Consider the following 56,516-nt stretch of genomic DNA (forward strand, 5'->3'; position numbering starts at 1 on the left):
CTGACGCCTGGGCCCTGAGCCGCCGCCAGCCCTGAAGACCCGGGATCCCCCTGCCGGTTCGATGTAAACGCGCCGGAGATCTCCGGCGCGTTTACATCGAACCGGGGTTGTGGGACTCGGTCTGGACCTCGTCGTCGGCGCCGTGGCCGGAGTTGGCGCCCTCGCTGGGCTCGCGCTCCTTGCGCCGCAACAGGAACGACGCCAGGGCCAGCAGGATGATCGTGCCGGACAGCAGCCCCATCAGCCGGAGGGTGTCGGCGAACTCGGGCTTGCCCAGCAGGTCGGGGGCCTTGACCGAGAGCACGACGATCTCCTTGATCGAGGCGATGATCCCCACGAGGAGGAACGGCTCGGCCACCAGCTCGCGCCGGTTCAGGGTGGTGCGCACGGCGAACAACAGCTCGACGACGATGAAGACGAGCAGGAGCAGGTCGAGGATGTCGGCCACGACCTCGACCACGGTGCCGCTGCCGAGGTCGCCGAAGGTCAGGGCCGTCTTGCCGATCACGACGGCCGCCACGGCGAACAGGATCACCGCCACCGCGAGGTAGACGACGTTCTCCACCCGCTCGATGGTCTCCTCGATCCAGTCCGTCATGGCCTCATCCTGCCGGGTTCGAGGTATTCGGCGGCCGGATTCCGGTAGCGGATTACCTCGAACCGGAAATCTCTACTCGTCCGTATCCCGGGACGGTCGGAAAGCAGCGAGTGGCCTGCCTCACACTTGTGAACGGAATCACACGCGCGCGCCAACGTCGCCGTTCGCGCGGTCCCCGTCCCGACCGCCGAATCCGAGGAGCCCCATGGCGCCCGCCGACCCCACCGCCGTTCCGCCGACCCCGCCGCCCCCTGCCCTCCACCCCGTCGTCGCCGACGTCACCGCCCGGGTGACCGACCGCAGCCAGGCCAGCCGCACGGCATACCTGCAGCGGATCTCACGCGCTGCCTCCGAGCTGAGCCTGCGCCCGGCGCGCACCGACCTCGGGTGCTCCAACCTCGCCCACGCGGTCGCCGCGTGCGGCGGCAGCGACCGCACCGTGATGGCCGCCGACACCGGCGTGAGCCTCGGCATCATCACGTCCTACAACGACATGCTCTCGGCGCACGCGCCGTTCGAGCACTACCCCGCAGCGATGAAGCAGACCGCCCGCGAGGTCGGTGCGGTCGCCCGCGTGGCCGGTGGTGTGCCCGCCATGTGCGACGGCATCACCCAGGGGCGGGCCGGCATGGAGCTCAGCCTGTTCAGCCGTGACGTCATCGCGATGTCGGCGGCGATCGCGCTCAGCCACGACGTGTTCGACGGCGTCCTCATGCTCGGCGTCTGCGACAAGATCGTGCCCGGGCTGGTGGCGGGGGCGCTGGCGTTCGGCCACCTGCCGACCGCCCTCGTGCCCGCCGGCCCGATGGCATCGGGTCGCTCGAACGCCGAGAAGGCCGAGACCCGCAAGGCCTTCGCGGCCGGTGAGGTCGGGCGCGACGAGCTGCTCGGGAGCGAGGTGGCGTCCTACCACTCGCCCGGCACCTGCACCTTCTACGGCACCGCCAACTCCAACCAGATGCTCATGGACGTGATGGGCCTGCACCTGCCCGGGGCGGCGTTCATCCACCCCGACGACCCGGTGCGCGACGCCCTGACGGCCGCGACCACCGAGCGGGTCGCCGAGATCGCGGCCTCCGACACGCCCTACGGCATCGGCCAGGTCGTCGACGAGAAGGCGATCGTCAACGGCGTCGTCGCGCTGCTCGCCACGGGTGGTTCGACCAACCACACGATGCACCTCATCTCGATGGCTGCCGCCGCGGGCATCGACCTGACGTGGGAGGACTTCGACGACCTGTCGACCGCCGTCCCCTCCGTCGCCCGGATCTACCCCAACGGCCCGGCCGACGTGAACCACTTCCACGCAGCCGGCGGCACGGCCTTCCTGGTGCGCACCCTCATCGACAACGGGCTCCTGCACGAGGACGTCCTGACCCTCGCCGGTCCGGGGCTGCGCCGCTACACCCAGCGGCCGGTGCTGGTCGACGGTCGGCTCGAGTTCGTCGATGCTGCAACGGAATCCGGTGATCCTGCCGTGCTGCGTGCGGCCGACGACCCGTTCAGCGTCGACGGGGGCCTGCGGGTCCTCGGCGGCACCCTGGGCCACGCGGTCATCAAGGTGTCCGCGGTGGCGCCCGAGCACCGCGTCGTCGAGGCGCCGGCCCGCGTGTTCACCGACCAGGTCGGCTTCCTCCAGGCATTCTCGCGGCGCGAGCTCGACCGCGACGTCGTCGTCGTCATCCGTGAGCAGGGCCCGTCGGCCAACGGCATGCCCGAGCTGCACGCCCTGACCCCTTCGCTCGGGGTGCTCCAAAAGCGCGGGTATGCCGTGGCGCTGGTCACCGACGGCCGCATGAGTGGGGCGTCGGGCGCCATCCCGGCCGCCATCCACGTGACGCCCGAGTCGGTGCATGCCGGGCCGATCGCCAAGATCCAGGACGGCGACGTGGTGCGGGTCGACTCGCTGACCGGTCGCCTCGACGTGCTGGTCGACGAGGACGAGTTCGCGGCCCGCGTACCGTCGCCCCGGGTGAGCGAGGAGGGCATCGGCACCGGCCGTGAGCTGTTCGCGGCCATGCGTGGCGCGGTCGGCCGGGCCGACGAAGGGGCCCACGTCTTCGGCAGCCTCGGGAGGCTGTGGGAGAAGGCCGACGCCGCACCGTTCCTGACCTCGGAGGAGACCCGATGACCACCAGCGCCACCACCACGAACGTCACCACCGGCGTGACCACCACCAGCGTGACCACCACCGATCCAGGAGCGGGCCGCACTGTCCTGCGCGACGGCGCCGACGTCCTGGCCCTGGCTCCGGTGATCCCGGTCGTCGTGGTCGACACCGTCGAGCAGGCGGTGCCGCTGGCTCGCGCACTGGTGCGCGGCGGCATACCGGTCATCGAGATCACGCTGCGCAGCGAGGCCGGGCTCGGCGCCATCGAGGCCGTGGCCGCGCAGGTGGAGGGCATGGTCGTCGGTGCGGGCACGGTGGTGACGCCCGCGCAGGTGCAGCAGGTCAAGGATGCCGGCGCGCAGTTCCTGGTCACGCCGGGCTCGCCGCCGCGGCTGCTCGAGGCGGCCCTGGCCAGCGGCCTCCCCCTGCTCGCGGGCGCGGGCACGCTGACCGAGATGCTGACCCTCGCCGAGGCGGGTCTCGAGGCGATGAAGTTCTTCCCGGCCGAGGCCAGCGGTGGGCGCCCCTACCTGTCGGCGGTCTCCGGGCCGTGTCCGCAGCTGCGCTTCTGCCCGACCGGCGGCATCACGCCCGAGACGGCCGCGGCCTGGCTCGCGCTGCCCAACGTCGGCTGCGTCGGCGGCTCCTGGCTGACACCGAAAGACGCTGTGGCGCAAGAGGACTGGGCCCGGATCGAGGCCCTCGCAGCGGAGGCTGCCGCGCTGCGCCTCGCCTGAAGCACGGGTGGCAACGCGTCGCGTGAGGGGCGACGTGTTGCCACCCGGTGGTCACCAGAAGGCCGGAGACGGCATCGGTGCCAATGGGCAGGCAACAGGTCGCCGGACATGGAACAGCCCGTGGGCCTCGCCTCGCCGCGATCGAGCGGCTCGGCGTGCGCAGGGGACGACCTGCGCGGCCCACGGGCTGCGGTGAACTGCTTGGGATTGCGCCGGATGGCGGACCTCGAGCAGTCGAGGTGCGCTAGCGCGCAGTCACCTCACGCGTCCAAATTGAAATCACTTCTTGGACCACCTCCCTTCCGTGTAGCTCGACGCTAAGTCGGGAAGGTCGCCCTGTGCAACAGCTTTCTTGAAGTCGTCGGCTTCGCGAGACGGCCAGGGTCAGACGGAGGTGACGACCTCGTCGTAGTCGAGGCGGGGCAGGCGGTCCATCCAGGCGCCCTCGGCGGGGCGGCCGATGTTGACCACGGCGATGGTGCGGTGGGCGCCGTCCGGGAAGAACTCGCGGTCCACGCCCGCAGCGTCGAACCCGGTCATCGGGCCGGCCGCGAGGCCCGCCGCGCGGACCCCGAGGATGAAGTAGGCGACCTGGAGGGTGCCGTTGAGCAGGGCCGAGCCCTCGCGCATCTCGTCGTTGCCGGCGAAGATGTCGCGGGCGCCCTCGAAGTGCGGGAACACCTTGCCGAGCTCGTCGTGGAAGTCGGTGTCGGCCGCGAGGATCGCGACCAGGGGAGCGGTCGAGGTCTTCGCCTTGTTGTTGCCGCCCATCAGCTCGACGAGCCGACCGCGAGCCTCGGGGGTGCGCACGAGGACGATCCGCAGTGGCTGGTTGTTCATCGACGTCGGGGCCCACTTGACCAGGTCGTAGATGGCGCGCACCTGCTCCTCGGACACCGGCTCGTCGGTGAAGGCGTTGGCGGTGCGGGCGTCCCGGAACAGCAGGTCCTGGGCCTCGGGGGAGAGCTCGAGGTGGTCAGCGGCGAACTGGGCCTCGAGGTCGGTCAGGGAGTCGTGGGTCTGGGTCATGAGTGGTTGAACAGTCAACTTCATGGTTGCATTCCCCAACCACGAACCCACAGGTCAGAGGCCTGCGAGCACGCTATGGGGAGATTGGGCCGGGCTGGGGGAATTGCTCCGTTTGTCGCCCGGCGCATCGTCGCTGCTATACACGAGGGGTGCCTTCCAGGACGAACGCGATGACGCGTGGCCACCACCGGCTCTCCAGTGCCTCCGGGCTGCGGGCGGTGTTCACCGACGATGCCTGTCTGGCCCGCCTCGACGCAGCCGCGACGTCCCTGGTGATGTACCCAGCCAGTGCCCACGAAGCAGGCCCGGCCAACCTCTACCTGCGCCGGCTCGACGGTGCCGCGGCCGCTTGGGTGCCCCTGCTCGGACCGTCCAGCCGCAGCGTCGTGACGTGGTCGGAGCGCGGTCCCGTCGCGACCGGCGAGTGGGAGGGCCTGCGGTATGCCGCGTGCTACCGGCTCGCGGAGGGCGCGCCGGCGTGGTTCTGGCAGGTCAGCGTCGAGAACACCCGCGACACCGAGGTCGTCGCGGACGTGGTCCTCACCCACGACCCGGGCCTCGCGCCCTACGACGCGATCCGCACCAACGAGTTCTACGTCAGCCAGTACCTCGACCTGACGCCCGTCACCACGGCCCACGGGACGGCCCTTGCCGTGCGGCAGAACATGCCCGGCCAGGCGGTGCCCTGGCTGCTGCTGGGGTCGCTGGCGCAGGGGCACGGGTGGGCGACCGACACCCTCCAGCTGGTCCGCGGGGCCGCCCGGCCGGGGGTGCCCGAGGCGCTGTCCGTCGCCGAGCTCCCCTCGCACCGGCTCCAGCACGAGCACGCCCTGGTGGTGCTCCAGGACGCCCCCGTGCAGCTCGCCGCCGGCGGGCGCCACGACACCGGCTTCTACGGGATCTTCAGCCCCGACCACCCCGACGCCACGTCGGGTGCGGACGCCGCGTGGGCGACGCAGGCCCTCGCCCAGCCCGAAGCCGAGACCAGCGATCTCCTGTCGCGGAGACCTGCCGACGGTGGCAAGCGCGCCGGAGCCTCGCGCTCGTTGTTCAGCGCGTCGCCCGCCTTCGCGGCCGACGACCTCGACGCCGACACCCTCGCCGAGCTGACCGGACACTCCGACCCGCGCCACGTCGAGACCGACCCCGACGGCGCGCTGCTCTCGTGGTTCGGCGGCGACGGCTCGCACGTCGTCACCGCAGCCAAGGAGCGCGACGTCCTGCGCCCGCACGGACACGTGCTGCGCACCGGCGACGCCCTCGTCCCCGACACCGGCACGCTCACCTCCACGCTCTGGATGACCGGGGCGTTCCACTCCCAGCTGACCCGTGGGCACGTCGGCCGCGACCGGTTGCTGTCGACCCGCCGCGGCTACCTCGGGGTGCAGCGCGCACACGGCCTGCGGGTGTTCGTCGAGGACCCGACGGCGCCCGGTGGCTGGGCGCTCCTCGAGCTGCCCAGCGCCTGGGCGCTGCGCACCGACGGCGCCACCTGGTGGTACGCCCGCGACGACCTGGCCCTCGAGGTCGGCTCCACCGCGACCCCGGGCGCCCACGAGCTCGGGCTGTCGGTGCGCTGGCTGTCCGGCGCACCTCGTCGGCTGCTCGTGGCCCTCAACGTCGCCCTGTCCGGCGACGACGGCCTCGACCCCGCGGCATACGACGTCGTCACGCACGACGGGGGCGTCGAGGTCGGCGACGGCTCGACGACCCTGCACCTCGGGTGGTCGGCCGGGGCCGTGTCGGTCGCGGGCGACGGCCCGCTCTTCGCCGACGGCGCGGACCGCGGCACGCCCTGGGTGACGCTCGACATCGAGCCGCGGGGACGCTTCTCACTGACCCTCGCGGTCACGTCCGACGCCGCCGACCTCGAGGTGCGCCCCACCTCCGACCAGCACCTCGGTGAGCAGTGGCCGGCGACCGTCGCCGGGGCGCTGCGGCTGACGCCGGGCGCGACCGACGCGGGTCTGGCTGCCGAGGTGGCGCGGATCGACACCGCCCTGCCCTGGTTCACCCAGAACGCCCTGGTCCACTACCTCTCGCCCCGCGGGCTGGAGCAGTACTCCGGCGGCGCCTGGGGCACCCGTGACGTCTGCCAGGGGCCGGTCGGGCTCCTCACGGCGCTCGGGCGCGACGCCGAGCAGCGCGACGTCCTGCTGCGGATCTTCCGGGCCCAGAACGCCCGGGGCGACTGGCCGCAGGCGTTCGACTTCCTCCCGCCCCTCCCGGAGGCCGGCCAGCACGACGCCCACGGTGACGTCCTCTACTGGCCCGTGCTCGCGGTGGGCGACTACCTGCAGGCGACGCGGGACACCTCCCTGCTGAGCGAAGGCCTTCCCTTCGTGGGCGACGACGGGCTGACCGCTCCCGTGTCCGTCGAGGACCACCTGCGCCGCGCCCTCGACCGGGTCGCGGAGGTGCGGGTGCCCGGGTCGGCCCTGCCGGCCTACGGCCACGGCGACTGGAACGACTCGCTCCAGCCGGCCGACCCGCATCTGGCCGCCCGCCTCGTCTCCACCTGGACCACGGTGCTGCTCGTGACCGCGCTGCGTTCGCTGGCCGCCGGCCTGGAGTCGTGCGAGGTCGCGCCCGACGTCGTCGCCCGCGCCCGTGCGGCGGCCGACGCTGCCCACACGGCGATCACCGACGACCTCGTCGTCGACGGCGTGCTGCCCGGCTACGTGCTGCTCAACGACGACGGGTCGTCCGAGCCGCTGGTGCACCCGCGGGACACCCGCACCGGACTCACCTACGGCGTGCTGCCCTGGATCCACGCGATCTCGGCCGACCTGCTCAGCCCCGAGCAGGCGCGACACCACCTCGACCTCATCGACGAGCACCTGCTCGGGCCTGACGGTGCGCGGTTGTTCGACCGCCCCGTCACCTACCGCGGTGGGCCGATGAGCGTCTTCCAGCGCGCCGAGGCGAGCACCTTCTGGGGCCGCGAGATCGGGCTCATGTACATGCACGCGCACCTGCGCTACGCCGAGGCCCTCGCGCGGGTCGGCGACGCCGACCGGCTCTTCGCCGCGCTGTGCCAGGCCAACCCGATCGGCGTCACCGAGCGCGTGCCGCGCGCCCGGCCGCGCCAGAGCACGACCTACTACTCCTCGTCCGACGGCGTCTTCGACGACCGGCTTGACGCCAGCAAGCGGTATGCCGCGCTGATGGCCGGCGACGTCGACCTCGAGGGCGGGTGGCGGGTCTACTCCTCCGGGCCCGGTCTCTACCTGCGACTGCTCGCGGAGACGCTGCTCGGCGTCCGGTCGCGGGGTGACCGGGTAGAGCTCGACCCCGTGCTGGCGCCCGGCCTCGACGGCCTGACCGCCCGGATCCCGTTGGGAGACAAGCGTCTCCAGGTCACATACCGGGTGGGCTCGGCGGGCTCCGGCGTGGTGCGGGTGACCTCGGGTGGTCGCGAGCTCACGACCACGGCCCTGGCCAACCCCTACCGTGCGGCCGGCGTCAGCGTGGCCCGGGCCGACCTGCTCGCCGGGGCGTCGGGCGACGACATCGAGCTCACGGTGCAGCTCGCCTGACTCGGCAGAGCGGGCCCTTGAAGTCGGCCAATTGCCCGACTCTCAGGGCTCTCGGGCGCGGATTGCGCGGAAAACCGGCCAATTGGCCAGGTTTCTCAGGACTCGCGGTGCACCTTGTGGGGAGCGGCCTGGACGCGCGGCTTGATGACGAGCAGGTCGATGTTGACGTGGGCCGGCCGCGAGACCATCCACCCGATCGCGTCGGCGATGTCCTGCGCCACCAACGGCTCGGACACCCCGGCGTAGACCTTGTCGGCCCGCTCCTGGTCGCCCCCGAACCGGGTCAGCGCGAACTCCTCGGTGCGCACCATGCCGGGCGCGATCTCCTCGACCCGCACCGGTTGGTCGACCAGCTCGAGCCGCAGCGTCTCGGTCAGCGCCGCCACGGCGTGCTTCGCGGCGACGTAGCCCGACCCGCCCTCGTAGGCGACCCGTCCGGCGATCGACCCGACGTTGAGGATGGTGCCCGCACCCGAGGCGACCAGGGCGGGCAGCAGCGCCTGGGTGACCTGGAGGGTGCCGATGACGTTGGACTCGAACATCCCGCGCCAGTCCGCCACGTCGGTGTCCGCCGCCGGCGCCAGGCCGAGCGCACCGCCGGCGTTGTTGACGAGCACGTCGAGGCGCTCGCCCACCTCGGCCGCGAGCCGCGCCACGTCGTCGGCCGAGGTCACGTCGCACACGACGGCCCGGCCACCGATCTCGGCTGCCACCGCCTCGATCCGGTCGGCCCGCCTCGCGGCGCAGACCACCTCGAAGCCGTCCGCGGCGAGGCGTCGGGCGGTGGCCTCCCCGATGCCGCTGCTGGCCCCGGTCACCACGGCGAGCTTGCTCATGCGCTACCTCCTGCGGGTCGAACTGCACTGGGGTTGATGGCGATCCACGTCGCCTCGGCCTGCCCGAGCAGGCGGCCGTCGGCGGCATACAGGGCGGTGCCGCTCTGGTACTTGCGGCCCTCGCCGCCGCGCGGCCACGCCATCACGACGTGTTCCTCGCCGACCGCGGGGAGGCTCGCGACCTGAGCGGTCATGGTGCCGAGCACCATCGGTCGTCCGGCGATGCCGGAGGCCCAGCCACCGGGGCAGTCCAGCGCCGCCCACACCGTCTCGAGGGTGACGTCCGCAGCCGGGACCCACGCCGCGGCATACGCACCGTCGCCCTCGGCGACCCGACCGGGCTGGAGCCGGAGCCCGTCGCCGCGCTCGCGACCCGTGCCGCACGAGAAGCAGGTGGGGAAGGGGTGGGCGGCCAGGCCCTCGTACCCCTCGCCCGCCGTCGTGGCAGCGGCGAACGACACAGGCGCGGGTATGCCGGTCGGCGCCAGGGCGGCGCCGACCGTCGCCTGCGCGACCGGGTGCTCGCCGTCGGCGACCTCGAGGGACCGCCGTCCGTCGGTCTCGCCGTGGACGACCTGCAGGTCACGGTCGAGCGGGGGAGGGGTGCGCAGCCGCACGGTGACCGACTCGTCCGGCCCCGGCTCGAGGAGCGCGGCGGCATGGCCGCTGACCCAACCCCCGTTGCCCGACTCGGGCGGACCACAGAACCGGGACGGCACGACGAAACCCATGTCCCTGAACCTACTGGGCCACCGTTCTGCGCCGCGGGCGGCTGCGGGGGGCTGCTGGCTGCCGGCTGCGGTCCGGTCCGTTCGGGCGCTGGACCCGTGGGGCGGCTGTCCGCGGGACGGTCCAGAATGGCCGGTGATGTCACGACCCGCTCCCGACGCCACGAGCTCCGACACGGACGGTGCCGACTTCAGCCTGCGCAGCATCGCGGTCCCGGCCTACGGGCCGACCATCATCGCGGCCATCGGCAGCGGCGCGATCGTGCCGATCGTGGCCCTCAGCGCGCTCGACCTCGGGGCGTCGCCCTCGGTCGCCGCGCTCACCGTCGGGCTGGGGCTGATCGCCGAGCTGTTCTTCGCGGTGCCGGCCGGGGCCCTGGTCCACCGGGTGGGGGAGCGTCGCGCGCTGCTGTGGGCGAGCGCCGTCGACGCGGTGGGAGCGTTCGTGGCGCTCACTGCACCCTCGCTCACCGTCCTCATGGCGACGGTGTTCGCGATGGGGTTCACCTCTTCCGTCTTCTCTGTGGCGCGGCAGGCCTACCTCATCGACGCCGTGCCGACCACGATGCGAGCGCGGGCGCTGTCCACGCTCGGCGGCGTGAACCGGATCGGCATGTTCATCGGGCCGTTCATCGGAGCGCCGATCATCCACTTCTGGGGTCCGCGCGCCGGTTTCGCGGTCGCGGTCGCGGCGGGTCTGGGCGCCGCTGCGCTGGTGCAGTTCGGGCCAGACCTGACCGCCGCACACGAGGCGCAGGCCAAGGCCGACCCAGGCGACCGCGTCCAGGTCAGCACCGCCCGAGTGCTCTGGGACCACCGCAGCACCTACCTCACCCTCGGGCTGGGCATCATGGTCATCGGTGCGGCCAGGTCCGCGCGCCTCGTGCTGCTGCCGCTGTGGGCCGAGCACGTCGGGCTCTCTGCCAGCACCACGGCGATCATCTTCGGCATCGTCGGCGGGGTGGAGATGCTGCTGTTCTACCCGGCCGGCTCGGTGATGGACCGGTTCGGCCGGATCTGGGTCGCGGTCCCCTGCGTCGTCCTGCTCGGCGTCGGGATGCTCTCGCTGCCCCTCACGCACAGCGCACTCGCCGTGACGCTCGTCGCCCTCGTCGCCGCGGTGGGCAACGGCATGGGGTCGGGCATCGTCATGACGCTCGGCGCCGACAGCGCGCCGGAGTGGGGGCGGTCGCAGTTCCTCGGCGGGTGGCGGTTCGTCTCCGTCGTCGGCGGTAGCGGCTCCCCTGCCCTGATCAGCCTCATCACCGCGCAGGCCGGGCTGGCCGCCGCCTGCGTCTCCCTGGGCGGCCTCGCGCTGGCGGGGACGGGCTGGCTGGCCTACTGGGTGCCCCGCTTCGACCCGGTGCGGCGAGCCGCTCGGGAAGGATCAGTGACGCGCTGACGGCCGCAGGTGAGAGGCTTGGGCCTGTGACCGACCTGATCGACACCACCGAGATGTACCTCAAGACGATCTTCGAGCTCGAGGAAGAGGGCATCACCCCCCTGCGCGCCCGCATCGCCGAGCGGCTGGGCCACTCCGGCCCGACCGTCTCGCAGACGGTGGCCCGCATGGAGCGCGACGGCCTGCTGAGCCTCGCCGGCGACCGCCACCTCGAGCTGTCCGACCACGGCCGCCTGCTGGCCACGCGGGTGATGCGCAAGCACCGCCTGGCCGAGCGGCTGCTCGTCGACGTGATCGGGCTCGAGTGGGAGTACGTCCACGACGAAGCCTGCCGCTGGGAGCACGTCATGTCCGAGCGGGTCGAGCGCAAGATCCTCGCCATGCTCAAGGACCACCACGACTCGCCCTACGGCAACCCCATCCCCGGGCTCGACGAGCTGGGCGACGAGGAGCCGACCGAGGGCTTCCGCACCGGCCTGAAGACCCTCACCGAGCTGGCCGGGGAGTTCCCCGAGACGGTCCTGGTCCGCCGGATCGGCGAGCCGGTCCAGGTCGACCACGAGGCGCTCAGCCTGCTCACCGTCGCCCGCCTACTGCCCGGCGAGCGGGTGCGGGTCCACCGCGCCGACGGCCGGGTCGTGGCCGTGCGCGAGGGCGCACCCGAGTCGACCGGCGTGTCCCTGCCCGACTAGGTCGCCCAGCACGTGTTCGGCGCGCTGGTCTGAGGCCTGGCCTGAGGGCCAGCTGGCGCGCCATTCGGCGGGCCGCTCAGATGAGCGCCCGGGTGCCAGGCCGCGGGCCTCTGACCTGCGGTTTTGAGCACGGCGACTGAACTGTGGGAGACGTCACCTTGGGGTTTCTTGGGCGCTCCGTGACCTCAACGTGACTTTCCGCGGGGCCTTGTGTACGGTGGCTGCGATTCCCTCACCCCCTAGGGGGAATCGGCTCGATGTGGAAACGCCTAGTCCTGTCACCACGCCCGAGTCCTTCAGTACAAACCGCTTGGCAGGAGCGGGGGACCCAACTTTGGGCCTTCTCTTCACGAAAAGGTCCTTGGGGTTAAGTCTCCACGCACGCGCCCGCAAGGTCGGGTGACAACCGTGGAGGCCGGGTGATCTACCTCCACCCGAACCCGACAGCTCACCTCGTAGGCGCTGGAGGTTCATCCATCGTGGCTTCACACAGTTCTGGCCGCCACCGCGCGCCGGGCCGTTTCAACCCCGTCTCCGAGTTGTCCGACATCGTGGCCAGCGCCGCGCAGCCGGCCGTCAAGACCTCAGCGGTCATCGCCGCTTCCGGTGGTCTTGTCGCCTCGTTCGCTCTTCCCGCCTCGGCCGCCAGTGCCGCTCCGGCCCCGCGGGCCAAGGGCGCCACCACCGCCGCGCCGGTCGCCGTCCAGGCCCCCGAGACCGCGGCTCCCGCGGCCTCCAGCGCCTTCGGCGTCATCGGCTTCAAGGCGACCGCCAAGCCGAAGCCCAAGCCGGTCGTGCGCGTCGTCCCCGAGCGCACCGTCCAGGCCGCCAGCCGGTCCACGGCTCGCAAGGACTACACCAGCCTCAAGCCCGCTGCCGGCGGGGTGCTGGCCATCGCGGCCCAGTACGAAGGCCTGATGTACTCCTACGGCGGCACCAGCCCGTCGACCGGCTTCGACTGCTCCGGCTTCACGCAGTACGTCTTCGGCCGGGTCGGCATCAGCCTCCCGCGCACCGCCGAGGAGCAGAAGCAGGCCACCACCCGCGTCTCGAACCCGCAGCCGGGAGACCTCGTCTTCTTCGGCAGCCCCGCCTACCACGTGGGCATCTACGCCGGGAACGGCATGATGTGGGACTCCCCGCGCAGCGGCAAGGCCGTCGCCCTCCGCTCGATCTGGTCCTCGAACGTCACCTACGGTCGTCCCTGACCCACGAGTTCGTCGAACAACGCGTCGAGCCACGCACCGCAGGCCCCCTCCGCTCCGGCGGCCGGGGGCCTGCGGCGTTACCCGTGGCGTTGGGCGGCGTCGGGCGAGGGGTTGGGCGCCTCGTGGGTATGCCGCGTGCTCACCCGGGTGCCCGTGCCCCATTTGCGCCGTCGTGTGAGGATGGAGCGATGAACGTGGGTGGACGGACGAACCTGGACGTAGCGATGAACCAAGCAACGAGCAACGCAGCAACGAGCAACGCAGTGGAGATCGATGTCTGGGCCGACGTGGTCTGCCCATGGTGCTACCTCGGCAAGCGGCGGCTCGAGCTCGCCATCGCCGAGAGCGCGCACCCGGCCGAGGTGACCGTGACCTACCACGCCTACGAGCTGGACCCGAAGGCCGCGCACAGCACCGGGGAGACGGTCCTGGCCTGGCTGGCCCAGCGCTACCGCACCGACCTCGACGGCGCCCGTGAGATCGCCGAGCGCCCGGCCGTGATGGGTCGCCCCGACGGCGTGCACATCGACGTCGACAAGCAGCTCCGCGCCAACTCCTTCGACGCCCACCGGCTGGTCGCCCTCGGTCTCGCCCAGGGTGGTCCGGCGCTCCAGGCGGCCGTCCTCGAGCGGTTCTACAGCGCGCACTTCTCCGAGGGCAAGGCCATCGACGACATCGAGACCCTGCAACGGCTCGGCGCGGAGGCAGGCCTCGACGGCCGCCGCGTCTCCGCGGTGCTGGCCGGCGACGAGTTCGCTGACCACGTGCGCGCCGACGAGGCCGCAGCAACCGACATCGGCATCACCGGGGTGCCCTTCTTCATCGCCAACCGCCGCGTGGCGCTCTCCGGGGCGCACACCCCCGAGGTGATCGGCCAGCTCATCGAGTCGGCCCTCAACGGCGACCACGAGTCGATGAGCGCCGGCGCCTGACCACCGCTAGGAAGTCGCGGCGAGGGCGGTCTCGAAGTTGCTCAGGGTCAGCCGGCTGAAGAGCACGAACCGCACCAGCTCGATCCCACCTGCGCTGGCTGCGTCCGCGTCAATACCCTCCGCGTCAACACCCTCCGCGGCGCCCAGCTCAGCCCGCACGGCGTCGACGGCGATCTGCGCCACGTCCGCCGAGTCCCAGCCGTAGACCCCCGCGCTCACCGCCGGGAACGCCACGCTCCGCGCCCCCACGTCGCGCGCGACCTGCAGGCTGCGCGTGAAGCACGACGCCAGCAGGGCGGGGTCGGTCTGGCCGCGGTGCCTGTTCGGCCCGACGGTGTGGATCACCCACTGCGCCGGCAGGTCGCCCGCCGACGTCGCCACGGCGTCGCCGACGTCGAGCCCGTCGCGGTGGGTGGTGTTCCGGACCCGCCGGCACGCCTCCAGCAACCGCGGCCCCGCGGCAGCGTGGATGGCGCCGTCGACCCCTCCTCCGCCGAGCAGTGAGGAGTTCGCGGCGTTGACGATGGCGTCGACGCCTTGGGTGGTGATGTCCCCCAGGACGGCTTCGATGGTGGCCATCCACCCACGGTATGCCGCGTGCGGCCCCGGACGCAGCGGCATACAGCGTGGGTCAAACCACAGCGCCAGGGGTTGACGGCGCGCCAAGGGTTGAGGCGAGCTAGGGGTTCACGGCAAGGAAGACGAACGCAGCGAGGAGCACGAGGTGCACGCCGCCCTGCAGCCGCGTCGCCCGCCCGGGCACCACGGTCAGCACGCTGACCACGACGGTGAGCGCGAGCAGCACCATCTGCACCGGTCCCAGCCCGAGCAGCAGCGGGCCGTCGAGCCAGATCGAGGCGATCGCGATCGCCGGGATGGTCAGGCCGATGCTGGCCATCGCCGACCCGAGCGCGAGGTTGAGGCTGGTCTGGATCCGGTTGCCGCGGGCCGCACGCGCGGCGGCGAGCGTCTCCGGCAGCAGCACGAGGAGCGCGATCACCACACCCACGAACGACTGCGGGAACCCAGCCGCCGCGACCCCTGACTCGATGGCCGGCGACTCGACCTTCGCCAGCCCCACGACGGCGACCAGCGAGACCAGCAGGAGGCCGAGGCTGGTCCAGGTCTCGCGGTTCGTGGGCGGCTCGGCGTGCTCGTCGTCGAGTGGTTCGCCGTCGTGGGCCACCGGCAGGAAGAAGTCGCGGTGCCGCCGGGTCTGGGTCGACACGAACATGCCGTAGAGCGCCAGCGAGATGACCGCCGCGAACACCAGCTGCGAGCTGGTGAACTCCGGACCCGGCGCGCTGGTCGTGAAGGTCGGCACCACCATCGTCATCACGGCCAGCGTGGTGACCGTGGCGAGCGCGGCACCGGTGCCCTCTGCGTTGAACGAGATCAGGCGGTACTTCACCGCCCCCACGAACAACGACAGCCCGACGATCCCGTTGCAGGTGATCATCACCGCCGCGAACACGGTGTCCCGGGCCAGCGACGCGGTGTCCTTGCCGCCGCTGATCATCAGCGTGACGATCAGCGCCACCTCGATGATCGTCACCGCGACGGCCAGCACCAGCGAGCCGAACGGTTCCCCGACCCGGTGCGCGACGACCTCCGCGTGGTGCACCGCAGCCAGCACGGCAGCAGCCAGCGCGGCCGCCACGATGATCACCGGAAGGGTGCCGAGGTGCCGCCCCCAGGTCAGCACGAGCGCGACGATGGCTATCAGTGGCGCGAGGGTGGTCCAGGCCAGAAGAGTCTTCGTGGTGCTGTCGCTGCTCAGATCTGTGCTCTTCGATTCGGTCCTGGTCGTTTTCGCGGCCATGCCCCATTCTCGCAGGTGCGCAGCGTCGTCCCCCAATCGTGCACTCGCCCCATCGCTACTACGGTCGGCGCATGACCTTCTCCATCGTCGGCCAGGTCGGTGACGCCTTCGGTGTCGCCGTCGCGAGCAAGTTCCCGTTCGTGGGGGCGGTCGTGCCCGAGGTGCGGCTGGGGGTCGGGGCCGTCGCGACCCAGGCCATGGCGCGGGTCGCCTACCGCTCGACCGCCCTCGACGCCCTCGCGGGTGGAGCCGCCGCTGAGCGGGCGGTGACCGCCTGCACCACGCCCGACCCCGACCGGGCGCACCGGCAGCTGGGTGTCGTCGGAGTCGACTCGCAGGCGACGTACACCGGCGAGTCCTGCCTGGACTGGGCCGGCGGCGTGTGCGGCCGCGACGCCACCGGCGGCTACGCCATCCAGGGCAACATCCTCACCGGGCCCGACGTGGTCTCCGAGATGGAGGCCGCGTGGCTGGCCTCCGCGGGCCAGTCCCTCACCGACCGCCTCATCGCGGCCCTGCTCGCCGGCGACGCAGCCGGCGGCGACTCGCGGGGCCGCCAAGGCGCTGCCCTGTATGCCGTGCAGCCAGGCGCCGGGTACGACCACTGCGGGGTGCTCGCCGACCTCCGCGTCGACGACCACGCGGACGCGCCCCAGGAGCTCGCCCGCCTGCTGCGGATGAACGACCTGACCTTCGGTGGCCCCGAGGACGTCAGCCCGCTCGAGGGCGAGCTCGCCGACGAGGTGGCCGTGCGGCTCTCGTCGCTGGGTTACTCCGGCGAGACGTCAAGCGCCTTGACGTCGTGGGCCAGCGAGGCGAACTACGAGATGCGGATGACCCCCGACGGCATCGATGCCAAGGTCCTGCAAGCCCTCCGCGACGCCACCCCGGACGCCTGACGGAGAAGAGAACTCAGTCGCTGGTCGGGTCAGCGGTTGGTTCTGGTGTGGCCGTCGGTTCGGGTTTGGCGGTCGGGTCCGGGTTGACGGTCGGCTCTGGATGTCCAGTCGGTCCTGGTTGGGCCGCAGGGTCAGCGCTCCGCTGCCGACGACGCTCCCGCTCGCGCTCGATCTGCTCGGCCTCCAGCCGCTCCCGCTCGAGCCGCTGCCGCTTCGCCTCCTGCGTCTGCGCCTCGGCCCGCTCGCGCACCTTCCGCAGGAACTCCGCGTCGTCGTCCGGGTTCGTCGGCACGAACCGCCCCGGCCGCTCGTACTCCGGGTACGCCGAACCGGTGTTCCCCTTGTACGGCAGGCCCCGCTGCGGCGTCTGCGGTCGCCCGGCGACCAGCCACGCCACGGCCCCCACGATCGAGGTGATGAGCACGACGAAGATCCAGGTCACCTTGGGCAGGTTCCTGATCCGCGACTCATCGGTCATGATCACGTCGAAGAGGCAGTAGATCCACAACGCCGTGCCCAGGATCCCCAACCCCAGTTCTGCTCTGATCACGCCGCGATATTGGCACAGTCGCGAGCGCCGAGACGGCAAATCGGGGGATTTGCGCCCGTCCCCGACCAGCGACGTGGCAGTCAGCGCTGCAGGCCAGCTCTCAGCTCAGCGCTTGAGGATGCGGGCTTCCCAGGGGCGGAGGGTGGCGGTCGGCGCGGTGGGTTCACCGAGGTTGCCGAGCAGGAGGGTGGCCGACTCCCAGCCGTCGAGATCGAGCGTGCCCTCCAGGCCGGGGCCAGCGAGGTCGAGGTCCCCGCTCGAGAAGTTGGCGAGCACCAGCAGGTCGACGCCCTCGTGCGACCGCGTGAACGCGTACAGCGTCTCGTGGTCGGGCGCCAGCAGGTGGAAGTCGCCGTGCGCGATCGCCGGCTCGGTGTGGCGCAGCTCGATCACCCGGCGGTAGTGGTGGAACACCGAGTCGTCGTCGGCCACCGCGGCCGCCGCGTTGATCTCCTGGTAGTTGGGATTCGTCCGGGACCAGGGCGTCCCGGTCGTGAATCCCGCATGCGCGCTGTCGTCCCACTGCATGGGCGAGCGGGCGTTGTCGCGGCTGCCCAGCCTCAGGTTCGCCAGGATGCTCTCGACGTCGCCGCCCGCGCCCGACGCGAGCCGGTAGTAGTTGACCGACTCGATGTCGAGGAAGTCGTCGGCGGAAGCGAAGGGCACGTTCGTCATCCCGAGCTCCTCGCCCTGGTAGACGTAGGGCGTGCCTCGGTGCAGGTGCAGGACCGTGCCGAGCAGCTTCGCCGAGGCGACCCGGTGCTCAGGCGCGTCGGACCCGAACCGCGACACCGCACGCGGCTGGTCGTGGTTGTTCCAGTAGAGCGAGTTCCAGCCGACCTCGGCGAGCGCGTCCTGCCACCGGCCGAGTGACGCCTTGAGGTCGCGCAGGTCGACCCGGCTCCGGTCCCACTTGTGCGCACCGATGTCGAGCCCCACGTGCTCGAACTGGAACACCATGTCGACCTCGCGCCGCTCCGGGTCGGTGTAGAGGATCGCGTCCTCGACGGTGACGCCCGGCATCTCGCCGACGGTCAGCAGCTTCTCGGCGCGCCCCTCGAAGACCGCCGCGTGCATCTCCTGGAGGAACTCGTGGATGCGCGGCCCGTTCAGGAAGTGCGGCGTGCCGTCCCCGAGCTGCGGCGTGGCGGCCAGCGGCTTTCCGTCGGGCAGCGACGTCACCTTGGAGATCATGTTGATGACGTCCATCCGGAACCCGTCGATCCCGCGGTCCAGCCACCACCGCATCATCGCGTAGACGGCCTCGCGCACCTCCGGGTTCTCCCAGTTGAGGTCGGGCTGCTTCCGGCTGAACAGGTGCAGGTAGTACTCGCCGGTCGCCTCGTCGAGCTCCCAGGCAGGCCCGCTGAAGAACGACTCCCAGTTGGTCGGCTCGGCACCCTCCTCGCCGGCGGTGTGGCCGTCGCGGGCGGTCCGCCACCAGTACCAGTCGCGCTTCGGGTTGTCCTTGCTCGACCGCGACTCCACGAACCACGGGTGCTCGTCGGAGGTGTGGTTGACCACGAGGTCCATGACGATGCGTATGCCGCGGGCGTGGGCCTGCGCGACCAGCTCGTCGACGTCGGCAAGGGTGCCGAAGGTCGGGTCGATGTCCTGGTAGTCGGCGATGTCGTAGCCGTTGTCGTCCTGCGGACTGGTGTAGATCGGCGACAGCCAGACCACATCGACCCCGAGCTGCTGGAGGTAGTCGAGCCGGCTGATGATGCCGGGCACGTCACCGATGCCGTCACCGTCGGAGTCCTGGAAGCTGCGCGGGTAGATCTGGTAGACGACAGCTTCGCGGAACCACTGGTCATCGGTCATGGGCGGAAGCCTTCCGTGCAGTGGTGTCGGCGGCAAGCGGATCTCGCGTGAGGGCAGGCTCCGGCTATGTCCGCCGGTGGATGGTGACTCGTTTGCGGCCGCCGGGGTCTCGGGTGATCTGGTGGTGGAAACCGGGGTGGTGCATCCGGCGGTGGTGGAACCCGCAGAGCGGGACCGCGTTGTCGAGGTCGGTCGCACCGCCGGTGGCCCAGGGGTCGTGGTGGTGGTGTTCGGTCCAGGCGTAGGGGCGGTCGCAGTCGTCGGCGGCGCAGGAGTCGTAGGTCATCGACAGGGCGNCCGCCGGTGGCCCAGGGGTCGTGGTGGTGGTGTTCGGTCCAGGCGTAGGGGCGGTCGCAGTCGTCGGCGGCGCAGGAGTCGTAGGTCATCGACAGGGCGACCCGTTGGGCTTCGGTGAAGAAGCGTTGGGTGCGGCCGAGGTCGAGCAGCTGGGACTGGCCGTCGAGGACGGCCGGCAGCAGGCCGGCCCCGCAGGCCAGNCCGTTGGGCTTCGGTGAAGAAGCGTTGGGTGCGGCCGAGGTCGAGCAGCTGGGACTGGCCGTCGAGGACGGCCGGCAGCAGGCCGGCCCCGCAGGCCAGTCGGCGCGCTTCGGAGGTGGAGAGGTCGTGGCCGGTGTCGAGGTGGGCCGCGCCGAGCGAGGCCTTGAGCTGGTCGTGGTCGAGCGTGACCAGGACGGTGGCGTTGACCTTGCCGGAGAGGTGGTCGGTGGGCAGGTGCTCGAGGAGCTCGACGAAGGCCCGCCCGTACTTCTGGGACCAGTCGAGGTCCTCGGCGCGGAACGCGTCCCAGGTCGCCTCGGCGACCTGGCCGGCGGTCAACGCGGAGCCGTGCGACGCCGCTCGCGCCTTGGCGTCCCGGGCCGCCTGCTGGGCGAACCGGCGCGGCGACGCCATCTGCTGCACGACCTTCTTGAGGATGGTGGCGGCGAGGGTGGGCACGGTGAAATGTCCGGCGGTGGTGCCGTCGTGGTTGTCGTGCAGGGTCAGCCTGGTCGCGGCGAGGGCGTGCTCCTCCTCGCCGCGCAGCACCGCGTCCTCGTGGGCGTCGACCTCGGCCCGGGACCGCTGCGCCGCCTCCAGGGCTCGTCGGCTCCTCCTCGCCGCGCAGCACCGCGTCCTCGTGGGCGTCGACCTCGGCCCGGGACCGCTGCGCCGCCTCCAGGGCTCGTCGGGCCTTGCGCCGCAACGCCGCCGGGTCGACCCGCTTGGCCACCGCCACGAGCGACTCCTCGATCGCAGCTCGTTCGACTTCGGCCAGTCCAGCAGGCAGCTGCTGGGTGGCGGTCGCGATCACCCTGGCGTGCTCGGTGGTCACCTCGCCCTCGCCCAACGCCGCCTTGGTGGCCGTCAGCCCGTCGTCGAGGGCGGTCGCCAGCGAGACCTCCCGTGCGGCGGACGCGCCATCCCGTCGGGACCGGGCGGCCAGCCACGCCGCGGTGCCGGTCATCCCGGCGTCGGCGGCGACGGGTGACTTGTCGACCGTGGCGACGAGCGAGAGCTCCATCGCCTCCAGCCGGGTCCTGGCCCGCTGGACATCGCCGAGGAGGCGCGACGCGGCATACCCATCGAGGTCGTCAACGGGAGCACAGCGGTCGAGCACGGTGTGCACCTGACGCACCGCATCGGCGGCCGCCAGGGGCGGCGCCGGGTTGATGGGTGCGATGGCCATGCCTCATCATATTCGAACATACGTTCGAACGTCAACCCATGAAGGTGGTCATTTCTGCGCACTCGTTGACCCACACCCTCGCATGGCGGACGATCAACCCAACGGATGAGGGGGAGTCAAGCGCACCCGCGACGAGCGACGGGCCGACGAGTACGGCGACATGAGGCCCGGCTCGTTCAAGGTCACGCCGGGCATCGGTGGCGACGTCGACGGTGGCACCGGCGCGGTCTGAGCCTCGAGGGCGGCTCAGCGCCCAGGCCTGGGGATGCCGCGTGGTCAGGATGAGGAGGGTGCGGCCGCCTCGATGAGGCGGGTGAGGCCGTCGCGCATGGCTTCGAGCTCGGAGAGCTCCATGCCGAGGCGGTCGATGATCGCGGGCGGGATGCGTTCGGCACGCTTGCGCGCCGCGGCTCCCTTGCGCGTCAGGGAGACGGCCAGGGCGCGGTCGTCGAGCGGGTCGCGTCCACGGGTGACCATGCCGCTTGCTTCCAGCCGCTTGAGCAGCGGCGAGAGGGTGGCCGGCTCCAGGCTGAGTCGGGTAGCCAGCTCGCTGACCCGCAAGGGTGAGTCCTCCCAGAGGGCGAGCATGACGAGGTACTGCGGATGGGTCAGCCCCATCGGCTCGAGCAGCGGCCGGTAGAGCGCGATCACGTTGCGCGACGCGACCGCCAGGGCGAAGCAGACCTGGCGGTCGAGCTGGAGGAGGTCGGTCCCGTCAGCGGGCGACGGGCGGCGAGCACTCTTCGTCGATGCAGTCACGATTTCGAGTCTAGCCCGACCGGGGCTATCGTTAGTGCAGCGATAGTTAGCCCACTAAGTAATACGGACGCAGACCAAGGGAGAGCAGATGAGCAAGGCTGATCGCGAAGGACTGTCGTGGGGATACCGACTCGGCTACCGGGTCAAGTGGATCGGTATGCACCTGTACGGCCCCGCGCAGCTCGGTGACGCCGAGGACCCGCACCGCCGGCTCGAGCGGCAGCGCGCAGCCAGGGTCGCAGCGGCCAGGCTGGCCCGCGAGACGGGTCAGTAGCAGCCGTTGACCGTGGCGGCGAGCATGTCGATGTTCTGTCGCATGACCGTCGTCGAGGTCGGGTTGCCGTTGATGATGAACGCGAACGCCTTGATGCGCCCGTCCTTGCCGATCGTCCAGCCGGCCAGCGCCACCGCGTCCCTCAGCGTGCCGGTCTTCGCGTAGACCTTGCCGGCGGCGCACTTCGACGTGCTCGCGGTGAACCGGTCGTAGGACGCCCTCAGCGTGCCGGTCATGCCGGCCTGCGGCAGCCCCGGGCTGGACCGCAGGATCCGGAACGGCACCCGGTTGGCCGGCTCGAACGTGTTCTTGACCATCTTCGCGAGCTGGATGCTGGTCAGTCGGTCGCTGCGCGACAACCCCGACCCGTCGTAGATCGCCGTCGCGGCAAGGCCTTCGTAGGTCAGGCCCTTCTTGGCGGCGGAGCTGGCAGCTGACCACGTCTTGCCGGCGCCGGAACGCACGCCGACGAGCCGGTGCAACGCCTCGGCGTGCTCGTTGTCCGACTCCATCATCATCCGCGTGACGATCTGGTCGACCGTCTGCCCCGCGGAGGTCGCGAGGACCGGGTTGGCGGTCGACGCGGTGCCACGAGTGACGCTGGCGACGGTGATCCCGTAGGTCTTGAGCTTCGCCGCGAAGATCTTGGCCGCGTCGATGGTGGTGTCACTGACCTGGCGCTGGTCGACGACGAGCGCGCGCAGCCACGTGGTCTCGTCGGGGATGTAGGTCGAGGGCCAGCCCGTCGCGAGGCTCGGCGCGGCGAAGAGGGTGTCATCGGCATACAGGCGCACGCGCAGCTGGCCGTTGGCCTTCATGGCGTACGCGGTCTGCTTGGCCAGCGACACCAGCTGCGTCGACGAGAGCGCGGGGTCGCCGGAGCCGATCAGGACCACCTGGTCGGCCTGGGTGCCGCGACGGACGGTGGTGGTGAAGCGGTAGGTGGGGCCGAAGCGGCGCAGCGCGTTCGTGGCCGCGACGAACTTGATCGTCGACGCCGGCTTGAGCGCGGTGTTGCCGTTCTTGCTCCACAGCAGCTTGCCGGTGCGCGCGTCCATGACCGCGCCGCTGAACTGCGTCCCGAACCGCGCCGTGGTCGCCCGGGCGGTCAGCTTGCTGACGATGCGGGCGTCGGCAGCGGACGGCTCGTATGCCGTGACGAGCGTCGGTGCGCTTACAGCGGCCGCCGTGGTGGTGACCGTCGTGGTGGTGGCCGTGGCGGCGGGGGAGGCCGTGGCGGTCGGCGCGACCAGCGCGGTGGCGGCCAGGGCTGCGACGACGGCGGAGGAGGTCAGGAGGGAACGCGCGCGTGTGGTCATGCCGAGTCCTTGGGGGTGTGCCGCGGCTGGGGAGGCTGAGGCGGGTGTGGCGTCGGGGGTGTGGCGAAGGTACCCCCACCCCCGTGGTCGTGGGGGCTTTCGACCGATTTTCACAGCGTTTCTGGCCGTTCACCCGAGGTTGGCTTGCGAGGCTCCGGCGCGGCTGGCTCAGACGTCGACGAAGAGCTGGATCGTGGTCGTGGCGCCGACCTCGAGCCCCTCGGCTCGTCGCACCGCGGCCTTGAGCGGCACGATGTAGCGACCGTCCTTGGGCCACAACGACGTCGTCCAGTCGGTGCCGCCGATGCTGACGCGCACCGGGATCATCCCCCAGCCGTAGCTGACCAGCCCGGCCGTCGCGTCGAGCGCGTCGCAGAGCTCCTCGGGCACGGTGACGAAGTGGAACGGTGACGGACCCTTCCAGTGCCAGATCTCTCCGGTGAACTCCAGCTCCATGACGTAGCTCAGTAGTGGGCCAGGGCCAGCTCGAGCAGCGCTGACTCGACCTCGTGGTCGAGCTCGAGCCCGCGGAGCCGGGCGGCTGCGTCCGTCGGCCCGTCAGCTTCCTTGACGAGGTCGAAGGCGGTGCGCTTGAGGTTGTGGTCCATCCGCGCCCGGTCGAGGACTTGCCGCAGCTGCTCGACGGTCCGGCTCCAGTCGAACGGCTCGACCTCGCCCAGCGTGACGGTGACGCCCGCAGTGGTGTCTACGGCGCCCAGGCTGTACCGCGTGCCGACACTGGTCGACTCGGCATCGACGCTCGTGTCGCCTTGTGTCGCAACGGCGTTGGCACCGAGCAGCACCACGGACCAGTCGCGCGAAGCGGGCAGCACGTCCGTGTCCCCGGTGGCGGGCGCCACCGTGAGCGTCCCACTGGTGTCGTCCCAGGTGATCGTCGTGACGGCGGTGCGGGCGTCGGCGCTGCCGTCGTCCTCCACGAGCTCGAAACGACCATCCGCTCCGGGTGCGACCACCAGCTCGAGCCGATCGGGGAGCTCGGTGCCGACGTTCTGGTCCTCGCCACCGGCCAGGGGGAGGATGCCGCCGGCCCGGAGCAGGACCGGCAGCGTCTCCATCGGGCGGTGCAGCCGGAGCTGGCGCCCGCCGCGGTAGCGCGTGCCGGTGAAGAGGTCGGTCCAGTCGCCCTCGGGCAGCCAGGCCTGCACGCTGCCGAGTCCCAGGGTGCGCTGCTGCGGGGTGGTGATAGGGGCGACGACGAGCTCGGTCCCGAACCGGAACTGCGTCGGCACGTCGTACGACTCGTCGGCGCCGGGGTCGCCCCAGTACATCGGCTCCACCAGCGGTGCCGCGTCGCGTGCCGCCCGGGCGTTCATGGTGTGCAGGTAGGGGATCAGCCGGTGGCGCAGTCGCAGGAAGGTGTCGATGGTGGCGCGCGGCTCGGCCGGGAAGTTCCACGGCTCCTTGCGGATGAAGGGATGCAGCGACGAGTGCAGTCGCATGATCGGCGAGAAGACGCCGAGCTGCACCCAGCGCACGGTGAGGTCGTCGTCGCGGCTGCCGTACCAGTGGCCGCCGATGTCGTGGCTCCACCAGCCGTAGCCGATGTTCGAGGCGCTCGCGGTGAAGTAAGGCTGGAAGTCGAGGGAGTCCCAGGTGATGTGGGTGTCGCCGGAGAAGCCGACGGGGTAGCGGTGGCTGCCCGGACCGGCATACCGGGAGAAGGTCAGCGGCAGCTGGCCGCGGCGCGCGGAGTCGTTGAAGTGCTCGATGTTCAACAGCCACAACGGATCCACACCGGGCGTGCGGCTGAACGAGCCCTGCTGCCAGTCCAGCCACCAGAAGTCGACGCCCTCGTCCTCGAGCGGGTGGTGGAGCCGGGTGAAGTACGACTCCATGAAGCGGGCGTCGGTGGGGTCGAACGGGATCGCTCGCTCGGTGGCCGGGTCGACACCCATGTCCTCGGCGACCTGCGGGTAGGCGTCCTCGAACGCGCGGACGCCGTCGGCCGGGTGCACGTTGAGCGTCACGGCGAGGCCGCGACGGTGCAGTTCGGCGAGGAAGGCGGGCGGGTCCGGGAAGAGGTCCTTGTTCCACGAGTAGCCAGTCCATCCCTTGCCGAACCGCGGCTCGATGTCGACCCAGTGCCAGTCCATGTCGATCACCGCGACCGACAGCGGCACCTGCTCCTTCTCGAACGCGTCCATCACCTCGAGGTACTCCGCCGCGGAGTAGGGGTGGTAGCGGCTCCACCAGTTGCCCAGCGCCCACCGGGGGAGCATCGGCACATCGCCCGACACCGCGTAGAGGTCGGCGACGGCGGCGCGGTAGTCGTGGCCACGCGCGAAGACGTAGAGGTCGGTGGCGCCTTGCTTCCGAGGTGCGGCTGCGCCGTCCTCGATGAGGAACGACTCGGAGTCGTCGATGACCGCGATCCCGTTGCGCGACACCACTCCCGGGCCAAGCGGCACCGCCCCGTCGATGTCGTCGAGCGTGCGCGCCGTGCCGCCGAGCCCGTCGGCCGGCTCGCCGAACCGCCACTGCACGGTGTGCTCATCTGGCGTCGCCGCGATGCCAGTGACCACGAGCCCACTGGCGCTGAAGGGCAAGCCGTCATAGGCCAGGTGGAGGAAGTCGGTCGTGAGCTCGACCCGCGCGCCGTCCCGGTGCACCTCGACGTCGGGGGTGGGCAGCGCGCGGTTGACCGCGAACGTGCTGGCGCGGTCCTCGAAAGTGCCCTCGTCAGACCACTCGAGGCGCACCAGGCCGGGGGTGAGGACGGTGATCCGCCAGTGCTCGCCTTGCACGACCGAGTCGGGGTTCGCGACCGGGTTGCCGGGGACCGTGAGTCGTGAGGCCACGGGAGCCGTCCTTCGCCATCGAGGGTGGGGTAGCGTGCGCGTCTCACGCTATCGACGCCGCCACCACCCGCAACAGGCGTGTCCCGTTCACCCTCTGGGCGGTCCCTCACGTTCCAGCAGCTGGTCCTCGACGACTGTGTCGGAACCAGTGAGGACATAACTGCCGATAGCTGCCTCGAAAGCGTACGTCTCTACCGTCACGGTGATCGTCGCCGGCCCGCTGTTGAAGGCGATCAGCTGCGAACGTGGCAGCCCCGCGCCTCGGGTGCCGGGGGAGGTCGTGAGGGGCTCGCCGGTGCAGTCAGGGCCGCCTTGGAATGTCGTGCCCTGCACGTGCTTCTGGCGGACGCCCAACGTGACCGTGACCACTTCACCGGGGTCGCACACGTACGTGACAGGGACCGACGCGGCATATCCGTTGGTGGTTGCTTGTCCCACATCCACGATCGCAACCGCGGCGGATGCAGGTAACGCAACCCAGACACTGAGAGCGACCCCTACGAGAGTGCTCAAGAGTCCGCGTGCCGTCGCTCTCATGACGGCCTCCTCCCCATGACAGGGCATTCGTGCGACTCCCCACAAGCCGCAGGACGGTGGGTTGCCCGAAACGGTAGAGCAGCCACCCAAGGATCACTTCGTCCTTCGGGACTACGTCTGGTGATGGTTTCTTGACTGCGGTCAAGCCTGCTTGACTCCGGGCGAGTGAGTGCTTGGAGGTTGATGATGCGACGAATCATCGCTGTCGTGGTTGCGTGCGTGCTCCTGACGTTGGGTCTACCGGTAGCCGCGCAAGCTGCTGGCGGTGGCGCGACAGTCACAGGCGGCGCGATCCAGTTCCGCCTCGACACGTGCTACGAGCAGGAGGGGTGGGCGACCATCTGCCAGCAAGTGCATCTCGTGGGCAACTTTCGGGCGCTGCCGAGCGGCTCGTTCCTGATCACGCAGGCGGTCACCAACACGATCACGATCAAGGACGTGGTGGCCCCCGGTTTGCAGGAGAGCACCACTACGGAGCAGTACGTCACCCAGCAATTCGCCAGCGTCGACTCCGCGGGTCGCTCCTTCGAGACCCACAGGACCACACTGAGCGACGGGCACTCGACGTGCACGACGACGTACACAGTCAACGTCGTGGGCGACACGGTAGTCGTCGCCGCCGACCCGCAAACCCGCTGCCACAGCTGAAGGAGCAGGCGCTCGGGCGGGCTTGAGTCGTCCTGTGGGCCACGGCCGTAGACCCCGTGACGACCCACTCTGGCCCCGCGGCTGGTGACGTGCATGGAGAGAGGGAGGACAGTCAGGGGTAACCCGTTGCAGGAGGCGGATACCCAAAGGAGATGTCATGCCGTCGTTTCCGAGAGTGATCCGTCGGGTCTTGCCGCAGCCCTGGAGCAGATCCCTGCTCGTCGCACTGATCCTGTGGCTTGTGGCGCTGGTCGCCACGCAGATGCCGTTGTTCCTCAATGCTCCGGAGCCGTCCGCGTCTGACTACGACCTGGTCGCCCAGCTCGCGGCCGCCATGGTGGTTGCCACCGTCGTGTTGGGGTTCGCCATTGGCTGGACGAGACGTGCGGCGAGCATCGTGCGGTGCGCGCTCTACGGCGCGTTCGTGCTGACAGTCACCCAGTTCGTGCTCACCCACTGGGTGCCCGAGGGCGGCGACCCCATCTTCCCCATGCCCGTCAACTTCGTCATCGCCCTGGTGTTCAGGGGGATCCAGCTCGGCTTACTGCTCCTCCTTGGCTCCCTCGCCGCTGCCGGCGCTCGCCGCTTGCTGCCGACGCGCGCGGCGCACCCCGTGTCGTAGGCGGCACCGCTCTCGCGCATGGACAGAGCAGAGCCCGTAGCGAGAGCGGCCACGAGGAGAGAGTCGGCGCCCCAGTTCGAACGTCGGCGCTGTGGCGCTTCGCGTCAGTCCGACTGCGCTCGTGGGCTGCCGAGATCCGCGACGTGGGCGGCGAGGTCGCCGGCCACGCGCTCTGGGCTCTCCCAGTAGAAGGCGTGTCCCGCCCCGGGGTAGACCAGGAGTCGTGAGTTGGGGATTGCGGCCGTCATTGACTCCTGGTCGCTCCGGGGAAGGATTGCGTCCTGGTCCCCCCAGACGACCAGCGTCGGAGCGTTGATGTGGTGAAGCTCCCGGAAGGAGTTGTCCTCCAGGAGTCCCTTGAAGGTCGCTGTCCACACCCGCGCCGGGGGTTTGAGGTTCTCCTGAACGATGGTCTCGAAGAACGGGGCCGGGACCGGTTGGGCAAGGCAGCTCTGCGCGAAATCGCGGACGAGCTGGGGATCGATGGGATCTGTCAGCGTGGCCAGTGTCGAGTGCCACAGCTCGAGAAGATCCGGCTTGCCCTGCAGGGTTGCTGGGGAGCCCAACAGCACCAGCCCCAGCGTTCGCTCAGGGTGGTCAATCGCCAGTCTGCGGCCGATGAAACCCCCGCTGGAGCCGCCCGCGAAGACCGCTGCCTCGACGGCAACGGCATCTAGGAACGCGAGCATGTCCGCCGCGAAATCCGCAGGCCGATAGCCGGTTGCTGGGCGGGTCGCGTCGCCGTGGCCCCGCTGCGTTGGCACGAAGGCGTGGATGGAGTCGGGCAGATGGGCCAGGACGCGTTCGAAGCTGTGCCACGAGTCTGCGATCGCGTGCAGGAACAGCATGGGCACGCCCGCCGGATCCCCCTGTTCCGCATACGGAAGCGTCACCCCGGTGGGGAGCCGAACAGACTTGAGGACGGGTGCCATGGCGACCACCTCGGGATTTCTTGCGCCGCGCAACGAGCCGCAGGACGGTGGACTGGTAGCAACGTTAGAGCCGCCATGCGAGCTATGGCACGAGGTGTCCTTCGCAGGAGCCGTCCTTGCCGCTGGCTGAGGCGGTGTCCTCGCTGTTGGTGCCATCCGGGCACGTCGTGTTGGACCAGGTGACGTCCTTCAGGATCGCGTCCTTCATCACGGCGCCCTTCAGGTTGGCGCCTGTCAGGTTCGTCCCCGTGAGGTCGGCGCCCGCCAGCGACACCCCCGTCAGGTCGGCGCCCGACAGGTCCGCGTTGCGCAGGGTGGCGGGAGACTTCTCAGGAGGGTTGGCAGCCCAGGCAAAAACGCTGATGCCGGCCGCGGCCAGGAGCATCGCCAGCGCCAGGGCAGGCTTCATCCGGGCGAACGCGACGCGAGCCCGCGTGTACGTCGCCAGTGCGACCATGTTGTTGATGGCCTCCAGGGCGGCCTGACGATCGGGCCTGCGTTTCTCCTCGCTCTTCTTCCAGTGTTTGAGGAGCTCCTTGGGAGAGTCCTGTCCAGCAAGGTGCTCCGAGTTTCGGGCGAACCAGTCGGGGACCGGATGGCGGTATCGCTTCCACCACCCCCTGACGCCCTCGTCCGCCACGGCCCCGGAACGGACCCATTCCGCGGACAGCTCGCTGATCGTGTACCGCCGCGGAGCGAGCACGTCGAGCACCCGCCAGATCGCCCAGATGACGCCGACCAGACCCAGGGCGAGTCCGACCAGTGCGGCGGTGAACCTCGGCCCCAGCGGCAGGCTGCCGAGGCTGGACAGCTGGCTCCCCGCGACCAGGACGGCGCCGATTGCTCCCAGCGCCGCGATGAGCCACTTGGACGAGCTCGAGAGGAGCGCGTTTGCCTGTTCGAGCACCCGAGAGCGCTCATCTGACGCCTCAGTCGGCACCGGTAACCCCCTCAGTGCTCGAGCTAGTTCGACCGAGCAACCTCGGGCGGTGGATCGGGTATGGGCCGTGGCTTCGGGTTGAGCGGCCTTGGCGTAGGCCGGATTGGCTTCTCATCAGTCAATGACAAAGCGAGGATGTCCATCAGCTTTCCTCCACTCCTTCGGCCTGCTCGCCGTCAGGGTGTTCAGCCCCTTCGGCCGCCTCGTCAGAGTCCGCTCCGGACTCTTCAAAGTGATTCGGGGTTGGCCGGATCGGGGGAAAGTCGCGGTCACCGTCGCGAGTCTCTTTGCCCATCAGATCCACCCTCGGCCTGCAGACAACAACATTCAGTAGAACGCTCGCAGTTGCACAACGACTCATGCAAATGGACGAACCTTCGAGGTTCACTGCGCCACACAATGGCTCGTAGGTGGACGGCGGTTCCCGCGTCGACCGGTGGGTGATGAGGGCGTTCACAAGCCCACAGCTGAGTCTGCCTTGCTCCGCGGCCCTCACGAGCGAATCGAAGTTCAGCAGCACGGCTCGAAGGAGTCACGATGACGAACGACGTTTCCGGGCTGGCAGGCCATGCCGACTTGAAGGACGTCCCTCGCGAGGAGGTCCGGTTCGGCGTGGTGCTGAACGGTGGGGTCAGCCTCGCGGTGTGGATGGGCGGCACGGTCACCGAGCTGGACCGGCTCGCCAAGGCCGATCCTGACAAGCCGGACAGTCCCTATGCCCTGATGCTGCGACTGGCTGGCTGCGTCGCCCGGGTCGACGTCATCGCCGGCACGTCGGCTGGCGGAATCAACGGCGCTGCGCTCGCCTTGGCGCAGGTGAACCAGGCCGCCCGGATCGCGACGCTGCGCGACCTGTGGATCGAGCAGGGCCAGCTGGAGACGTTGCTCCGGACGCCGTTCGTGGGCTCTCCGTCCTCGCTGATGCGAGGCGACGAGTACTTCCTGCCCGAGCTGAGCAAGGCCCTCGGTGCCCTTGCCTGGCCACTCAAGACGACGACAGCGGCGCAGGCGCCGATCGACCTGACGATGGCCACCACCGTGCTCCAGGGCAACCAGCTGGTCACCACCGACGCCCTCGGCCAGCCGTTGCCGCAGGCCCTGCACGCGGGTCGGCTGCGTTGGAGCCGATGGCCCTCCCCGGAGCGTGATCCGGGCACCGACAAGCCGCTGCCCGACCCGTTCTCCCCGGACCGGATCCGCGCGACCGCGGCGGAGCTCGCGCTGGCGGCCCGCGCCTCCGCCAGCTTCCCGGTGGCCTTCGAGCCGACCTTCGTGCCGGTGGGCGAGGGTCGAAAGCCCGCCCAGAAGGGCCAGCCGGCGACCCGGGTCTCAGCGCGCTCAGCCGACGACCAGAAGGTGCGTCCCGACCTGGAGTCGGTCGTCGCGTCGTGGGGGGAGGTCCGGCACAGCCGCGACCGGTCCCGGTTCGCCGTCGACGGCGGCCTCCTGGCCAACACCCCGACGCACTACGCGCTGAGGGCGATCCAGGCGATGCCCGCCGATCGTCCGGTCCGGCGGGTCATGCTGCTGGTCTACCCCCACGCGCCGATGCCGGGGGAGGACCCGGCTGACGCCCTCGATGCGCCGCCAACCCTTCGCGAGACGCTGACCGGGGTGCTGTCGTCCCTGTCCGCGCAGGGGGGCCGGACGTTCGTCGAGGAGATCGAGCAGCACAACCGCGCCGCTGCCGGGCGACGAGGCACCCGCACCGACATCCTGCTCACCATCGCGGAGGCGCAGAGCGGCACCGGTCGCCAAGGCGACGCGGCAGCCGAAGGCGCAGACGCGGCATACCAAGGAGCGCATGAGGCGACGAAAGGTGGTGCGGCGCAAGCGAACCCGCCCGACGAGGTCCATGGGCCTGCAGGGCGGCAGACGGTGGAGTCGCTCGCGGGCTCGCTGTTCCCGCACTATCGGAGGCTGCGCAAGTGGCGGGCCGCTCGTGACCTGGCCCGGCGGTTGCTCGACGCGAGGGCGGCCAACATCGACCTGGCCAGTGCCGAGGTGTCGGCGTGGAGCTACGAACGGGTGCGGCAGGCGGCGCAGAACGCACAGCGGGCGCTGGACGACCCAGGCAACATCGGTATGCCGTATGTGCCGGAACACGTGCCCGACGCCGCCCACCCCGACCGCGGGCCGGGCTGGGCCTGGGGCAACAGCGGGGCCGAACGGATCGCCGAAGCCGGCATCGACCTGATCCGCCGCCTGATCTGGGTGCTGGAGCCCGGTCCGGCGTACGAGAAGGTGGCCAACGCGTTCCAGGTGGTCTCGGAGGAGTCGGTCCGCCTCACCGACTGTCGCGGGCTGATCGACGACGACTGGGAGACCGACGAGGTGCTGGTGACCCTCGAGCCGAACCAGTCCTACTGGGAGTTCCGGCTCGGGTGCTACGCCGTGCTGATGCTCGGCGTCGAGCCGCCTGGTCTCGACCAGCAGGCCCAGGACCTGGCCGCGCGGGAAGCCGCCATCGTGCGCGCCCGGACTGGTGCGCAAGGCCCTGCCGACGCGCGGGCGGCGGAGGTGCTGCGCGGCCTCCAGAAGCGGCTGGCCTCGGTCCGCGAGGACCCCGGTCACGTCGGCCGGGCGGTCCGCAGCCACGTGCTGACCGTGGTCGACTGCCTCGTGGGGATCGTGCCCTACCTCCCCGCGTCGCCGGACGCCGACGGGTGCATGACCCCGGACGACGGGCTGCTCGCCTGGCACGACTTCCTGGTGCCGGAGGCCGAGCGCGGCGGCAAGGGGGGCGCCAAGGCGCTTGACGCCGAGCAGGTGCTCACCCGGCTGCTGCAGCTGGAGGTCGCCAGCACCGCGCTCGGCGACGAGACCACGGACGGCTCGACCGTCGCGGTCGACCTGGTGCAGCTGTCGGCACAGACCGCGAACGCCTTCGCCCGACACTCGATCACCGCCGACGACAAGCTCGGTGGGATGGCGGTCCTGCGGTTCGGTGGCTTCCTGAAACGGTCATGGCGCCTCAACGACTGGATCTGGGGCCGGCTCGACGCAGCGTCCGTGCTGAGCCTCACCGTGCTGGACCCGTCACGCGTGCGTCGCGCGGCCGAGCTCTCCGGGTACCTCGTCACCGGACCACCGGCCACACTCGCCCAGCAGACGGTCGACGGCCTGGTCGTGTCGCTCTTCGGTGAGGGGTCCGCGATCGTCGCGAGTGACCCGAGACTCACCAAGCTCCGGGAGGAGGCGGTCGCCGAGCTGACCCTGACCTTCAACCCGGACACCCCGCCCGGTGACCTGCCGCCCTCGATGCCTTCTCTCGCAGCGCTTTTCGCGTGGGCCATCCACCTCGACGTGGTGCCGGAGGACCTGCCCGCCCTGCTCGGGGCGATCCGTGGCGACGAGGTCGACGGTGCCAGCTCCCGCTCCCGCGGGCAGCTCCTCGTCAAGGCTGACGCGGCCTTCCTGGACGGGGTGTCCACCAAGGTGCGCGACGGGAGCCCGCTCACGCAGGCGGAGAAGATCGAGACCCTCGCGGCGTTCGACCGCGCGGGTGTCGGGCGCGAGACGTTGGCGTCGGAGGTGAGCAGCGACCTGCTGATCCGCTCCGTCACCACCGCTGCTGCCGTCGCCGCGACCACGCTCGACTCCCCGCGCTCCGGCCTCGGCGCGCTCCGTCTGCTCACCCGCACCCTGCGGGGACTCATGCTCGTGGTCTATTGGGGCGTCGTCGGGCTCACGAGTCGCGGTGTCGCCCGTGCCCTGGCGACGCTCGGGCTGGCCTTGGGTGGCGTCCTCGTGGTGCTGTCCCTCTTCGGCGCACTGCCCGCCGCGGTGTCGGGGCCGGCGACGGCGATCGGCTTCGGGGTGCTGATCCTCGGATTCAGTTACGGGGCAATGAGATCGGGCACCGTGTTGCACGGACTCGTGCTGCTGACCCCGCTCGTCCCGCTGGTCGCCGAGGCGGTCACCCAGGCGAGGGAGGACGCCACGGAAGCCGGCGGCGCGATCCAGGGCGCCACGGTCGTCATCGCCACGGTGGTGCTCTCGTTGGGGCTCATGCTGCTGGGGTCGATCCCGGCGGTGATGGGCAGCCCGTATGCCGCGCTGGGTGGCCTCGCGGTCCGGGCGGGTGTGCTGCCCCCGGAGCACCCGAGCTCGAACACGTGGGTGCACCTCGCCCAAGGCATCTGGTGGCGGCTCCGGGGAGTGTCGCGCTACCTCGACCTCGCCCTCATCCGACTGGCCCTGGTCGCAGCGCCGTTCGGGCTCGCCATCTGGGTCACGTCGTCGGGGTGGGACCGCGTCTTCGAGACCCTCCAGGACCACTGGACGCTGTGCCTGGTCGTGGGCATCCTGCTGTCCGTGAGCGGTGTGGTCATCGCGGGGGTGACCGCGTTCGCGTTGCAGCAGCTGGCCGAGGACCGCAGCGCCGACACGGTGAGCTGGGCGTTCGGGCGGGTGGCGCACCCGGTCGGGGTCCAGGTGGGCTGGTCGGCGCTCTACGGCATCGGCTACACCGCCCTCGCGCTCGCCCTGATCCGCGACTCGTGGGGGTGGCAGTCCCGGACCTGGGCGCAGGCTCTCTGCGCCTTCGCGATCGTGGCCGGGATCCTGCTGACCGTCGTCGTCCCGATCGTCCTGCCGTTGTGGGCGATTCGCGCGGCGGCTCGGCTCGAGTACGAGCGCGCCAGGATCACTCCCGCGTTTGTCGCGGTCGCGGCCGACTTCGGCGTCGCGGACACCGGGGCCACCATCAGTGGCGCGAGGTCGTATGCCGTGGACCTCCTCCGCCGCGACCGGTCCTACCGCTGGTGGGTCAGGTATCCACCGCCCAAGCGCATCACCGACCCCGGTCCGTCACTCAAGCGACGCGGCACCAAGCTCCTCGAACGCGTCGAGCAAGAGCGCGCCGCGGTGGCGGCACGGACCCGAGGCGACGCCGGCGACTAGGCGACCTTGAGCTTCACCGACTTCTGCGCGGAAACCGTTGAACATCCGCGCTGATTGCAGGCCGTCGCAGTCACCGTCACGTCGACCACGCCGCCAGTGAAGAGGTAAGTGGTCGAAGTCGCCGTGCCCATCCATCGGCTTGACGTCGCGCACCCCGTGACCCCGGTGAAGGAGAGGGGCGCGGACTGGATCACGCGCTTGTAGACCTGCCGCACGGTGCCCTGCAGCGACGGCACGTCGGTGCCCCCGGCGCAGCCCAGCGTTCCGCTCACCTTCACCACACCGGTCTTCTTGTTGACGGTGCCGGCCGCGTCGATGTTGAGGCTCAGGGCCGGCACCGGTGGCAGGAACGCCGCGTTGAGGCTGAAGGTCCCGGTCTGCTGGAGGTCGTCGGAGGTCCCCCAGATGGCGATGAGGTATTGGGTCCCCGCATGCGCGCTGATGACCTCGTCGCAGGTCGACTCACCCACCTCGCCGTTCACGACGGGAGCGACGGCAGTGTGCACGTCGTAATTCGCGGTGACCCCGAACTGAACGAGGTCGGTGCGCGGTGCGTTCCACGAGAACCACACTTCCGGGCCCCTGCCGAACTTGTTGAAGCACCCGACGCCACCGAAGTTCGTGGTCGCGAGCGTGGTGTCCTGCGTGGTGGTGAAGGGGAGCGACGTGATGGCGGTCGCGTTCTCGGGCTCGTCGTTCGCCGGGACCACTCCGCTGCTGGGATATACGCCGATGAGGGGCCCGTAGAAGCTGTCCTGAGCCGCGGGGAGGTAGGCCACGATCAACCTGGATTCGCCCGCAGCGATGGAGAGGGCTCCGGTCTTGGAGATGTCGACCTGCCCTGTCCCGCACTCGATGACCGTTGAGGCGTCACCTGCAAGGACAGCCAGGCCAATCGGCTCGTAGCTGGCGATCCCCTGGAACTCGGCCGCGTGCACGACGAAGGTGCTTGCCTGCGTTGCGTCGTAGCGCCAGTAGGCGGGGCCGTAGATCGGGCTCGCCGCGTTGCAGGCGGTAGCCACGCGTTGGCTCGCGGCGTCGGTGGCTTCGTCGGCTTGGTACCAACTGTCAGTGGATCCGGTGAACGGCAATGACGAGAACGGGATCGCCGTTGTGGGTGTGCCGTTCACGAGGTTCTGTGCGGCGGCGTAGGTTGCCGTGCCCATCAATGCGCCCAACGTCATCGCTGTGGCGGCGAGCGCTGAGACGAAGTAGCGCGCGCGGCTACGCTGACCAACTGCTGGTGTGTCCATCCCCGACATCCCCTTGATCGTTTGAGCTGGGTGACGTAGACAGGCCCCCGCTCGCCGCCCAGCCTGACGCGGGCAAATTCGCCTCACCACAGGCAAAAGTTCCACCCGGCGTGCGAGAAATGCCGTAGTCCGCGGCCTGACGTCCCCACTGACCGGATGCGGAGCAAGTGTGGCTTGTGTAGGCCGATTCGTTCCGGATCCCCCACTGGCAGACCGCGAAGCCGGTGCTGGCGATGGTCCAAGTTCCGCCCGGCGCCACAGGTCTGGAGCAAAGGTCGTGAGGCTCGCGGGTCGAGACATCCCCGCGAGGTCACGGTGTGGAGGCATTGCTGACGGGCTGCCAGCGATGGCGGTTCGCGGAGGTGAGCCTTGGCTAGCCCCAAGGAGGCGCGGGGAAGTTGCCGGGCGTCAGCTTGGGTCCGTCGCCGGGCTTCAGGTCGTCGCGCCAGTCGTCGTCCTTGGTCCGGCCCCTGATCCGGTTCACGATGCCCTTGCCGATGACCCACGCGATCGCCAGCGCTCCGAGTCCGAAGGCGCCCATCAAGACGATTTCGAACATGGGCCAAGCCTCCCCTGAGGGATCGCGTGTCCCTGTCAGCTCAGCGTACGCCCCGAGATCCGGAAGGGGGCCGGGGTTCCCGCTCCTGGGTCAGCACGCCTGCTAGCGGTTCAGCGATCTCCCTCCGCGACGCGTTCGGGCTCGTTGGACCTCGTTTGTCGCTCGCGGTCAAGACTCGTCACGAACCATGCGGCGATGGAGGCGGTGATCGCTCCGACGAGGGCGATTCCGACCACCATGAGGGTGATGGAGATGATCCTGCCGGTGGTCGTCACGGGGTAGCGGTCCCCGTAGCCCACCGTGGTCACCGTGGTGGCCGCCCACCACAAGGCATCACCGATGGAGATGATGTTGGCCTTTGGGTCGTCTTGCTCCGCGTCGAGTACCGCCACAGCCCCGAGGCCAACTGCCATCACGGCGGCGCCGATGACGTAGGTAGTCACGCGATTGGCCAGGTTGCCCGCCGCACTCCTGTTGAGGATGCGCAGGAAGGCGAGCAGGCGAAGCAGTCGGAGTGGCCGCAGAACTGGAAGCGCGATCAGCGCGACGTCGTACCAGTGGCGGAGGGCGTAGTCGGCACGGTTGCGCGCAAGGACCAGGCGGACCACGAAGTCGAGTGCGAAGGCGGCCCAGACGGTCCAGCTGACGTAGCTCAGGAACCTGTTGAGCGTCGGATCGATCCGGGGGTCCAGCACCGGCCACGCATAGGCCACAAGAAAGGCCAGGGCCAGTAGCAGTAGGGGGACCTCGGCTCGGCGTTCCCAGCGCTCGACAGTCATGCGCGTGAGGCTACGAGGTCGACCGACTCCCTGTCCGGTGGTTGTCCCGGCCTCCAAGACATGCGGAATCGCGGGGGGAAATGGCTGCGCCCCCTCGCCGCGTGCGCCCGTCCTGGCGAGGTGACTGTGGCGTGTACGGCTGGCATGCCCGCGGACTCGCTCAACGCCAGGTACGACGACAACTGTGGATCGGCGGGCTCTGAGGGTGTAGGCAGGGGTGGGCGCGACCCGCGCGTTCGTCACCGAGGAGGATCCCATGGCCGCACTCGACAGCGCCCAGTTGCTCGCCGCCCTCGAGCCGACGGTCGAGGAGAACCTCAACCGTCACCTCGCGGCCGCCCAGGACTGGATGCCGCACGAGTACGTCCCGTGGTCGCTGGGCCGCGACTTCTCCGAGCTGGGGGGCGAGGCGTGGTCGCCAGACCAGTCGCAGCTCTCGCCGATCGCGCGCACGGCGCTGGAGGTCAACCTCCTCACTGAGGACAACCTGCCGAGCTACCACCGGGTGATCGACCAGGCCTTCGGACGGGACAGTGCCTGGGGGACCTGGGTCAACCGCTGGACCGCCGAAGAGGGGCGGCACGCGTTCTGCATCCGTGACTACCTGCTCGTCACTCGCGGCGTCGACCCCGACGAGCTGGAGCGGGCGCGCATGGACACGATGGAGACGGGTTACGACGCGGGTGACAAGCCACTGCTCAACGTCTGTGCCTATGTCTCGTTCCAGGAGCTGGCCACCCGCGTGTCGCACCGGAACACGGGCCGCTACACCGAGGAACCGATCGCCGAGAAGCTGCTCACACGGGTCGCCAAGGACGAGAACCTCCACATGATCTTCTACCGGAACCTCGTCCAGGCTGCGCTCGAGCTGACGCCGAGCCAGACGATGCGGGCGATCACCGACGAGGTGGTCACCTTCCAGATGCCCGGCGCGATCATCCCGGGGTTCGGCCGCAAGGCCGTGCAGATGGCCATGGCCGGCATCTACGACCTGCGGATCCACCACGATGACATCGTGGCTCCGATGCTGCGCCAGTGGGGCGTCTGGGACCTCGAGGGCCTCGACGCCGACGGCGAGAAGGCCCGGGAGGAGCTCGCGGCCGCCGTCGCCTCCCTCGATGAGGAGGCCGCTCGGTTCGTCGCTCGCCGCGAGGAACGCGCAGCGAAGCAGGCGGCCCGCCAAGGGGGCTAGCGTCGCTGTCGGGCCCTGAGAGAAACCACGGTCACGGCGTTCTAGCAGCTCGCCGAAGTCCCGGAGGTGGGTCGCTTCGCCATGGTCGCCCACCCTCGGTCTCCCCTGCACTGTCACAGGAAGCTCGACTGTGCTGCTCGCGTTACGAGTTGGGTTGGCAACCGCAACTCTGCCGCACCATCAACTGGACGGGCAGGCACTCCGAGACTGCGGGGATCCCCGGCTGTTCGATGCGGTCGATGAGGACCCGGACCACGGTCGCGCCCATGGCCTCCATCGGCTGGCGAACGGTGGTGAGCTGGGGGCTGATCAATCGCCCCGAAACGAGCCCGTCGAAGCCCGTCACCGCAACCTGTCCCGGGACATCGATCTTGAGTTCCCTCAACGTGTCCATGACCGCCAGGGCAACTTCGTCATTGACACACATGAAGGCGTCAGGGAGTTCATTGCGCCTCATCAGGTCCGAAATGGCCTCTCGATGGTCGCCGGCTGCCGCCAGCGGCCTGCGCGGCACGGGAAGTTTGGCGGCGCGTAGCGTGTCGCGAAACGCGTCGTAGCGTTCCCTCCGATCCGAGTCGTAGGTAGGGCCGACAAAGCGCAGGTGGCGCAGGTTGTGTGTCTCCACGAGGTGTTGGGTCAGCGCCCGCATCCCAGCCGCGTTGTCCACGCGTACCGTGCTCAGCGCGTCATCGCCTGGTCCACTGAGGAGCACCACTGGCAGGCGCTCAGCCACGCGGCGGACCTCTGCGTCGTCCGCCATTCCAGCAAAGAACAATGCAAAGCCATCGACCCGCCCGGCCATGTCTGTCAGAACTGCTTCGGCGTTGGAGGGATTGGCTCCGGCGACCATCACCGCATACCCCCGGCGCCAGCACTCCTGCTCGACGCCCCGTTGGACCTCGTCCACGAACACCGGGAACGAGCGGAAGTCATCGTTCGCATCCCCCGAACCCGAAATGCCTGCGATTTCGGGGGCGGCGTGGGGCCGGTAATCCAGCGAGATCAAGCCCAAGGCACCTGTCCGACCGCCGGCCAGTCCCCGGGCGCTACCGCTTGGTATGTAACCCAGTTCGCGGGCAGCCGCGTGGACCAGGTGCCGTGTCGCTTCTTTCACCTTTTCGGGTCGCCGAAAAGTGAAGGACACCGTCGCGATCGACACGCCGGCTCGCTCGGCGACCTCGTAAACAGTGGGACCCCTGCGCATCAGGCAACCTCCTGATGCGCACTATATGCGCATAGACCGGCAGATCTTCCAGGGGGTGCGAGCCGGGCATCTCCGCCGATGGACGGGCAGACGACCTCACGACGTCGTCTCGCTCGGCGCGCGCGGCCACGTCCCAGCGCGCTCACCCAAGGGACGCGCGCGATGAAAACAGGAGTCGGGACCCCCTTGCCACGCGGGAATCTATGCGCTTAACTTTGCGTCGAACTTAAGCGCATAGATTCTCGAACGCCGATCAGCAGGTCGGCCAGGGTTCCCAAGCCAAAAGCGACTGTGACCCTGGCCCACGGCTAGCCCCACGTGGCGCTCGCCGTCTCTCGTTTCTCCCAATTGGGGACGCGAACGGTGTTCGCGGAGCGCACTCACTCCGACCGGAGAGCAGCTGGATGCCCTGACAAGGGCAGCACCCGTCTGGCGCATCGCACTTACACACGACCCCGGTCGAGAAAGAACTCTCTGACCTGTGACGACTCATGACTTGGAGACCATGGTGGGACAGTCGGTCCGCTCTGCGATGTACCTGGATCCGGAAGCTCCCGTGGGGGCGCGGGTCGACGACCTGCTCCCCCGAATGAGCCTGGCGGAGAAGGTCGGGCAGTTGTTGATGCTTGATGCTCAGCACGAGGATCTCGTGGACATCGTGTCGACCAAGCTGGCCGGGTCGGTGCTGCACGTGCCTCCGGCCCGAATGCCCGAGGTCATGGAACTGAGCCGACGAACGCGGCTCAGCATTCCGCTGCTCACGGCCGAGGACGGTATCCACGGCCATTCGTTCTGGCCCGGCGCGACAATCTTCCCAACTCAGCTGGCCATGGCTTGCACCTGGGATCCCTCGTTGCTGCAGCGTGTCGCCCGCGCGGCCGCGACCGAGATCTCGTCCACAGGCACCCACTGGACCCTGTCGCCGGTGCTGTGCATCGCTCGGGACCTGCGCTGGGGTCGGATCAACGAAACCTTCGGCGAGGACCCGTTCCTGATCGGCGAGCTCGGCGCAGCGATGGTCCGCGGATATCAGGGCGACGGCCTCGGCGACCGTACCGCCGTGCTGGCCTGCGCCAAGCACTTCGCCGGCTACTCCGAGACCCTTGGCGGGCGCGACGCGAGCGAGGCCGACCTGAGCCCCCGCAAGCTCCGGTCCTGGTTTCTTCCTCCATTCGAGCGCGCAGTCCGCGCCGGCTGCCGCACGTTCATGCTGGGGTACCAGTCGATCGACGGAGTGCCGATCACGGCGCATCAGTGGCTGCTCGACGACGTCCTCAAGCGCGAGTGGGGTTTCGCCGGCGTATTGGTGACCGACTGGGACAACGTCGGCCGGATGGTCTACGACCAGCGCATATGCGCCGACCAGGTCGAGGCGGCGGCAGTCGCGGTCAACTCCGGGAACGACCTGATCATGGCGACACCAGCATTCTTCGAGGCCGCGCAGGAGGCTGTCGCCCTCGGCCTGGTCGACGAGAAGCAGATCGATGACGCAGTACGGCGGGTCCTGCGGCAGAAGTTCGAGCTTGGGCTCTTCGAGGACCCCCGCGGCCCCGACCCCGAGCGGCAGGCAAAGGAAATCGGCTGCCGCGAACACGCCGCTCTCAACCTGGACACGGCTCGTCGCTCTCTGGTGCTGCTGCGCAACGACGGCGTCCTGCCTCTCGAAGGCGGCCTGACCGCGGACGGAACCAACCGCACCGCAGGCCGGGTCCCATCGCGGACAGTCGCCGTCATCGGGCCCAACGCCGACAGCCCCGAAGCCATGCTCGGCGACTGGGCAGGTGCCAGCGGCCAGGTCCGGTGGATGCCCGACGGACATCCGCGCGAGTCGGTGGAGACGGTGCTCGACGGCCTTCGCGCCATCGCGCCTGCCGACTGGACCGTCACTCACGCCCGCGGGGCCGACATCGGATGCCCCGCCACCCACGATGAGTGGTCCCTCGGGCCCGACGGCCAACCGCAGGCACCGGCCTTCACCCCCGCGGCGGACGACCAGGCACAACTTCGGGAAGCCACCGCCACCGCCGCTGCCGCCGACTACGCCGTCGTCGTGGTGGGGGACACCATCGCCCTCACAGGCGAGGGGCGCTCCACGGCCACCCTCGACCTCCAAGGCGGCCAGATCGCGCTGCTGGACGCGGTTGCCGCCACTGGCACCCCGATGATCGTCGTCCTGATCCAGTCCAAGCCGAGCACCCTGCCGGAGTCGGCCCTCAACGCGGCAGCGCTCATCGAAGCGTTCAACCCGGGCATGCGCGGCGGTCGCGCCATCGCCGAACTCCTCCTCGGACTCATCGAACCCAGCGGTCGACTCCCAATCACGTTCGCGCGGCATGTCGGACAGCAACCGGTCTTCTACAACCAGGTGCGAGGCCAGCACGGGAGCCGGTACGCGGATCTCACCCAAGACCCCTTGTTCATGTTCGGCGAGGGGCTCAGCTACACCACCATCACCTACTCCGACCTCGTCGTGGACCACCCGGACGTCTGCGCTGACGGCAGTGTCAATGCCACGGTGCGACTCACCAACAGCGGGACCCGTCCGGCTTTGGAAACGGTGCAGGCCTTTGTCAGCGACCTGACCACCAGCGTCACCTGGGCCGAACAGGAGTTGAAGGCCTTCACCCAGGTCGTGATCCCTCCCGGCGAAAGCGTCGACGTCGACATCAGCATTCCTGCCTCGCAGTGCTCACTGGTCACCGCCGCCAACCGGCGCGTGGTCGAGCCGGGTGATTTCACACTCCGCGTCGGCCCCAGCTCACGCCGAGACAAGCAGCTGAGCGCGGGATTCCGCATCTCATCGAGGGCCGACCCTTGAACGCCGCGAACACCACCACAACACCGTGGGGTTGCGACTCACCCCAACCCACGAAGGCACAACTCCCCCGCTGCGGCCCGGCCGCATCGGTCGCACGACCCAACCATGTTGAAGAAAGGAAGCTCATGCGTGCATCAAACGCAGCCAAGGCAACGGTCGTAGCGGCCGCCGTGGCACTGCTGACATCGGGGTGTCTCTCCGGCTCGCCCAGCGGCGCCTCTACGGGGACCGCAACCGGGCCAGGAAAGTCGACCGTCGAGGTCATGTACGGGTTCGGCGACAGCCAGGAGGCGGCTTTCCAGAAGGACCTCAACGTCTTCGCCCAGGCCAACGGGTTCAAGATCAAGTTCACCAAGGCCGGCTCCTGGGACACCGAGATCCGTGCGCGCGTCGCCGGCGGCAGTGCGCCGGACGTTGGCCTGTTTCCCCAGCCGGGCCTCATGTGTGGCCTGGCCGCGCAGAACAAGGTCGTTCCGTACGACGACGCGACGGTGCAGTTGGACGCGGCGACCCTCGTCCCCGGGTTCGTCGGGGCGGGCACCTGCCCCGACGGAAAGGTCTACGGCCTGCCCGCAGCCGTCAGCGTCAAGAGCCTCCTGTGGTACGACAAGCCGGCCTTTGCGGCCGCCGGATACACCGTGCCGAAGACGCTCGATGACTTGACCGCCCTCACCGACAAGATCAGGTCGGAGGGGAAGACCCCTTGGTGCATCGCCGCAGAATCCGGCCAGGCGACCGGGTGGCCGCTCACCGACTGGATCGAGGACCTGGTTCTGCGGCTGGCCGGGCCGGAGAACTACGACAAGTGGGTCAAGGGAGAGCTCAAGTTCTCCAGCCCCGAGATCAAGCCCGCCTTCGAGTACCTCCAGAAGATCGCCATGACCAATGGCAACGTCCTCGGGGGAACCAAGGCCATCATCGCGACGGGTTTCCAGACCGGTGGTAACGCCCTGTTCAAGCAGCCTCCGGGCTGCTACCTGTTCAAGCAGGCCACCTTCGTGGCCGGCAAGGGTGGCTTCCCGGACGCCGTCCTCGCCAAGCTGGACACCGAGGTCGGCGTCGCCGCCTTCCCCGCGAAGCAAGCCGGCAACAACCCCGTCCTCACCGGCGGCGACCTTGCCGCGGCCTTCAGCAACGACGCCAACTCAGTCAAGCTGCGCAACTTCATTGCCAGCAAGGAGAACGGCGTCGAGGTCGGTAAGGCCGGCTACTTCTCGCCGCACAAGTCGTTCGACGTCTCGCTCTACCCCAACGAGATGCTCCGGACGATTGCCTCAGACGTCCTCTACAGCTCCACGGCCGCCCGCTTCGACGGATCCGACCTCATGCCCGCCAAGGTCGGGGCCGGGACCTTCTGGACCGAGCCGGTCGCGTGGATCTCGGGGAAGGAGAGCCTCGACGAGGCGCTCAAGAAGATCGACGCCAGCTGGCCGAAGGCCGGCAGCTGAACTCTGGTGGCCGCGGGAGCTTCAGGAGCCCGCGGCCACCAGCCTCCAGACCAGGTGACGTCGTCGCCATCGCTTGCACGAAAGGACAGCCCCATGGTGATCAAGCTCGCCAGCGCGGTACTCGCGATCCTCGGAGGCATCAGCGGCGCGATGCTCCTCTTCTGGATCCTCAACAAGCTCGTGGAGTCCCTCGGCCACCGTTGGGAGGACCGAATCAAACCCTGGGCCTTCGCGGGCCCTGCGATCCTCGCTATCGGCGTCTACCTCATCTACCCAGCTGTAGTCACCGTCCAGCTCAGTTTCGCGAACGCCACATCAACGACGTACGTCGGACTGGCGAACTACAAGGACCTGCTGACGAGCAGCGACTTCCTCGGCGTCCTGCTCAACAACCTCCTGTGGATCCTCATTGTCCCCGCAGGCACCATCGTCCTGGGGCTCGGCGTCGCAGTCCTCGCCGATCGACTTCGGCCGAGGGGAGAGAGGGTCACCAAGACCGCCATCTTTCTCCCGATGGCGATCAGCATGGTCGGTGCAGCGACGATCTGGCGCACCATCTACGAGTACCAGCCGGAGGGTGAAACCCAGACAGGGTTGCTCAACGCCGTCCAGGGACTCTTCCACGCCGGTCCCACGTTCTGGTACTCGATCGAGACACTCCACCTCAACAGCCTGCTCCTCATGGTCATCCTCATCTGGACCCAGGCTGGCTACTCAATGGTGTTGTTGTCCTCTGCCATCAAGGCCACACCCGAGGAAACCATCGAAGCGGCGCGGATCGATGGCGCGAACGAACGGCGGATCTTCTTCAGAATCATCGTTCCTCAGATCAAGGGCACGATCATCACCGTCTTCATCACCGTGCTCATCGGAGTCATGAAGGTCTTCGACATCGTGTACGTGACGACCAACGGCGCCTTCAACACGGACGTCATCGGCCGGCGGTTCTACAACGAACTCTTCACCAACGGCAACGCGGGCTACGCCGCGACCATCGTCGTCCTGCTGATGCTGGCCATCACTCCGGTCCTCATCGTGCAAGTGCGGCACTTCAAGGCCGAGGAGGCAGGCAGATGACCGACATCATGGACCCCCCGCGCGCAGGCGGCAGCAGGACAAAACCGTCCCGGCGCTCGCTCCGTGCCAAGAGCGCCGACGGGCGTGGTGGAGGCATGGTCACCGGCGCGGCAACATGGCCGGTACGTATCGTCCTCACATTCGCCTGCGTCGTGTGGCTCATGCCCATCGCGGGCTTGCTGATCAACTCGTTCCGCACCAGGGACAGCCAGTTCAACTCCGGCTGGTGGAGCGTCTTCGGCAACCCGCTCGACGCGACCCAGTGGACCCTCAACAACTATGACCGTGTGCTCAGCAGTGCCGACGCCAACGGCGCCAACATGGGCGAAGCATTCATCAACAGCCTTGTGGTCACGGTTCCAGCGACCGTCATCCCGATCCTCATCGCCGCCTTCGCCGCCTACGCCTTCACCTTCATGACATGGCGCGGCCGCAACGTCATATTCGTCGTGATCGTTGGCCTGCTCGTCGTCCCCAACCAGGTCGCCCTCGTGCCGCTCCTCAAGCTCTACGGCCAACTCGGAATCAACCAGACGTTCCTCGCTGTGTGGCTCACCCACCTAGGGTTTGGCATGCCGCTGGCGGTCTACATCTTCCGCGGCTACATGTCGGGCCTGCCCGGCGAGATCATCGAGTCTGCCAAGATCGACGGCGCCAGCCACTTCACCACCTTCTGGCGCCTCATCGTTCCGATGTCCGTCCCCGCCCTCGCCTCGTTCGCCATCTTCCAGTTCCTCTGGGTCTGGAACGACCTGCTCGTCGCCCTGCTCTTCCTTGGCCGTGGGGAAAACACCGTCCTCACCGTCGCCCTCCAGGGACTGCAAGGACAGACCGGGCAAGGGCGGGAACTCATCCCAGCGGCGGGCTTCGTGACCATCATCGTCCCGGTCTTGGTTTTCCTGTCACTTCAACGGTTCTTCATCCGCGGCATGACCACGGGCGCGGTCAAGGGCTGAGGTGAGACGGCTCCATGTCCGCCATGACTCAATCTCCTCGCCCGGCGCCAAACGGCGACGCACCAACCTCCGCGTCGCAGAACCACCCTGCGGTTGCAGGAACCGAACCGGGAGGGCCCACCCGGGACGACGGGTTGAAGTCGGCGAGAGCGCATCCCAGGGACCAGCACGCAGGCGGCACGCCCACGGTCAGGGATGTGGCCCGGATCGCTGGAGTGAGCATCGCCACCGTCTCGCGCGTCGTGAACGGAAATCCCCACGTTCGCGACACCACCCGCGCTGCTGTGCTCCAGGCGATTGGGTTGGTGGGGTATGAACGGAACGAGGCTGCGGCATCGATGAGGCGGATGCACAAGGTTGCGCTACCCGTCGACCGGGAGGCCTTCAGTGGGGAAGCCATTGCATCCGAAGGAGCCAAGGCTGAAGGTCTCCCAACGAGTCCTTCTGCCAGGAGCTAGATGAGCGAGCACCTGTTTCCCAAGTACCACGTGCGTCCACCCACCGGGTACATGAACGACCCGAACGGCCCGATCCTCGTCGGGGACCTCGCCCACCTCTACTACCAGTACCGGCCCACCCTCGACCTTGCATCACCAGTCCTGTGGGCCCACGTCACCAGTACAGACCTCGTGCACTGGGACTACCACAGGCCCGCGATCACCCCGCATCCACAGCTGGGCGACCGAGGCGGGTGCTGGTCCGGGAACACCGTCCTCGACGACTCGTCGCTCGTGCGGGCCTTCTACTCCGGAAACGTCATCGGCGAGCCGCTGCAACGCACCCTCAGCGCTACCTCGAGCGACGGCGGCTTCTCCTTCGCCCGGCCGCGCGAGGTCGTGGAGAGTCCGGCTGCTGTGGAGAACATCGAGGTCCTCCGTGACCCGTTCGTGTGGCGCGACGGACCCATCTGGCGGATGGCCATGGGTGCCGGCACCTCCGATGAGACCGCCATGGTCCGGCTCTACGAGTCCGACGACCTCGAAACCTGGGCGTACGCCGGGCCCCTACTGAGAATGCCTCGCACGAGGACCGACGGATGGGACTCGGGCGCCATGTGGGAGTGCCCTCAGGTCCTGGTCCTCGACGGTCAGCTCGTCGCGATCGTCGGGTCCTGGTCGCCAACCGAGGGGATCATGAACGTCCTCTCGGTCGCAGCCCCGGATCGCTCGACCAACCCGGAGGTGGAGGCGTCGGCCCTGCACTTGGTCGACCACGGCCCCAACTTCTATGCGGCATCGGCCCTGGGCCACAGCCCTTACGGCCCACTCGTCTGGGGCTGGGCGACGGAGGGACGCTCCCCGGAGTGGTGCCAGGCGGACGGCTGGTCGGGGATGCTCACCCTTCCTCGCGCGGTGTCTCTCCGGCCCGACGGCGCTCTCTCCAGCGCGCCGCTTGCGCAGATGTCGACATTGCGAGTGGAGCAGTCCGGTCGGGCCGTGCCCGGAAGCCTCGATGGACTCGGGGCCCAATTGGAACTCTTGATGACCCCCCTCGGCCCCGTCACTGACGACGCATGCGTCCTGCGCCTCCACTTCGGGCAGGGTGAGTACCTCGAAATCTCGGTCGACTACGGTGCGAACAGCGTCACGATCGATCGCGAGCAGGCGAGCCACGACCCCAGGGCCGACGGAGGCGTGTTCACCCTCAGCGACCTCGACGAACTGCGCTCTACCGACGGCATCGTGGGGTTCGTAGACGGGTCCATCCTCGAGCTCTTCCTCCCGGGCGGCAGGGTCGCGACGACCAGGTTCTACCCAACCAATCCACCACCATGGTCGCTAGAGCTGACCGGGCACAAGCACGCCCACGTACGCGTATGGGAGTTGACAGGCTCGGATCGCTCCCCGCACCAGACGGGTAGGCCGGGCGACGGACCAACCTCCTCGGACTCTTGGACGTCTCAGGGGTGAAGCGTTCCGCCGAGCCGAGGTGGTGGTCCCCATGCGGGCCCGTTCCGGTCTGATCCGTGGTCTCGTCGTTGCCACAGCTGTGGGAGTGGTCTCGGTCGGTGCCCCGGCCGTTCCCCGCGCGGAGGCGACCACCGCTGCGGGATTGGCGCAGGCGGCATACACGCGGATGAGTAACGCTCAGCGCATCGGCCAACTGTTCATGGTCGGCACGCCAGCCACCGGTCTGTCCTCCGCTGCGGCGACCGCGATCGGGAAATACCACGTCGGCAATGTGATCCTCACCGGCCGGTCCACGGTCGGCGCCGCGCCGATCCGTGCCCTGACTGCGCGCCTCGACCGGCTGGCCACGGGCACCGCCACGGCGGGCGTCCCGCTGTGGATCTCCACGGACCAGGAGGGCGGCTACGTCCAGGTGTTGCAAGGCAGCGGGTTCTCGCGGATGCCGACCGCCCTGACCATGGGTACGTGGTCGACGACCACCCTGACGTCGTCAGCGCGGACCTGGGGTCGACAACTGCGCCGCGCTGGCGTGGACGTGAACCTCGCTCCGGTGCTCGACACCGTACCTGCTGCGACTGCGTCGACCAACCCGCCGATTGGCCACTGGCAGAGGGAGTTTGGCCACACACCGAGCGTTGTGACGACCAAGGGTGGCGCGTTCCTCTCGGGCGAGCGTTCGGCTGACCTCGCGATGACGGCCAAGCACTTCCCCGGGCTGGGCTACGTCACTGCCAACACCGACACCACCGCGGGTGTGAAGGACACCGTGACGACGACGAGCTCCGCTTCGATCGCGCCGTTCAGGTCGGCCGTGGCGAACGGCGTCCCGATCGTCATGACGTCGTCGGCGGTCTACACCAAGATCGACGGGTCGCGTCCGGCGGTGTTCTCGCCGACTGTCATCACTGGCCTCCTTCGGACGAACCTCGGCTTTAGCGGCGTCGTCATGAGCGACGACCTCGGCAACGCCAAGGCGGTCGCGGCATGGTCGGCGGGCGACCGTGCAGTCCGCTTCATCGACGCCGGAGGGGACGAGGTGCTGACCGTCAACGCCTCGACCATCCCGGTGATGGTGACCGCGGTGACCTCGCGCGCCGCGAGTGACTCTGTCTTCCGCGGCAAGGTTGCGACGGCGGTGATGAGGGTGCTCACCGCGAAGGCTGCCGAGGGGCTACTCGGCGCTCGACTCGCGCTGGACGGATCCCTCGGCGCCCACACGATCTCCGCGCTCCAGCGCTGGCTCGGCGTCAGCGTCACCGGCACGCTCAACCCGACGACGATCCGGGCACTGCAGACGCGAGTCGGCACGACCCCCGACGGTGTCTGGGGTCTGGCGTCCATCCGGGCCCTCCAGCTCTACCTCGGCATCGCGACCGACGGTGCGCGGACGTGGAACTCGCGGACCGTGACACAGCTGCAGGGCTACCTCAACACGCAGCTCTGACGTCTCGCCGCACGCGCGGCTTCAGTCACTCCTCCTGCTCCGCCTGTCTCCCCACGAACGGGCTTCGGCAGGCAGTCGTCACCCGCGACGTCGAGGCGCAAGATTGGACCGTGGAGACCTGGGACGCCATGCGCGCGCGACGAAACGTCAGGCAGTTCACCGACCAGCCGGTCTCTGACGAGGCGCTCGACCGGATCCTCGAGGCAGGCCGGCGTGCTCCGTCGGCGGGCAACTGGCAACCGTGGGATCTCGTCCTCGTCACGGACCGGGCGCAGCTGGCCGAGCTGGCCAAGGTCTGGCAGGGCGCGCGACATGTCGCCGGAGCAGCTGCCGCAATCGCGATCGTCGCGCCGGAGCCGAAGGATGATCGGCAGTCGGAGCTGCTCCAGTACGACCTCGGCCAGGCCACGTATGCGATGACGATCGCGGCGGCAGACCTGGGGGTCGGCACGGGCCATGCGGCGGCCACCGACCAGGCCAAGGCCAGAGGCGTCCTGGGCTTCCCCGAGGGACGATTCCTGGCCTACCTGCTCTCCGTCGGGTATCCCGCCGACAAGCCGCTGGCCGTCATCCACCGGCTGAACCGCCGGCCGTTCGACGAGGTCGTGCACCGCGGGCGGTGGTGACCCCAAACAACGAGGTATGCCGCGCTGTTAGCGCCCGCTGCGCCCGCAACTTGGCGTCGTGCCGACGTCTCGAGCGGCTCAGGGGTCAGTGGGTCAGTGGGTCAGCTTCAGCCCCACGACGCAACCGACCAAGCCAACCAAGAGCAGCACCTTGACGGGTGTCACCGACTCTGCCCCGGTCGCCATGCCGTAGGCGACGGTCAGCGATGCCCCGATGCCGACCCAGATCGCGTACGAGGTCCCGATCGGCAGGGTGCGCAAGGCGTACGCGAGCCCGCCCATGCTGAGGCCGAGCCCCGCGAGGAACACCACTGAGGGAACGAGCCGCGAGAATCCTTCGGACTTGCCGAGGGCCACAGCCCAAACGGCTTCGAGGACACCGGAGAGAATGAGCACCAACCACGCCATGACGAGCTCCTGGAAGGCCGTCTTGTCGCAGTCCGGGTACGGCTCCCTCGTCCGGCGAGCCTGATCGGCTCGTGCCTGAGTCTATGAGAAGCCGAGACGGGGTCGACCGACAGGCACCTAGGACTCTGGATCTCCGCGCAACCAGCGTGACGCCTTCTGCGCCAGCCCAGCGGAGTCAGGACGCTGGGGGCTGGCGGATGCTTCCGGAGCCGGCCGACCTCCCTGTTCGTAGTAGCGCAGAGTCTCGATCACCTGGTCGAGGAAGTCGTCGACCTCGCGTTCGTCATACCCGCGGCGCATCGACGTCGGGGTGAAGTTCTGTCGTGTGACGTCCTTCGAGGTCAGCATGAACCCATGATGCGCCCCGGAGGCCGTCGGAGCATGTCCGCGGCAGTTGCCAGACGTTGCATCGGTCGACTCGGCCCTGCGCGATCGTGACCTGCGTCAGGAGGGTGAGCGCGTTACCTGAGGGGTCCGACTCCGGGGCTGCCGCTGCTGAAGGGTTTGGTCGGATGGTCGATGTCGTGTTTCTCGACTTCGACCGCTCCACATCGTCGACACGTCAGTATTTCCGTGTCGTTGGGCCGCCGCTCCCGTTGCCAACGGTGGCCCCTTACCAAGCAGTTCAGGGCCTTAATGTCCATCTATCGAGTGTGCGCGCTCATAGCTGCTTTTGACCCGCCCAACATGGGCGCGCTCAGGCTGCCGGTCTAGCTGTCCCAGGAGTCTCAGGCCGCAGCCATTTGAGGTCGCCAAGGCGCAGAAGCTGTAGCCCTTGCTTCGCGCAGGGCTAGTCGGGAAGGTGGCCGAGAGTCGACTTTGCGAGGCCGCGGACGAGACCCATCTCGTCGCTCGCGATGACGTCATCTGCGGAGGCAGTCGCCGGCACCAGACGCAAGGCCGCATCCAGCTCGCGCAGGCACTGGTCTGGGTGTTCGCCGAACACCTCCGTCGGACCGTCGAGTGCGGCGCCCAGGCCACTGTCGTCGAACAGCCGCTCCCAGCACTCCTCGAGCGAGGACTGGCCGGACGGGGTCAGGCTGGTCCAGACCTGGCGTTGAAAATCCTCGTCTGCGAGCTCACTCAGTGCGTCGCGGACCATCTCTTCGTAGACCTGCACCTGGCTACCTCTCGACGATCCGGTACTTCGAGGTCTACCACAACCGGTGCCGACCTCCCCGAAGTATCCGGACCGACCGGACTCTCGCCGGCGTTTGGAAGTGGTGCCCTCGGGCAGATTCGAACTGCCGACACCCGCTTTAGGAGAGCGGTGCTCTATCCCCTGAGCTACGAGGGCGGGGCAAGGCTTGGACCCTCGCTGTCACGGTCGCTGCGACCGAGAGCACTGGAAGCCCTGCGACAGGAAGGGTAGCCCAAGCCCGCCCTTGCTCGTCCCCCGGTCACGAACCCCGGACCTCCGGCGACCGACCATTGACCTCGATCGCTGCGCAGGACGATCCTGAGGCAACCGGGTGACCCCGCCCGCGATCCTGGGAGGCCGCGATGATCCTCGTGGTGGGTGGCACCGGTGACCTTGGTGGGCGGGTCGTGCGCCGCCTCCTCGATGCCGGACATCGGGTCCGCTGCTTGGTGCGGGCCGGCTCGGACGGGTCTGCGCTTCGCGCCGCTGGGGCCGAGCTCGTCCAGGGCGACCTGACCGATCCGGCTTCCCTCCGCGCGGCGTGCCATGAGGTCGACATCGTCATCGCCAGCGCGACAGTCATCGGTCGACGGCTGGCCGGGGTCAAGGGGCCCACCATCCGCGCGGTCGAGGACCAGGGGATGGCTGCGCTCATCGACGCCGCAGAAGCCAACAAGGTCCAGCGGTTCGTCTACCTCTCCTACGCAGGCGTTGGGGAGGGGCCGGCCACGCCGATGTCACGGGCCAAGGCCGCCACCGAGCGTCGGCTCGCGAGGTCCTCGATGCGGCGAGTGATCGTGCGGCCCGACGCATTCCAGGAGGTGCACGTCGCAGCAGTGGGGCGTTTCGACCTCAAAGCCGGCCGCGTCGCCACCTTCGGCCGGGGGAACACCAGGCACCGGTGGGTCGCCACCGAGGACGTCGCGGCCCTGGTGGCAGCGGTCGCCACCGAGCGGAACCCACCCGAGCTGATCGAGTTCGGAGGGCCGGAAGCCCTCAGCCGCAACGAGTGTGTGGCTGTCGCCGAGCACGCCACCGGCAGGTCGATCAAGGTCATGCGCGCCCCACTCCCGGTGGCGCGGCTCCTGACCAAGGTCCTGCAGCTGAGCGGCCGTGGCGACGCCATGGCGAGCATCATCGGACTCGGAGTCATGATGGACGAGTACGAGATCACCTGGGACGACGCGCCGTTGCGCGAGCGCGGCATCACGCCGCGCTCCACCACCGACTGGATCAACCAGCAGGCCGCCGCCCTCGCAGCCGGGTAGCGCCAAGTCTCTGTCCGGCGCGGCTCGACGCCGAGGCCGAGCCCTCCACGTTTGGCGTAGGACCCGAGTCCACGTTTGGCGTAGGACGAAGAGGGGGTGTTCGCGCCACCTTGCCTCGGCATGCTTGCGATCAGCGCCGTTGACCGTGAGTCGTCACGCGTGGTGGGGGAAGGGAGGAGATTCCGCGCTGGAGGCGGCCAGACCCGGCGGCGTCTGTCTCCACCAGTGAAGGGACCTCTGATGAAGCCAAAGACCACAGCCATGACCGTTGTCGCCGCTGTCGTCCTGCTGGGAGCCGCAGCGCTCTCGGTGTCGACTGGCGCCCAAGCCACGCCGCCGAGCGTTCCAGGACCCGCAGCATCCCAGCTCGTCCTGGGCACCCTGGCCGGGCCGTCGAAGGCGAAGAAGGACAACATCGAGCTCAAGGTGGGCTCTGACACGACCGTCCGCACCTTCACGCTGACCTACCCGCCGGGCTCGTCCTCGGGCTGGCACGCCCACCCGGGCATCGTGTTGGCCGTCGTCGAGTCGGGCTCCGTCACCCGGCAGTTCGCGGACTGCTCAGCGCCGCAGACCTTCACCGCGGGCCAGGCGTTCACCGAGGTCCCCGGACACCTCGTGACCAACCCCGGAGCCACGGACGCCGTCCTGCGCATCACGCAGCTGTTCCCTGCGGGCACGACCGTCCTGCGTGAGGACCTGCCCGACCCGGGCTGCTGACCAACAGAGGGTGCCCCTCAGGGAGGGGCACGGCATGGCAAAGGCGGGCGCGTCGCCGGGGTGTCTCCCCGTGACGCGCCCGCCCCGTGAGGCGCATCTCAGCATCCAGAGCTGAGGGCGGCTTCACGCCCGGCTGACACGGTCAGCCGCGATCGGAACTGCGACCAGCGGGCACGGCGTGCCTGCCGCTTCTCGAGTGCGAGGTCGTACGCCATTGCGTGGACTGGGTGCTGGGACTCCAGCGTCGCCACCTTGTGCACGGCCATCGTCATCGTCGTCAACTCACTCATGTCGATCTCCTTGGTCAGGCCAAGGAGCCGATCTCCTTGGTGCCTGCCGAGCAGGTTGACCGAGCGACCTTCCGCAGACCTTCCGCGTCGCCGCCCCGCACCTTCCGCGCCGCCTGAGCGGCCGGCCAGCAGGCGAAAGGTCGGCGAAAGGTGCCGTTCCTACGGTCCTCTCCATCAACCAATCCGCCGGGACACCGGCGCTTCCGAAGGAGAGCTCCACCATGAGCAACACGGCATACGCAACCCCCGCATCCATCAACGGTGTGGACGTGGCAACCCTTTTCGCCACCCTCGACGCCGTCAAGGGACAGAACGAGATCGCCAAGTTCCAGTTCCGCGCCGAGAACACCTGGCAGACCGGCACCCACAGCCAGTCGCGCATCCACGGTTTCTACGGCGCCGGCCAGGAGCTGACGCACACCCACGAGACGGTGCTCGACGCCGACCACCCGGTCGTCCTCACCGGCGCCGACCACGCGCCGACGCCGGTCGAGTACCTGCTGCACGCCCTCGCCGCCTGCCTCACCGCGGGCATCGCCAACATCGCGTCGGCCAGGGGGGTGAAGCTCACCAAGGTCACCTCGACCGTGGAGGGCGACATCGACCTGCTCGGCATCCTCGGCCTGTCCGACGGCTCGGTCCGCAACGGCTACCAGGGCATCCGCGTCGAGTTCCACATCGAGGGCGACGCCGACGACGAGACCCTGCGCGGCATCGTCGAGCAGTCGCGCCGCCGCTCCGCCGTCTACGACGTGCTCACCAACCCCACACCCGTCTCCGTCTCCGTCGTGACCGGCTGAGCGAAACCAGGCGCGTCCCCGTCCGGCGATCCCGGACGGGGCGCACCAGAAGGAGCAACACCATGCCCGCCATCGACACCGTCGTCATCGGTGCCGGCCACGCAGGTCTCGCCGTCAGCCGACTGCTGACCCTTGAAGGCCGCGACCACGTGGTCCTCGACCGCGGTCGCGTCGCCGAGAGTTGGCGCACCGCCCGTTGGGACTCCCTGCACCTGCTCACCCCCAACTGGATGGCCCGCCTGCCCGAGTGGTCCCACACCGGCCCCGACGCCGACGGCTTCATGAGCGCCTCCCAGTTCGTCCGCTACCTCGAGAGGTATGCCGCGAGCTTCAGTGCCCCGGTCCTGTCCGGTGTGCGTGTGGAGGAGGTGAGTGCAGTGGGTGACCGCTACCGCGTCGTCACCGACCGCGCGACCTGGCTCGCGCGCCACGTCGTCATCGCGACCGGACCCGGCGGCCAGCCGCGGATCCCGGCGGCCTTAGAGGGCCTCGGCGCTGACGTCCACCTGACCACCTCGGCCGACTACCGCAACACCCGGCAGGTCGCCGAGGGTGGAGTGCTGGTCGTGGGGGCCTCGGCCTCCGGTGTGCAGATCGCCGACGAGCTGGCCGCGGCCGGCCGTGAGGTCGTGGTGGCCGTGGGTCGGCACAACCGCATGCCCCGCGAGTACCGCGGCATGGACATCTACTGGTGGCTCGAGCGCACCGGCCGCACGGCCCGCACCATCGACGAGGTGCGCGACGCCGACGAGGCCCGGCGCGAGCCGTCGCTGCAGCTGATCGGCCGACGCGGCCACCACACCCAGTCCCGAAACCTCGACCTGCGCACGTTGCAGGCCAGGGGAGTCCTGCTGGCCGGTCACCTGGTGGGAGCTGAAGGCGAACGGGTGAGCTTCGCCGACGACCTGGTCGACTCGGTCAGCGGCGCCGACAACCGGATGCACCGGTTCCTCGACACCGTCGACCGGCACATCGACCAGAGCGGGCTGACGCGTGAGGTCTGGGCGGCCGAGCGGCCGAAAACCGTTGCGGTGCATGGCGCGCCTTCGACCTTGGACCTCGCGGCTGCGGGGATCCGGACGGTCCTGCTCGCGACTGGCTACCAGCAGAGCCACCCGTGGCTGCAGCTGCCGATCACCGCAGCCGACGGTTCGATCCGGCAGCAGCGCGGCCGGACCGAGGCCCCGGGGGTCTACGTCGTCGGCCAGCGGTTCCAGCACCGCCGCAACTCGGGGATGGTCGACGGCGCGCGGCACGACGCCGCGATGGTCGTGGCCGACCTCGTGGGCGCGGACCGAGCGGCCGTCGCCGCAAAGGATGAGCGTTGTGAAGGGAAGGCGTCATGACCACCTACGACGCAGTCGTCGTCGGCGCCCGGGTGGCCGGCGCGTCCACCGCGATGCTGCTGGCCAGGGCCGGGGCCAGGGTGCTGCTCCTCGAGCGCAGCCCCTACGGCTCTGACACCCTGTCGACGCACGGCCTCATGCGGGCCGGGGTCTTGCAGCTGTCGCGGTGGGGGCTGCTCGACCAGGTCGCCGCAGCCGGCACGCCGCCGGTGACGCGGACCCTGTTCCACTACCCCGGCTCCAGCCCGGTCCGGATCTCCATCCGGGCCAGCCACGGCGTGCCGGCGCTGTACGCACCGCGCCGGCACGTCCTCGACCGGATCCTCGTCGACGCTGCCGCGGCAGCCGGGGCCGAGGTGCGGCACGGCGTCTCCGTGACCGACCTGCTCACCGACCCCGGTGGGCGGGTCACGGGCGTGCGCGGGGTCGACGCGGCCACCGGCACGTTCACGGCATACGCGAAGACCACGATCGGTGCCGACGGGATCAGGTCCACCGTCGCCTCCGCGGTGGGGGCGCCGGTCGAGCGGGCCTCGACCGCGGGCGGCGCCGTGCTCTACGGCTACTTCGACGGGCTCCCGACCGAGGGTTACGAGTGGGCCTACGGCACCGCCACCGCGGCGGGGCTGATCCCGACCAACGACGGGCAGACCTGTGTCTTCGTCGGCACCACCCCCGAGCTGCTCCGGCTGGCCCGGCGCAACGGCGCTGACGCCGCGTTCGCCGAGCTGTTCGGGAGGGCTGCACCGCTGTTGAGGGACCGGTTGGAGGCGGCGACGCGGGTGGGTCGGTTGCGCGGCTGGTCGGGGCAGCGCGGGCACGTGCGTCGGTCGCACGGCCCCGGGTGGGCCCTGGTGGGTGACGCCGGCTACTTCCGCGACCCGATCACGACGCACGGCATGACCGACGCGCTGCGCGACGCCGAGCTG

At 69.5% G+C, this 56,516-nt stretch carries 50 protein-coding genes, 1 tRNA gene, 1 pseudogene and 2 riboswitches (2 of these 54 running past the window's edge); of the genes and pseudogenes, 27 read left to right on the forward strand and 25 right to left on the reverse strand.

Annotated elements, in window-relative coordinates; translation table 11 throughout:
- Positions 1–35, forward strand: partial view of a pyridoxamine 5'-phosphate oxidase gene (pdxH, locus tag ASG91_RS08730; protein ID WP_056922227.1) — the final stretch only. 646 nt of this gene lie to the left of the window's left edge; only the last 35 of its 681 coding nucleotides appear in the window; the start codon falls outside the window, past its left edge; it ends in the stop codon at positions 33–35.
- 56 nt (positions 36–91) lie between these two features.
- Here the strand turns inward: pdxH and ASG91_RS08735 are convergent, their stop codons facing one another.
- Positions 92–598, reverse strand: a complete 507-nt coding sequence (locus tag ASG91_RS08735; RefSeq protein WP_056922228.1) for a phosphate-starvation-inducible PsiE family protein — start codon at positions 596–598, stop codon at positions 92–94.
- Between the two features lie 205 nt (positions 599–803).
- Here ASG91_RS08735 and edd point away from each other — a divergent pair, with 205 nt between their 5' ends.
- A complete protein-coding gene (gene edd / locus ASG91_RS08740) occupies positions 804–2,729 on the forward strand; it encodes a phosphogluconate dehydratase (protein ID WP_056922229.1) in 1,926 nt (641 codons plus the stop codon).
- A complete protein-coding gene (gene eda / locus ASG91_RS08745) occupies positions 2,726–3,445 on the forward strand; it encodes a bifunctional 4-hydroxy-2-oxoglutarate aldolase/2-dehydro-3-deoxy-phosphogluconate aldolase (RefSeq protein WP_082594021.1) in 720 nt (239 codons plus the stop codon). The genes edd and eda overlap by 4 nt, the downstream gene beginning before the upstream one ends.
- Before the next feature lie 384 nt (positions 3,446–3,829).
- Here the strand turns inward: eda and ASG91_RS08750 are convergent, their stop codons facing one another.
- Positions 3,830–4,498 (reverse strand): malonic semialdehyde reductase, encoded by a 669-nt coding sequence (locus ASG91_RS08750; RefSeq protein ID WP_235545485.1) that lies wholly within the window; start codon positions 4,496–4,498, stop codon positions 3,830–3,832.
- Between the two features lie 125 nt (positions 4,499–4,623).
- Between ASG91_RS08750 and ASG91_RS08755 the strand changes: the two genes are divergently transcribed.
- On the forward strand, positions 4,624–8,013 hold the full coding sequence (locus ASG91_RS08755) for a hypothetical protein (protein ID WP_157606234.1): 3,390 nt from the start codon (positions 4,624–4,626) through the stop codon (positions 8,011–8,013).
- Positions 8,014–8,108: 95 nt separating this feature from the next.
- On the opposite strand, the gene ASG91_RS08760 is transcribed toward ASG91_RS08755, so the two are convergent.
- Complete coding sequence (locus ASG91_RS08760; protein WP_056922232.1) at positions 8,109–8,849, reverse strand: SDR family NAD(P)-dependent oxidoreductase; 741 nt, start codon at positions 8,847–8,849, stop codon at positions 8,109–8,111.
- Positions 8,846–9,580: a hypothetical protein gene (locus ASG91_RS08765; protein ID WP_056922233.1), complete on the reverse strand. Its 735-nt coding sequence runs from the start codon at positions 9,578–9,580 to the stop codon at positions 8,846–8,848. The genes ASG91_RS08760 and ASG91_RS08765 overlap by 4 nt, the downstream gene beginning before the upstream one ends.
- A 136-nt stretch (positions 9,581–9,716) precedes the next feature.
- Here ASG91_RS08765 and ASG91_RS08770 point away from each other — a divergent pair, with 136 nt between their 5' ends.
- The 4 genes from ASG91_RS08770 to ASG91_RS08785 all read left to right on the forward strand — a co-directional run bounded on the left by ASG91_RS08770 (position 9,717) and on the right by ASG91_RS08785 (position 13,811).
- A complete protein-coding gene (locus ASG91_RS08770; RefSeq protein WP_056922234.1) occupies positions 9,717–10,979 on the forward strand; it encodes an MFS transporter in 1,263 nt (420 codons plus the stop codon).
- 26 nt (positions 10,980–11,005) lie between these two features.
- Positions 11,006–11,671: a metal-dependent transcriptional regulator gene (locus ASG91_RS08775; protein WP_056922235.1), complete on the forward strand. Its 666-nt coding sequence runs from the start codon at positions 11,006–11,008 to the stop codon at positions 11,669–11,671.
- Positions 11,672–11,927: 256 nt separating this feature from the next.
- Positions 11,928–12,144, forward strand: a riboswitch (cyclic di-AMP (ydaO/yuaA leader).
- Positions 12,145–12,150: 6 nt separating this feature from the next.
- Complete coding sequence (locus ASG91_RS08780) at positions 12,151–12,879, forward strand: C40 family peptidase (RefSeq protein ID WP_082592300.1); 729 nt, start codon at positions 12,151–12,153, stop codon at positions 12,877–12,879.
- A gap of 263 nt (positions 12,880–13,142) precedes the next feature.
- Positions 13,143–13,811, forward strand: a complete 669-nt coding sequence (locus ASG91_RS08785; protein WP_056922237.1) for a DsbA family oxidoreductase — start codon at positions 13,143–13,145, stop codon at positions 13,809–13,811.
- Between the two features lie 6 nt (positions 13,812–13,817).
- Here ASG91_RS08785 and ASG91_RS08790 read toward each other — a convergent pair whose 3' ends face one another.
- Both ASG91_RS08790 and ASG91_RS08795 read right to left on the reverse strand, forming a co-directional pair.
- On the reverse strand, positions 13,818–14,390 hold the full coding sequence (locus tag ASG91_RS08790; protein WP_056922238.1) for an O-acetyl-ADP-ribose deacetylase: 573 nt from the start codon (positions 14,388–14,390) through the stop codon (positions 13,818–13,820).
- A gap of 100 nt (positions 14,391–14,490) precedes the next feature.
- Positions 14,491–15,633: a calcium:proton antiporter gene (locus ASG91_RS08795; RefSeq protein WP_082594023.1), complete on the reverse strand. Its 1,143-nt coding sequence runs from the start codon at positions 15,631–15,633 to the stop codon at positions 14,491–14,493.
- 71 nt (positions 15,634–15,704) lie between these two features.
- On the opposite strand from ASG91_RS08795, the gene ASG91_RS08800 reads away from it, so the two are divergent.
- Positions 15,705–16,532 (forward strand): DUF1028 domain-containing protein, encoded by an 828-nt coding sequence (locus ASG91_RS08800; protein WP_056922239.1) that lies wholly within the window; start codon positions 15,705–15,707, stop codon positions 16,530–16,532.
- A gap of 13 nt (positions 16,533–16,545) precedes the next feature.
- On the opposite strand, the gene ASG91_RS08805 is transcribed toward ASG91_RS08800, so the two are convergent.
- The 5 genes and pseudogenes from ASG91_RS08805 to ASG91_RS08830 all read right to left on the reverse strand — a co-directional run bounded on the left by ASG91_RS08805 (position 16,546) and on the right by ASG91_RS08830 (position 21,352).
- Positions 16,546–17,082, reverse strand: coding sequence for a PLD nuclease N-terminal domain-containing protein (locus ASG91_RS08805; RefSeq protein WP_082594024.1), 537 nt, complete (start codon positions 17,080–17,082; stop codon positions 16,546–16,548).
- A gap of 105 nt (positions 17,083–17,187) precedes the next feature.
- Positions 17,188–18,906, reverse strand: coding sequence for an alpha-glucosidase (locus ASG91_RS08810; protein ID WP_056922240.1), 1,719 nt, complete (start codon positions 18,904–18,906; stop codon positions 17,188–17,190).
- Positions 18,907–18,970: 64 nt separating this feature from the next.
- Positions 18,971–19,192, reverse strand: a complete 222-nt coding sequence (locus ASG91_RS21440; RefSeq protein WP_056922241.1) for an HNH endonuclease signature motif containing protein — start codon at positions 19,190–19,192, stop codon at positions 18,971–18,973.
- Positions 19,193–19,404: 212 nt separating this feature from the next.
- Positions 19,405–20,593 (reverse strand): annotated as a pseudogene (locus tag ASG91_RS21445) (DUF222 domain-containing protein); the annotation flags it as partial.
- A 276-nt stretch (positions 20,594–20,869) separates the two neighbouring features.
- Positions 20,870–21,352 carry a MarR family winged helix-turn-helix transcriptional regulator gene (locus tag ASG91_RS08830; protein WP_056922244.1) on the reverse strand — a complete coding sequence of 161 codons (483 nt, stop codon included), beginning with the start codon at positions 21,350–21,352 and terminating at the stop codon, positions 20,870–20,872.
- Between the two features lie 88 nt (positions 21,353–21,440).
- Here ASG91_RS08830 and ASG91_RS08835 point away from each other — a divergent pair, with 88 nt between their 5' ends.
- The gene (locus ASG91_RS08835; RefSeq protein WP_056922245.1) at positions 21,441–21,626 is read left to right on the forward strand and encodes a hypothetical protein; all 186 of its coding nucleotides are present in this window, start codon (positions 21,441–21,443) and stop codon (positions 21,624–21,626) included.
- Here ASG91_RS08835 and ASG91_RS08840 read toward each other — a convergent pair.
- The 3 genes from ASG91_RS08840 to ASG91_RS08850 all read right to left on the reverse strand — a co-directional run bounded on the left by ASG91_RS08840 (position 21,620) and on the right by ASG91_RS08850 (position 25,764).
- The gene (locus tag ASG91_RS08840; protein WP_056922246.1) at positions 21,620–22,945 is read right to left on the reverse strand and encodes a D-alanyl-D-alanine carboxypeptidase/D-alanyl-D-alanine-endopeptidase; all 1,326 of its coding nucleotides are present in this window, start codon (positions 22,943–22,945) and stop codon (positions 21,620–21,622) included. The genes ASG91_RS08835 and ASG91_RS08840 overlap by 7 nt on opposite strands.
- A gap of 168 nt (positions 22,946–23,113) precedes the next feature.
- Positions 23,114–23,401, reverse strand: a complete 288-nt coding sequence (locus tag ASG91_RS08845) for a DUF1905 domain-containing protein (protein WP_056922247.1) — start codon at positions 23,399–23,401, stop codon at positions 23,114–23,116.
- An 8-nt stretch (positions 23,402–23,409) separates the two neighbouring features.
- Entirely contained in the window at positions 23,410–25,764 is a 2,355-nt protein-coding gene (locus ASG91_RS08850) for a glycoside hydrolase family 31 protein (protein ID WP_056922248.1), read from the reverse strand.
- A 723-nt stretch (positions 25,765–26,487) separates the two neighbouring features.
- On the opposite strand from ASG91_RS08850, the gene ASG91_RS08860 reads away from it, so the two are divergent.
- Positions 26,488–26,949, forward strand: coding sequence for a hypothetical protein (locus ASG91_RS08860; protein ID WP_157606236.1), 462 nt, complete (start codon positions 26,488–26,490; stop codon positions 26,947–26,949).
- A gap of 157 nt (positions 26,950–27,106) precedes the next feature.
- Positions 27,107–27,571 carry a hypothetical protein gene (locus ASG91_RS08865; RefSeq protein WP_056922251.1) on the forward strand — a complete coding sequence of 155 codons (465 nt, stop codon included), beginning with the start codon at positions 27,107–27,109 and terminating at the stop codon, positions 27,569–27,571.
- A 104-nt stretch (positions 27,572–27,675) separates the two neighbouring features.
- On the opposite strand, the gene ASG91_RS08870 is transcribed toward ASG91_RS08865, so the two are convergent.
- Positions 27,676–28,503 carry an alpha/beta fold hydrolase gene (locus tag ASG91_RS08870; RefSeq protein WP_056922252.1) on the reverse strand — a complete coding sequence of 276 codons (828 nt, stop codon included), beginning with the start codon at positions 28,501–28,503 and terminating at the stop codon, positions 27,676–27,678.
- Positions 28,504–28,585: 82 nt separating this feature from the next.
- Complete coding sequence (locus tag ASG91_RS21015; protein WP_056922253.1) at positions 28,586–29,410, reverse strand: pentapeptide repeat-containing protein; 825 nt, start codon at positions 29,408–29,410, stop codon at positions 28,586–28,588.
- Positions 29,411–29,980: 570 nt separating this feature from the next.
- Here ASG91_RS21015 and ASG91_RS08880 point away from each other — a divergent pair.
- Positions 29,981–34,348, forward strand: a complete 4,368-nt coding sequence (locus ASG91_RS08880; RefSeq protein WP_056922254.1) for a patatin-like protein — start codon at positions 29,981–29,983, stop codon at positions 34,346–34,348.
- On the opposite strand, the gene ASG91_RS08885 is transcribed toward ASG91_RS08880, so the two are convergent.
- The 3 genes from ASG91_RS08885 to ASG91_RS08895 all read right to left on the reverse strand — a co-directional run bounded on the left by ASG91_RS08885 (position 34,345) and on the right by ASG91_RS08895 (position 36,939).
- Positions 34,345–35,514: a hypothetical protein gene (locus ASG91_RS08885; RefSeq protein ID WP_056922255.1), complete on the reverse strand. Its 1,170-nt coding sequence runs from the start codon at positions 35,512–35,514 to the stop codon at positions 34,345–34,347. The genes ASG91_RS08880 and ASG91_RS08885 overlap by 4 nt on opposite strands.
- Before the next feature lie 460 nt (positions 35,515–35,974).
- On the reverse strand, positions 35,975–36,160 hold the full coding sequence (locus ASG91_RS08890; RefSeq protein WP_056922256.1) for a hypothetical protein: 186 nt from the start codon (positions 36,158–36,160) through the stop codon (positions 35,975–35,977).
- 110 nt (positions 36,161–36,270) lie between these two features.
- Positions 36,271–36,939, reverse strand: a complete 669-nt coding sequence (locus ASG91_RS08895) for a potassium channel family protein (protein ID WP_082594027.1) — start codon at positions 36,937–36,939, stop codon at positions 36,271–36,273.
- A 256-nt stretch (positions 36,940–37,195) separates the two neighbouring features.
- On the opposite strand from ASG91_RS08895, the gene ASG91_RS08900 reads away from it, so the two are divergent.
- Entirely contained in the window at positions 37,196–38,131 is a 936-nt protein-coding gene (locus tag ASG91_RS08900) for an acyl-ACP desaturase (protein WP_056922341.1), read from the forward strand.
- Positions 38,132–38,273: 142 nt separating this feature from the next.
- Here ASG91_RS08900 and ASG91_RS08905 read toward each other — a convergent pair whose 3' ends face one another.
- Positions 38,274–39,335, reverse strand: a complete 1,062-nt coding sequence (locus tag ASG91_RS08905) for a LacI family DNA-binding transcriptional regulator (protein WP_056922258.1) — start codon at positions 39,333–39,335, stop codon at positions 38,274–38,276.
- A 505-nt stretch (positions 39,336–39,840) separates the two neighbouring features.
- Between ASG91_RS08905 and ASG91_RS08910 the strand changes: the two genes are divergently transcribed.
- From ASG91_RS08910 to ASG91_RS08940, 8 genes are all read left to right on the forward strand, one after another.
- Entirely contained in the window at positions 39,841–42,153 is a 2,313-nt protein-coding gene (locus ASG91_RS08910; protein WP_056922259.1) for a glycoside hydrolase family 3 N-terminal domain-containing protein, read from the forward strand.
- 263 nt (positions 42,154–42,416) lie between these two features.
- Positions 42,417–43,601 carry an ABC transporter substrate-binding protein gene (locus tag ASG91_RS08915; protein WP_056922260.1) on the forward strand — a complete coding sequence of 395 codons (1,185 nt, stop codon included), beginning with the start codon at positions 42,417–42,419 and terminating at the stop codon, positions 43,599–43,601.
- 93 nt (positions 43,602–43,694) lie between these two features.
- The gene (locus ASG91_RS08920; RefSeq protein ID WP_056922261.1) at positions 43,695–44,678 is read left to right on the forward strand and encodes a carbohydrate ABC transporter permease; all 984 of its coding nucleotides are present in this window, start codon (positions 43,695–43,697) and stop codon (positions 44,676–44,678) included.
- Positions 44,675–45,634, forward strand: a complete 960-nt coding sequence (locus tag ASG91_RS08925) for a carbohydrate ABC transporter permease (RefSeq protein ID WP_235545493.1) — start codon at positions 44,675–44,677, stop codon at positions 45,632–45,634. Before ASG91_RS08920 ends, ASG91_RS08925 begins: the two co-directional genes overlap by 4 nt.
- 23 nt (positions 45,635–45,657) lie before the next feature.
- Positions 45,658–46,092 carry a LacI family DNA-binding transcriptional regulator gene (locus tag ASG91_RS21020; protein WP_200961272.1) on the forward strand — a complete coding sequence of 145 codons (435 nt, stop codon included), beginning with the start codon at positions 45,658–45,660 and terminating at the stop codon, positions 46,090–46,092.
- Positions 46,093–47,544, forward strand: a complete 1,452-nt coding sequence (locus ASG91_RS08930) for a glycoside hydrolase family 32 protein (protein WP_056922263.1) — start codon at positions 46,093–46,095, stop codon at positions 47,542–47,544.
- A gap of 31 nt (positions 47,545–47,575) precedes the next feature.
- Complete coding sequence (locus tag ASG91_RS08935) at positions 47,576–48,988, forward strand: glycoside hydrolase family 3 N-terminal domain-containing protein (RefSeq protein WP_082594030.1); 1,413 nt, start codon at positions 47,576–47,578, stop codon at positions 48,986–48,988.
- A gap of 110 nt (positions 48,989–49,098) precedes the next feature.
- Positions 49,099–49,614 carry a nitroreductase family protein gene (locus tag ASG91_RS08940; protein WP_056922264.1) on the forward strand — a complete coding sequence of 172 codons (516 nt, stop codon included), beginning with the start codon at positions 49,099–49,101 and terminating at the stop codon, positions 49,612–49,614.
- 93 nt (positions 49,615–49,707) lie between these two features.
- On the opposite strand, the gene ASG91_RS08945 is transcribed toward ASG91_RS08940, so the two are convergent.
- From ASG91_RS08945 to ASG91_RS08960, 4 genes are all read right to left on the reverse strand, one after another.
- The gene (locus ASG91_RS08945; protein ID WP_056922265.1) at positions 49,708–50,022 is read right to left on the reverse strand and encodes a multidrug efflux SMR transporter; all 315 of its coding nucleotides are present in this window, start codon (positions 50,020–50,022) and stop codon (positions 49,708–49,710) included.
- An 11-nt stretch (positions 50,023–50,033) separates the two neighbouring features.
- A riboswitch (guanidine-III (ykkC-III) riboswitch) is annotated at positions 50,034–50,098 on the reverse strand.
- A 41-nt stretch (positions 50,099–50,139) separates the two neighbouring features.
- Positions 50,140–50,370 carry a DivIVA domain-containing protein gene (locus ASG91_RS08950; RefSeq protein ID WP_056922266.1) on the reverse strand — a complete coding sequence of 77 codons (231 nt, stop codon included), beginning with the start codon at positions 50,368–50,370 and terminating at the stop codon, positions 50,140–50,142.
- A 442-nt stretch (positions 50,371–50,812) separates the two neighbouring features.
- Entirely contained in the window at positions 50,813–51,142 is a 330-nt protein-coding gene (locus ASG91_RS08955) for a hypothetical protein (RefSeq protein ID WP_056922267.1), read from the reverse strand.
- A gap of 101 nt (positions 51,143–51,243) precedes the next feature.
- Positions 51,244–51,319 (reverse strand) — tRNA-Arg (locus ASG91_RS08960).
- Between the two features lie 206 nt (positions 51,320–51,525).
- Between ASG91_RS08960 and ASG91_RS08965 the strand changes: the two genes are divergently transcribed.
- Both ASG91_RS08965 and ASG91_RS08970 read left to right on the forward strand, forming a co-directional pair.
- The gene (locus tag ASG91_RS08965) at positions 51,526–52,431 is read left to right on the forward strand and encodes an SDR family oxidoreductase (RefSeq protein ID WP_056922268.1); all 906 of its coding nucleotides are present in this window, start codon (positions 51,526–51,528) and stop codon (positions 52,429–52,431) included.
- A gap of 261 nt (positions 52,432–52,692) precedes the next feature.
- Positions 52,693–53,151, forward strand: a complete 459-nt coding sequence (locus tag ASG91_RS08970; RefSeq protein WP_056922269.1) for a cupin domain-containing protein — start codon at positions 52,693–52,695, stop codon at positions 53,149–53,151.
- Positions 53,152–53,249: 98 nt separating this feature from the next.
- Here the strand turns inward: ASG91_RS08970 and ASG91_RS08975 are convergent, their stop codons facing one another.
- Positions 53,250–53,441 carry a hypothetical protein gene (locus ASG91_RS08975; RefSeq protein ID WP_056922270.1) on the reverse strand — a complete coding sequence of 64 codons (192 nt, stop codon included), beginning with the start codon at positions 53,439–53,441 and terminating at the stop codon, positions 53,250–53,252.
- Between the two features lie 221 nt (positions 53,442–53,662).
- On the opposite strand from ASG91_RS08975, the gene ASG91_RS08980 reads away from it, so the two are divergent.
- From ASG91_RS08980 to ASG91_RS08990, 3 genes are all read left to right on the forward strand, one after another.
- Positions 53,663–54,241: an OsmC family protein gene (locus tag ASG91_RS08980; RefSeq protein ID WP_056922271.1), complete on the forward strand. Its 579-nt coding sequence runs from the start codon at positions 53,663–53,665 to the stop codon at positions 54,239–54,241.
- Positions 54,242–54,303: 62 nt separating this feature from the next.
- Positions 54,304–55,587, forward strand: a complete 1,284-nt coding sequence (locus tag ASG91_RS08985) for an NAD(P)-binding domain-containing protein (RefSeq protein ID WP_056922272.1) — start codon at positions 54,304–54,306, stop codon at positions 55,585–55,587.
- Positions 55,584–56,516, forward strand: partial view of an NAD(P)/FAD-dependent oxidoreductase gene (locus ASG91_RS08990; protein ID WP_056922273.1) — the 5' portion only. It continues 291 nt past the right edge of the window; 933 of the gene's 1,224 nt are visible here — the first part of the coding sequence; its start codon is at positions 55,584–55,586; its stop codon lies beyond the right edge, outside the window. The genes ASG91_RS08985 and ASG91_RS08990 overlap by 4 nt, the downstream gene beginning before the upstream one ends.

The organism is Phycicoccus sp. Soil802 (assembly GCF_001429605.1).
In the GTDB taxonomy this organism is placed as follows: Bacteria; Actinomycetota; Actinomycetes; order Actinomycetales; family Dermatophilaceae; genus Pedococcus.

Excerpts from the sequence above, each read along its gene's own strand:
- ASG91_RS08735 (WP_056922228.1), bottom strand. The coding sequence starts at position 598 with ATGACGGACTGGATCGAGGAGACCATCGAGCGGGTGGAGAACGTCGTC.
- edd (WP_056922229.1), top strand. The coding sequence starts at position 804 with ATGGCGCCCGCCGACCCCACCGCCGTTCCGCCGACCCCGCCGCCCCCT.
- eda (WP_082594021.1), top strand. The coding sequence starts at position 2,726 with ATGACCACCAGCGCCACCACCACGAACGTCACCACCGGCGTGACCACC.
- ASG91_RS08750 (WP_235545485.1), bottom strand. The coding sequence starts at position 4,498 with ATGAAGTTGACTGTTCAACCACTCATGACCCAGACCCACGACTCCCTG.
- ASG91_RS08760 (WP_056922232.1), bottom strand. The coding sequence starts at position 8,849 with ATGAGCAAGCTCGCCGTGGTGACCGGGGCCAGCAGCGGCATCGGGGAG.
- ASG91_RS08765 (WP_056922233.1), bottom strand. The coding sequence starts at position 9,580 with ATGGGTTTCGTCGTGCCGTCCCGGTTCTGTGGTCCGCCCGAGTCGGGC.
- ASG91_RS08770 (WP_056922234.1), top strand. The coding sequence starts at position 9,717 with ATGTCACGACCCGCTCCCGACGCCACGAGCTCCGACACGGACGGTGCC.
- ASG91_RS08790 (WP_056922238.1), bottom strand. The coding sequence starts at position 14,390 with ATGGCCACCATCGAAGCCGTCCTGGGGGACATCACCACCCAAGGCGTC.
- ASG91_RS08795 (WP_082594023.1), bottom strand. The coding sequence starts at position 15,633 with ATGGCCGCGAAAACGACCAGGACCGAATCGAAGAGCACAGATCTGAGC.
- ASG91_RS08800 (WP_056922239.1), top strand. The coding sequence starts at position 15,705 with ATGACCTTCTCCATCGTCGGCCAGGTCGGTGACGCCTTCGGTGTCGCC.
- ASG91_RS08810 (WP_056922240.1), bottom strand. The coding sequence starts at position 18,906 with ATGACCGATGACCAGTGGTTCCGCGAAGCTGTCGTCTACCAGATCTAC.
- ASG91_RS21440 (WP_056922241.1), bottom strand. The coding sequence starts at position 19,192 with ATGACCTACGACTCCTGCGCCGCCGACGACTGCGACCGCCCCTACGCC.
- ASG91_RS08835 (WP_056922245.1), top strand. The coding sequence starts at position 21,441 with ATGAGCAAGGCTGATCGCGAAGGACTGTCGTGGGGATACCGACTCGGC.
- ASG91_RS08840 (WP_056922246.1), bottom strand. The coding sequence starts at position 22,945 with ATGACCACACGCGCGCGTTCCCTCCTGACCTCCTCCGCCGTCGTCGCA.
- ASG91_RS08845 (WP_056922247.1), bottom strand. The coding sequence starts at position 23,401 with ATGGAGCTGGAGTTCACCGGAGAGATCTGGCACTGGAAGGGTCCGTCA.
- ASG91_RS08860 (WP_157606236.1), top strand. The coding sequence starts at position 26,488 with ATGCGACGAATCATCGCTGTCGTGGTTGCGTGCGTGCTCCTGACGTTG.
- ASG91_RS08865 (WP_056922251.1), top strand. The coding sequence starts at position 27,107 with ATGCCGTCGTTTCCGAGAGTGATCCGTCGGGTCTTGCCGCAGCCCTGG.
- ASG91_RS08870 (WP_056922252.1), bottom strand. The coding sequence starts at position 28,503 with ATGGCACCCGTCCTCAAGTCTGTTCGGCTCCCCACCGGGGTGACGCTT.
- ASG91_RS08880 (WP_056922254.1), top strand. The coding sequence starts at position 29,981 with ATGACGAACGACGTTTCCGGGCTGGCAGGCCATGCCGACTTGAAGGAC.
- ASG91_RS08885 (WP_056922255.1), bottom strand. The coding sequence starts at position 35,514 with ATGGGCACGGCAACCTACGCCGCCGCACAGAACCTCGTGAACGGCACA.
- ASG91_RS08890 (WP_056922256.1), bottom strand. The coding sequence starts at position 36,160 with ATGTTCGAAATCGTCTTGATGGGCGCCTTCGGACTCGGAGCGCTGGCG.
- ASG91_RS08895 (WP_082594027.1), bottom strand. The coding sequence starts at position 36,939 with ATGACTGTCGAGCGCTGGGAACGCCGAGCCGAGGTCCCCCTACTGCTA.
- ASG91_RS08900 (WP_056922341.1), top strand. The coding sequence starts at position 37,196 with ATGGCCGCACTCGACAGCGCCCAGTTGCTCGCCGCCCTCGAGCCGACG.
- ASG91_RS08905 (WP_056922258.1), bottom strand. The coding sequence starts at position 39,335 with ATGCGCAGGGGTCCCACTGTTTACGAGGTCGCCGAGCGAGCCGGCGTG.
- ASG91_RS08910 (WP_056922259.1), top strand. The coding sequence starts at position 39,841 with ATGGTGGGACAGTCGGTCCGCTCTGCGATGTACCTGGATCCGGAAGCT.
- ASG91_RS08915 (WP_056922260.1), top strand. The coding sequence starts at position 42,417 with ATGTACGGGTTCGGCGACAGCCAGGAGGCGGCTTTCCAGAAGGACCTC.
- ASG91_RS08920 (WP_056922261.1), top strand. The coding sequence starts at position 43,695 with ATGGTGATCAAGCTCGCCAGCGCGGTACTCGCGATCCTCGGAGGCATC.
- ASG91_RS08925 (WP_235545493.1), top strand. The coding sequence starts at position 44,675 with ATGACCGACATCATGGACCCCCCGCGCGCAGGCGGCAGCAGGACAAAA.
- ASG91_RS21020 (WP_200961272.1), top strand. The coding sequence starts at position 45,658 with ATGACTCAATCTCCTCGCCCGGCGCCAAACGGCGACGCACCAACCTCC.
- ASG91_RS08930 (WP_056922263.1), top strand. The coding sequence starts at position 46,093 with ATGAGCGAGCACCTGTTTCCCAAGTACCACGTGCGTCCACCCACCGGG.
- ASG91_RS08935 (WP_082594030.1), top strand. The coding sequence starts at position 47,576 with ATGCGGGCCCGTTCCGGTCTGATCCGTGGTCTCGTCGTTGCCACAGCT.
- ASG91_RS08945 (WP_056922265.1), bottom strand. The coding sequence starts at position 50,022 with ATGGCGTGGTTGGTGCTCATTCTCTCCGGTGTCCTCGAAGCCGTTTGG.
- ASG91_RS08950 (WP_056922266.1), bottom strand. The coding sequence starts at position 50,370 with ATGCTGACCTCGAAGGACGTCACACGACAGAACTTCACCCCGACGTCG.
- ASG91_RS08965 (WP_056922268.1), top strand. The coding sequence starts at position 51,526 with ATGATCCTCGTGGTGGGTGGCACCGGTGACCTTGGTGGGCGGGTCGTG.
- ASG91_RS08970 (WP_056922269.1), top strand. The coding sequence starts at position 52,693 with ATGACCGTTGTCGCCGCTGTCGTCCTGCTGGGAGCCGCAGCGCTCTCG.
- ASG91_RS08975 (WP_056922270.1), bottom strand. The coding sequence starts at position 53,441 with ATGAGTGAGTTGACGACGATGACGATGGCCGTGCACAAGGTGGCGACG.
- ASG91_RS08980 (WP_056922271.1), top strand. The coding sequence starts at position 53,663 with ATGAGCAACACGGCATACGCAACCCCCGCATCCATCAACGGTGTGGAC.
- ASG91_RS08985 (WP_056922272.1), top strand. The coding sequence starts at position 54,304 with ATGCCCGCCATCGACACCGTCGTCATCGGTGCCGGCCACGCAGGTCTC.